This is a genomic window from Acetobacterium sp. (assembly GCF_036508315.1).
GTDB lineage: Bacteria > Bacillota > Clostridia > Eubacteriales > Eubacteriaceae > Acetobacterium.
The window spans coordinates 1-54671 of sequence record NZ_DATCHP010000026.1 but is presented as its reverse complement, the minus strand read 5'-3'; the positions used below and the strand labels follow the sequence as shown (position 1 = coordinate 54671).

The following is a 54671-nucleotide window of genomic DNA, read 5'->3' as shown; positions in this document are numbered from 1 at the left end:
ACTATTATTATACCATTTTTTGCCTGTTTTTAATAGCTTTAATGGTATAATTCATACAAGGAAATTGGTCGATATTATTGCTCGGATATTCATACAATAATTTGCGTAAATATACATTGGTGTTTGTTTTTCGGAGGTTTCGCAGGCACCGCCAGTTTTGAAATTACGCGATTTCTCTTTGGTAGTTCAAATGATCCTGAAAGTCAATAATTAAAACTTGCATATTTTTTCCCATATGAACTTGCATATTTTTTCCCAGCTTCGCTTTTTCGGAGGTTTCTCAGGCACAGAGGCCTTTGTTTCGGGACATTTTCAAAAATGCTTGACATCTTCTAAAATATTTAAAATTTCATTAATCGCATATAGGGGAAGATTGGTTAACCACTCTTCCTTTCTATAATCGGATAGTGATGTGCGAATCGCATATTTCGGCTTGTACCTTAAGCAATAACTCTTCAAGCTTTTCGCTTGTAGGTTTTCTGCCGCCTTTACCTCAAGTGGAACAATATCCATGCCACTTTGGAAAACAAAATCAATTTCACCGTTTGATCTTTCTGCTGACCAGTAAAAAGGCTTGATATCCTTGTTAGTGATTAACTGCTGAAGCATATATTGTTCAGTCAACGCGCCTTTAAATTCTTCAAAAACACTGTTACCCTCTAATAATGATTTTATATCAAGATCACTCATAGCCGAAAGTAATCCTACATCCAAAATAAACAACTTAAATGCATTGAAATCCTGATACGCCATCAACGGCATATCAGGTTTTTTTATTCTACTGACTTTATAAATCAACCCACAGTCAAGAAGCCATTGTATTGCAAGCTCAAACTCCTTTGCCCTTGCTCCCTGACGAATAAGGCCATAGACGAATTTTCGGTTTTCTTTTGCGAGCTGAGCCGGAATTGATGACCAGAGCATTCGTATTCTTGGCACTGCGTCATTTGGAGCATGCTTCGAAAAATCCTGTTCATATGCCATTAGCAATTTATTTTGCACCTCACGCACAATGGTATAATCATTGGTCTCAATAAATCTGATTACAACCTCTGGCATGCCACCAATATAATAATATTGCTTTAAAAGATCTATAAATCTGCCTTTAAAGCTTGTAATAAGTTCAAAGTCTTGAGTTTCCAAGAGGCTTACCAGGTTTTCATTCCCAGTAGCATTCAGAAATTCAGTAAAGTTAAGTGGATACAAGTCCATAAAGTCAACTTTGCCAACAGGAAACGATGTACCGGGATGGAGTGCGACACCAAGCAGTGACCCCGCAGCCACTATATGATACTGGGGTGCATTTTCGCAAAAATATTTTAATGATGTTAATGCTTTGGGCACCTCCTGGATTTCGTCAAAGATAATGAGCGTGTTTTTGTCATCAATTGTGACCCCTGATTCGATTTGAAGAGCTGTAATTAATCTTGGAATATCAAGATTACCATTGAATAAGTGCTCCATTCGTTCGTTATTTTCAAAATTTATATAGGCAATCTTTTCATAATGAGTTTTTCCAAATTCCTTCATAAGCCATGTTTTTCCTACTTGTCTTGCACCATGGATTATTAAAGGCTTTCGATGTTCTCTGTTTTTCCATTTAATCAAATCTTTAATCGCTTCTCGGTTCAAAATGAACACCTCCAAGTATTATTATAGCTAAAGCATATCATATTAGCTGCAAATGTCAATCGACTTTATGTTAACTCAATACATTTATACAACGAACAAAGGAATACTGGAGCATGAAAACCCGCGAGGACGGTTCTGCAAAAGAACCGTCCCTCCGATCTGTCCCTCCGATCTCTATTGAATCAATGCCTAGAAATGAAAATATCACATCATCATCAATATTTACTCTGCAAATGTCTGGTTGCCTTTTCCTTAACGCTCACTACCCTGACTCTTTACCAGAGCAGCTTAAGGTGATTTGAAACCTCCACCTGCATGGCGGTTCCGAAGGGTCCGCCTTCATCTTCTATAGAGCATAGCTCTGTATTATTAATTAAATACTATGCCTTCGTGGCACACAACCGTCCCTCCGATCTCTACATAAAAGATTTAATGGAATATTAAACCCGCATCATGTATAATATGAGCAAGGTGGTGATCGAATGAAAATCTAAATCCACATGATAAATTTTTCAAAGAAACCTTCGGGAATTTAACAGTAGCTAAAGATTTTATGCGAAACTATTTGCCTCAAAACATCATGGACATCGTCGACATTAATTCGTTGGAATCTCAGAAAGACAGCTTTATCAACGAAGAACTTCAGGAGACTATTTACCGGGCGGCGGCAACTTTGCAGGAGCTGGATGAAAAAGAAACCGGCATGGTTTATTTTTCGCGAAAACAACGAGCCAATCACAAGCTTGCTTGTAGTTGGCAACTGCCCGTCAATCAAGAGAAATTAGCGTAGCGTATTTCTCTTGATTGAAACCTTTATCCGCTATGTACTTAATGCAGGACCCCAGTTATCCAAAAACGATATCAATGAGATTATTCATAAACTTGAAACAACCTATCCAGGAGGGAGTGACACCATCACATCATGACATTAGCTGAAATTTTACGAGAAGAAGAAAGAAACGAACTGGGCTTCTAATATTTATGTAGAATATTGTAATCTCATACAGTATTTAATTTTTGTTGAAGGGAAAGAACATTATGTCAAAAAACAAATTGATTCGATTTTTATTGGTAATCATACTTTACCTGGGATGTGTGATCATGTTTTCTGGATGTAGCCAAAATGATTCGAATAAAGTCACAAAAAATGAAACTAAAAGTGATTCGAGTACAACAGCTGAGAATTCAGGAAATGGAATTGCAAACGACAATGTGATTTTTAATTTTTATAATAAGGTTTATATGGATCAAACCAAAGCTGATGTTGAAGCTGCGACTGGTATCGTTGCGGAATTAGGTGAGAACGGTTTATACACTTATGTCGATCCGAATACCGGCTACGGGGTTTTCGTTAATTATAATGATGGAAATCGAGTAATAGTTAAAGGAATCTTTACTCCTGTTGGCGCGGCTGAATTAATTGCTTTAAGCAATGCAACTGTAACAGAAGATCAAGTGGCAAGTATTACGAAAGGCATGACGTATGAAGAGGTGAAAACAATCCTAGTGGGAGAGGGATTGGAAATCGTATGTACAGTAAACCCCCAAGACCTGGCGAAACCACTTTATTTGATGGTCTGGTTAAATAACGATGGATCTTCCCTCAGTGTAACTTTAAATGGCCCTAAAGGAATTGTTTACAGTGCTAAATTTAGGAATGTATGATTTTCCGGAATATTATTTCAAAAAAGGAGAAAGAATGTTATGTATAAAAATAAATTAATGCGGCCGCTATTGGCTGTCATATTTTTCCTGGGTTTAGTGGTCATGTTTTCAGGTTGCACGAATACAGCTACAAAAAATGAATCAAGTAATGACCCGTATAATTTTTATAATAAAGTTCAAGTGAATCAATTAAAGAGTGAGGTTAATACTGCTTTAGGTGTTGCCCCCAAAGAAAAGGATGGGGCGTTTATTTATACAGATAAGAACACCGACTTTGGTGTTACCATCAATTACGATACCAGTGATAGGGTTTCACTGAAAACACTATATAATGCTGATGAAAGTAAAATGATGGCGCTGAGCAATTCGAAGGTAACAGAGGATCAATTGGCAAGTATTACAGAAGGAATGACCTACGAAGAAGTCAAGGCAATTCTTGGCGGGGATGGAAAAGAATTGCTTTCCAGGGCAAACCCTCTTGACAAGAATAATCCAATTAATGTAATGATATGGTTCAACAATGATGAAACCGGATTTTATGTAACATTTATTGGAGAAAAAGGAACGGTTAAAAGTGTTAAATATTGGAAATAGAGGTTTTTAATCTCAGTGTATATATTTTTCAACAAAAGATTTTTCGACCAGTATCATTTAAAAACAAATTATTTTCAAGTAAAGAACAGCAGCCATAGTCGCTGCTATTCTTTTAAAAATTATTTGTAATCCTTTCAAAAATCATAAAAAAAGATGACTTTTAAGTGGTTGAGAAACATTTATTGATCACTAATCTAATGCGATACTGATTTCAAACTTTATGCCATCAATATCCAATTCAGCACAAATAATTTGATCTTTATTCAGGCTTAACTCGATATCCTCTCCATAAATAAGGGTGGAAACGGATATATCCACATTAATTCCTTCAACTGATTTTGCTCTGCCTATTTATAACCACGTTTAATAACCGGCTAATAGTTATCTTGTTCAACCTATATGATTATCTCGATCTGGACACTGGTCAACCAGTTACTGGAACTGCTTTCCACAAAAGACAAAGGATTTCTGGAAAGCCTTTATGAGCCTCTGGATATTGCCGTATTAGATGATGATGAACGCCATTATCTGACCATTGTTTCTGCCATCATTGACTATAATCTTCAGCTCTATAAAATGGACGTCCCCAGTTGGCTCAGAAGTGAAGCGCTTTGTTTTGACAAACCCTATTTCCATTCAAAAAGAATCAGCGATTTCGACCGGGTGAAGCTCCAATATACGGTGCCCGGCCCTTTCAGGCGACGCAATGTGTATATGGATCCCGCGGGAATGAAACGGATCTAGGTCGATGGCATGAAGCGACGGTTCTTTCGTGTTCAAACGAATGAAATCTGCACAACACACGGCCAACTTAATTGCCCTATAATTATTGGTTTCATTTTATTTCTCCTCTCATATGGAATTTATAATAAATATATTTGACTTTCTCGCATATTATTATTATAATTGTATGCACATACGTCAATGATCTAACTAAATCAGAGGTGAGTAAGAATGACTTATGCCGAACAAATCTTAAAAATTGCAAATGATAACAATGGCGTAGTGACTACCGCACAGGTTACACAGGTCGGTATTTCCCGTGAGTTTTTAAGAGTCCTTGTAAATAAAGGTTTGCTTGAACATTCAGGTCGGGGTGTCTATATCATCCCCACGATTTTTGATGATGAAATGTTTAATTTACAGGTGCGTTTTAAACGCGGAATCTTTTCACATGAAACGGCTCTGTTCCTGCTGGACTTATCCGACCGTACACCCATTCATTATTCCATGACCTTTCCCCTTGGTTACAACACCACGTCCCCAGGTTTAGAAAACGTCAAATACTACCGTGTCAAAGAAGATCTCTACGAGCTTGGTATCATAACAGCTAAATCTCCCAGCGGCAATAATATTCGACTCTATAATGCTGAAAGAACGCTATGTGATATTTTAAAGGGACGCAGCAATACTGAAATTCAAATTGTTACCGATGCCTTTAAACGTTATGCACGCTTAGATAAAAAGAATATTCCCTTACTTTCAAAATATGCAAAGCTCTTAAGAGTGGAAAATAAGATTCGATCTTACCTGGAGGTATTGCTGTGAAAAATGTGATGCAATTAAAAGCCATTATTAAAAAAATATCAAAAGATAAACATATTTCTGCTCAACTCATTTTGCAAAACTACATGCTTGAACGCCTGCTTGAGCGCATTTCTGTGTCCCCTTACCAATTCAATTTCATTCTTAAAGGTGGCTTGCAGATTATACCGGACTGCGTATCGCTCTTGAAGCTAAGTATCCGCCGATGACAGTGCCGCTTAAGATTGATCTTACCGCTGGTGATAAAATCACCCCTCGTGAGATTGTCTATGAATACAAACTGCTCCTTGAATCACGCAGTATTAAAATAATGGCATATAATCTGGAAACCATTCTCGCAGAAAAACTGGAAACCATTATTTCTAGAGGTGATCAGAATACACGCCCCCGAGATTATTATGATATTTTCATCATTCGCAAGCTGCAATGGCAGAATGTTAGTACCGATTCGATTTACGCTGCACTTGCAGCAACAGCTGAACATCGTAATACCCTTAATTTAATGGCTCAATACCCTGAAATCATTCAGATGATCAAGACCAGTGCCACAATGAATAATCATTGGATTAAATATCAAAATCAATTTGATTATGCAAAAGACATCCAGTTCGATGATATCTGTACAACGATATTGGAAATACTCGACAGCATGAATTGGAGTAAAAAGAAATCAATAAGTTAAGTTCGCAGTTAAGGGGCAGGCACCGCTAGCGCTAATCAGGTTCCTCTATACTTGGCCTTCATCTTCTATAGAGCATAGCTCTGTATTATTATTTTAATACTTGGCCTTCGTGGCACACAACCGTCCCTACGTGTCGTCTTGCCACCAACAACAGGATTAAATGCATAAAAAACGACCAAAACTGTTGTTATCAATTTTGGTCGTTTTTTTATAACTTCAATGCACGCCGATCAGGGTTACCGGGAGATTAATTTTGAGGAAATTGATACCGGGTCTAACAGCCTAAAAATACTTTTTTTTCAATGCTTCCAGAGTTTCATATTGCCAGAACTCTTCGATAATCAGTTCGAGGGAAGCTGTATTCAAGGTTTCCATCCTTGTCATATCTTCTTTCGAAATCGTCCCGAATTTCTTCGTCAGCACCTTCGCCGCCATTTTTGTTAAAGCCTGTGTTTCTCCTTCTTTCCGTCCTTTTTCAAGTCCTTCATCGATTCCTTCATTTCTAAAAACTTCAGCCAATGTCATGGTTACTTCACTCCCTTCCGGATAGGTTAATTCAATCTGTTTTAAAACAGACTTCAGTTGATCTTTTGAAAGCTGAGGTCCAGCATTTAGAATATAGCGCATGCAGGCAGGTCTCAAAATACTGAATGCCCGTTTCTTTTTCTTCCAGTTCATTCATCGCTCTTGCTGCCTTTGAGATTATTATACTTGATTCACCTTTAAAACGCTATTAAAAAGAATACCGTTTATTCTGATTTCGTTGGTGATTTCTGGTATCATTTTATCGCTGATGACGCTGATTAACTACCTCACTATAAGAAAACTGCACAAAAACCGTCCCTCCGTGTCATACGCACCCACTATATGATACGACCTGGCTCGGCCGCACTGCCTGGCACCGCCAGGAATCTTAATCAATTCCCGCTACAATGTCATTGACCTTTATAAGATCCCGGGGATTTATTTTCAAGGTGAAATTGACATCTCCGACCCCTCCATAAACATAGGGATAGTTTAGTAAATGATGATCCAGAACACATGGCAAGTGATGCCCCACCATGGGAACGCTTCCGGCTTCAAAACCAATGGTTTCTAAAACCTCATCTTCGCTTGCCATTCTCACATTTTTGCATTGCAAAATTTTCTTGATCTGTTTAAAATCGATCCGGCCCCGGTCTCCGGATAAGAGTAAAGCGAAATAACCCTTTTCGCTTTTAATGATGATCGTCGGCGCAGTCTCACAAATTTCATAAAAACCCAGGGCATCATTAACCGACAAAATGGGCTTTTCATTCTGTAATATTTCAAAATCCACATCGCTGTTATTCAGCAATATCCTGAGTTCTTCCATTGTCATTCTGTCCCCTTTACTCAAATATTTAGTCAACAATTACTTTTACTCCAAGCTTATAATGAAATGCCGGCCGATTTTTCAGACTTAAAAGCTGACAGGTCAAAAGAGTTCACACCTGTTTTTTCACCGTAATATTTTTCGTATAGGTACACCCCTTGTGATAATTGGAACATCCAAAAAACTCACCATAGGTGCCCTTCTTTTTAAAAATTCTTCCCCCGCATTGAGGGCATGTATAACGCTCAGTCATTAACTCTTTAGCAAAACCAGAAAACAATTCCTGGACAAACACTGATTTGTTGTCTTTTTGAACCAGTAACCAGGCTTTTTTCTTTGTTCGTGTGATCGCCACATAAAACAAGCGTCGTTCCTCTGAGTATTGGTAATCATCCGACTCCTCAAGCAGCAATTGTACCACCGCATCATTTTGAATCTTACTGGGAAAACCATAGCTTTTTTCTTTATTATTGATGATAAATACATAATCCGCCTGCAACCCTTTTGACTTATGGGCCGATAGAAACTCGATTTTCAAATCACTTCTTTTGGGGTAGTGTACTATTGTCTTTCCAGTGGCATTTTCATAATGACATTTAAAGGGACTGTTCTCAAATACCCTAACATCATTATTATAGCGGCCAATGAAAAAAACACTGCTGTTTTGGGGCAGATCAGTGATGGTGTCTTCCATAAAAGTCACAGTATTTTTTGCAGTGTACCCTTCAATCATGCCCAGCGAAAATTCATTGGCGTGGTTTGATGCCTTGATCGACATCACCCCGGTTTCATTTGCTGACCGCAGCTTCTTTTTTATTTGTTTGGGATTTTTCATCACAAATTCACCGCTCACCTGAATCAGGCTTTGTGAAAAACGATAGGTTGTTTCAATTTTGCTTTTCTCTGAAATACCCCAATACCGTTCAAAATCCAGGATGTAATTAAGATCACTTCCCGCAAACCCATAAATACTCTGCCAGTCATCCCCGACACAAAACAAGGCATAATCATTTTTTTCCCGCAGGTGTTTTAAAAGATTATACCGTGCTGTAGAGATATCCTGATATTCATCAACAATCACATAACCATAGGCGTGCTGATATTTACCGTCGGCAACATATTTTGAGGCAATGTTAATCATATCGTTAAAATCAATTTCATTATTCTGATTGAGCTCGGCCGCATAGCGATTGAAGATCGGTTCGATTAATTCAATCACGCTCCGATTATTCTGATATTGATTCCCTTTGTGGACCTTGTTTAATTCATATACTTTTTCAAAGGGATAGTCATTAATCTTCACCAGGTTGATAACCGTTTCAAATATTTTACCTAAAGACTCAAAAATGCTCTTATTTGTGGTTTTAATCTCATCCCATAACTCACTGTCGGATTTAGAATTAAATGAAACATTTTCAGCCTTTAATTTTTCCTCAAGCGACTGTAACAGTTGACCTTCCAACATGTCATAGCTGTATAACTCCAGCATAACGGTATTGTTGCCGGCATGAAGCATTCTTTTCCAAGTCATGGACTCTTTATAGGTTTCTGAGGGCGTTTTGTTGTTTTTAGCAGTAAAGTAACCCGGCACTTGTCCGTTTCGATTGATTCCGAAATACTCGATGTAAATATCCTCATCGGGCAGATAGAAATCCGGAACATACCGGGCATATTCCTCGGTTGCTGTATTGGTTTTATAGGGGGTTTCATACTGATAGTGAATACCGTTTTTGTATAAATAATTGGCAATATCCATTTCACCATAACTTTTAACGATCTCATTCTTCATGGTGATGGGCTGATTCAGTTCCAGGTAGTCATCGTATTCCATTTGGGACGTAAATTCAAACTCCGATTTTTGTTTTATCCGATGAAAATAAAGGTAGTTTATGAATTTCTTCAAATAGAGAGGATCATTCATCAGTTCATTAAGGGTTTGCCTGATAAAGACAGATAAACTAATTTGCGTGATGTTAGGTTTAACCCCATTGACTGCCGTAATGATCGTCATGCCCAGCTTGTGAAAGGTCATGGCATCGATGCTCACACCCGTTTCTTTTCTGATCCGCTGACACATCTCCGTTGCCGAAGCATTGGTGAACGACAATACCAGAATCTCATCGGGTTTATATTTTTCGGCTTTAAGCAGAAATTTTAACTTGGCGATGACCGTGATTGTTTTTCCCGTGCCGGCACCGGCCACCACAATATGATTCCGGGTTTCCTTTAAAATGCAGGCCAATTGCTGGTCATCCAGACTCCGGCCTTCAATGGGGCAGATCATCTTTTTCAGGTTGTCAATGCGCAGGGCAATGTACGAATCATTGTGACTTTTTACCCGTTCATCGATGGTTGAAACGACTTCATTATAGTCAATGATCTTGTTTATGGTTTCCGTTTCCAGTGGCGTTTTCTTTTTTTGGCGTTGTTGGTATGAAGAAGCTCTGATGATTAAACCAGACCACTGGTCTTGCCACTGGGCCACAAGATAAGGATCGATATACACATTGACATCAGAAAAAAACGCCACCAACGCTGAAGTTGATGCGGGGATATCCCGGCTGAAGGCATACCTTTTTTCAATCGCCTCTTGTTTTTTTCTTTTTCGCTGTTCAAAGTATTTTCGAAAAAAGCACATCAGCCAAACCTCCCCTTTGGGTCATTATACCCACCCTATTTCAACAGTTGAATAATCACGTCGCCGTACTTTTCAACCTTAACCGGGCCAAACCCCGAAACACCCAATAATTCTTCGCGGGACCTTGGCATCTTGCTGATCAGATCCTGCATGTGCTTATCACTGAAAACGCAATAGGCCTTGATGTTTTCTTCCCGGCTCTTTTCCAGCCGAAATGCTTTTAGTTTTGATACTAATTTATCATTATCAGGAATCGTAGGTTGACTCGAGACTGTCGCTGGAATCAGTTCTGATGTTTTTTCGGCCACTGCGAATTGTATCGCCTTCTGATTTTCATTGATCAGGGATAAGCTGTTGATGATATCTTCATATTTTTTGGCATAGTCGGACTGACTGGGTGTGTGGTAGGCCAATAATCCTTCTGCCAATTCTTTCATGCCTTTCTCACTATTGGCCAATTCTTTACTTTGTTTTTCAGCATTTTTGATGTACGCAATGAGCTGATCTGCACGGATCACTTTATCTTTGACATCTTTCTTTGCATATTTGGCATTGAGCACCGTTTTAGGATTGGCGAGAACAACAATGGATTTGTGAAAACTATCAAAAACTTTTTCAAAACCGAATCGCATTATAATGTTTTTCTTGTGTGAACGGTTCAACTGTTTATAAACTTCCAAATGCCGTTGGTTTTGGGTAATCGGAGAATAGATCCCTTCCTTGACAGTTTTCCCATTCCAGGAATAGTTTCTGATAAAATTCCCCTGGCTATCAATATCGATGTTGCCAAAGAGGTTTTTGCATTCAATAAAAAAGATAAGCTTCCGGGTAACCACCACATAATCAATTTGAGCGGACAGCTCTTCAAATTCCAAATGGAGGTCATGAATGATGTACATGGGCATCCCAGAGTTCTTCAGTTCAAACGCGATGTTCTTTTCACCGATTTCGCCATAGTTTGCCAGATTGATTTCCCGGGCGATGTCGTCTTTCACTTTGCCAGTAGCTTTGTCCTGGAGTTCTTTTAGGCGGTTGAGGTATTGAGTGGTGTCGCTTCCTTCTTTGAGGAAGATTGGGGTGTTAAGTTTGTTGAATAATGCCATGAGGGCTCCTTTTCATCTTTCATCAAAATAAAAAGTCTAATTATTGACTTTTCACTCACTTTGCATGAAGCGACGTTTCTTTCGTGTTCACACGTTCTCCTTTAATTTTCTATACCTAATCCGGAACATCACATAGATACTCATAAATATCTTCTCTTACCGGTACATCCAGTTGATAATGAATCTCTACCGCTTTTTTGTTGGCTTTTTCCATTACAATTTCATTTGCTTGCCCTGTGGGATACATTTTTCCTAAATAATAAAATTCTTTTGACGTTTTATCATCTTTATTTTTTCTCACAAACAATTCAATATCTACACCAAATTGACGTGCCTTTAAGGCCACTTGTACATCGTTCGATGCGATTGTTCGGCCTGACTTTGAAATAGCAATAAGACTGGAGGGTGCAATGAATCGATCTTCGTAATTGATCGAGGATTCAATCGCTTCGCTTTTGTGATAATTAATAAACACCGGATAGGTAGCTGATTTTTCATCATATTTGTAACCGCCGATATTTAAAGAAACTTCATTTTTTTCCCATTCTAATAATCGGCAAACATCTTCATATGAATACTTTTGATATAGAGATAATGCCGACTTTTGATAGTGTTTTCCATAATATTTTGTATTTCGATATAACCCATATGCTACTAGTTCCATTAAACACGCTTTAAACTGTTCATTTTTCAACTCTTCTAAAAAAGCAGTTGCTGGCTTTTGATTTTCAAGAAAAACCGCGTTTTCAAAGCTGTTTTTTGCCGACCCAACTAGAAATTGATTGGTTAAGATATTTCTGACATTAATAATAGTTTTCTCTTTCACTTCAATTCCATAATTCTCAGAAAGATCAATTTCCATCTGCTTTAGTGGATTAGAAAACCCATCTAATATAGATTTTAGCACTAATAATTCATGTGGTCTTTTACCAACAGCAAATTTTTTTGAAACAAATAACAGGATTTCTTCTTGGAACTCATTGAATTCAAGTTTATATTCTGGTTCATATTTTTTTAAAAATTCGTGATATGAACCGATTGTACCAGAAAACAGAACTTCTAAATCCATTGAGTCATGGTACTCAAAATCCATGAGTTTAGGAATGCGACCTAAGCGGTATTTCAGATTTGTATAGCTTTCTCGCAGGTATTTAACACTTCTAAAATTCACCTGATCAATCGCTTCGTATATTTTGTTTCTGGAAATCTCATCAAAATTAATGGTTGATGCGCCTGGTATAACCCTTGTGCCTTCAACCGTATAGCGTCGAATCGTATCTTTATTAAAGCTACGATCATCTGATAAAGCCATTGGGATCATAAAATTGTTTTTGTAGTTACCAATAAAATCAAGGATGATGACAAATTCTTTATTTTCCGCTTTTCTCAAACCACGACCTAGTTGTTGGACAAAAATAATGGCGGATTGGGTAGGTCTAAGCATCACGATTTGATTGAGAGTGGGAACATCTAAACCTTCATTAAATAAATCCACACTAAAGATATAGTCCAATGAATCGGCTCCATCACTTTCTAAACGCCTGATCATTTCCTCACGGCGTTCACCGGAATCACTCCCGGATAAGGCGACTGTTTTAAAACCCTGTTGATTAAACTTATCCGACAAAACCGCGGCTTCAGCATTTCTCGAACAAAAAACTAACCCCTTTACCTTCGGTCCATCATGCCCATAACGATGGATTTGTTCGATCACGTTTTTCGTCCGCTCATCAGAAGTCAAATAATTAAAATCAGTGGTATCGTCAATCAATTCGCCATTGACGGTTATTTCTGAGATACCAAAATAATGGAAGGGACAAAGCATATCTTCTTCCATCGCTTCTTGCAATCGTATTTCATAGGCAATGTTATAATCAAAATCAGCACAGATATTATGCTCATCGGTTCTTTCTGGGGTTGCGGTCATTCCCAATAAAAATTGCGGTTTGAAATAATTTAAAATCTTTTGATAGGTATTGGCCCCGGCGCGATGACTTTCATCGACAATAATATACTCAAATTCCCCTGGATTAAAAGAAAATAGGTGTTCATCTTTGGAGATGGTTTGAACCGTTGAAAACAAATATGGACAATCGTGCTGGTGAGAACTTCCCGATAATTTACCACATTTTATCTGTGCTCCAAGCACACGTTCAAAGCTCTCAATCGCTTGGTTTAATAGCTGCTCTCGGTGCGCTAAGAAAAGTAGTCGACCGGGTCTAACTTTTTTCACATCAAAGGCTGCTAAGTATGTTTTACCCGTACCCGTTGCCGAGATTAGAAGCGCTTTAATCTCATCTTTATTTCGAATTTGCTGAATACCCGCCAGCGCCTTTACTTGCATTTTGTTGGGCATCACCTGATCGAGTTGCAGGGTTGCGTGGTCGGTTTTTAACGGCTGATGATCAACTTGATAGGTTGATTTGTGAACCGCGACTTTCGATAGGACGGTTGGTTTTGACTGCCTTTGGAAGTTTTGATTGATCAGATTTTGCAGATATATTTCTTCATACTGATCAATCCATTGAGAATCGACGCATACAGCAGATTTAAATAAACTATCAAATTCACTGAGTGTTTCATGGATCAAAGAACCCGTTTCCATAGATGTGACTTTTAAGTTCCATTCCTTATTTGAAGATAAGGCACTTTGGGTCATATTGCTGCTGCCCACAATCAAACTATAAACATCATTTCGTCTAAAGATATAACCTTTGGTATGATGATTACCTGTGGTTACAATCCGCAAATCAATGTTTGTAAATGCCAAAAGACGCCTTAACGCTTTTGGTTGCGTAAATTCCAGATAACGAGACGCGATGATCTTTCCTCTGATATTTTTCTTTTCCAATTCAATGAGGGTGTTTAAAAGCGATACCACACCACTTTCAGTAATAAACGCCACCGAAAAAAAGAACGCATCACATTGTCTCAGCTCGCCAATTAAGCTTGTTAAAACTTTTTGCCCTTTGGTGACATCATTAATCAAAAGTCTTGGTCGATATTGTTCTAAGGATATACTGTTTTTGTCAATTAAACCAGAATAAATACCGGCTTGAACTGCTTCGATTGATTCCATTTTGTCACCTTCTTTAAGACATTCTAATTAAGCATTAATTTTTCCATAATCGGGATATCAGCTGGCGCCCAATCGAGTTCCATTAGACTTTCGGCCTTTAGCCAACAATGGTCATGATGTTCTAATCGCTGAAACGCTTTGTTATCTACGTTGATAATATAGCTGTGCATTTCAATCGAAAAATCAGGATATTGGTAATTGACGGTCAAGAAAAAATTTTCTGGCTTCACATTAACTTCTAGGGCCATTTCCTCTTTTAGTTCTCTTGAAAGCGCTTCTTCGACCGTCTCGCCTGCTTCTATTTTTCCACCTGGAAACTCGTATTTATATGAAAGGTATGGATAATTCGATTCTGCGCGTTGCATACATAGGATTTCATTCTTGTGCATGATGATTGCTGCTGCTACTTTGTATTGTTTCATGGGATACTCCTCTATTTTAAAAATTCGTCTAGTCTAATTATATCCCTTCACCCCTATCATATTCAACCCCTTCTCTCCATCCCGACCATCTCTTATATCCCCGGTCACTAGGGCTCAACAACCGTCAGCCCTCCACCGGTTCCAGCAGTATGTTTCGTCCGGCGCTGTCTGACCGATTTCAGGTTCTTTCCATTATTAGTGGTAAGCATCCTTTTAAGCATAAATAACGGGCATTTTAAATACGATTCACAGGCACGTATTCTCCTTCAAAACGTGAAATCTCAAGTTAAGTTCAATAACTTAAGGGGCAGGCACCGCTAGCGTTTGAATTTTTGATCTAATATATTACCAGCATTAAGTACTCATAACGCGCTGGCCTTCAGGGAATCATTTTGCAGAAACCAAATACAATTGTACAATTATGCACTACCCAGATCTTCAATATCTTCTTCGGACAGCAACGATAAATTAAGACGTGCTTTCTCATATCGGATATTCTCCAATATTCTCCAAGGATAACGAAAGCCTTTACACTCAAACCAACTGTTGTGGTATTTGATAAGTTAAGTTACTGGCAATGCCAAATCGGAGACTTCATCTTGCAGATATGCCATATTATATAGATCTTCCAACATCTCATCATCAGACATATCTAATTTCTGATTGTTGAGATTCGGAAGACCAAATTCGTCTATCAACGAAAATATAGCTTGGATTTCTGCAACATGAATTTGCGTAAAATCCAGCTGTAAATCCGGACCCAGTTCGATCACATATTCCTGACCATCATTATCAGCGTCCAATTCTTGAATTGCTGATTTCATGCTCTTTTTGAATTCATCTTTTTTCTTATCTCTCAAGGATTTGTATTTCCCCGCACAATTTCTGCATAGGCAAAGATTCAGCTGTTCAAGTTCAATACCATAATTTGCTATTTCTACAACTTCCACTTGCTCAATGGGCTGTTTGCATATCTGACATATTTTTACATCAGAATCATTGGTGTACATCCCTATGGCATATGCTCTGACAATAATAGAATCTTTGCTGTCTCTTATCCGTCGCCATACCTGCTTATATGTGATAGGGTCTGCGCAGAAAAATTGTTGTTTAATATGTTCAATTAACCTCTCTTTATTCCGCAAATATTTAATCGGAAACTCATTCGAACTCCAATCATTTAAATTAAATATTCCTTCATCATTTTCTATTTCTTGTCTACAATCAGAGGAATCTAAAACTGTCATTCCAAGTTCTTTCGCAAGTTGTATTAATAATTCATTCTTACTTCTTAAATCTAGTGCCGATACAATAACGAAGGCATCCTCTCTGGCATCATCCTCTGTTTCTATAAAACCAAGTCTGCTATAAGCCCCTTTTTCGTTTATTGGTTCACCATAAATTGATTGATTTAAATCAAACTTGGAAAGATTACTAATCATAGAGAGGTTTCCATTTTTATCGTATAACCAATTCAGTTGCACTACATTTTTATAAGATTCTGCAATTTCATCGTGTACTTCTGGCCTCGTTTTACTACGCGTTATCTTTCCACTTAATTTATCGCTAATAGACAGTAACAGTTTTAAAATCTCCGCTGACTTATTTTTAGTTCTTCCAGAGTTCGGATTCTTCCTAATATAAACCATGTTTTCAATCAAACCAACAATTTTTATTTTTGGGCAATAACCATCTAAAGCCGACCAGTAGGTGGTTCCATATTTTCTATTGATATTCTCTCTGTCACCCTCATTAACTGGTGTACATACTACGCCCAACTGACTTAATTTCTTATCACTTATTCCATGCTTTTTATACAATTCCATATTTATGGGCCAAACTTTTATTATATTCTCTAACTCTGCAAAATATGTTTTTAAGTCAATACCTTCGTTAGAGGTCTCAATATAAGCTGCTCCAGGTTTTCCAAATACTTGCTGATCATTATCTTGAATAATTGCAATGATATATGCTTCATTCAACAGTTCTTTCACTTTTGATGTGTCATTCTGATCCTCTATTAACTTGAATATTTGTTTCAAATCCTCTATATACTCTTCTTCATAATTATCAGAATTTTCAAACCTTATATTCATATTCTTGTCAATATTAATATATTTTTTAATTACTTTTTCTTTCATATATTGATAATTATCAAATACTTCAATTCTTAATTCATCCGATAATAGTCGTAGGAACTCTTTAGCAATATTATTATTTACTAGCGAATCCGCAATCACACTTTTATATTCACTGGAAGAATTTAAATACATCATCGCTTTCCCATTCTGAAATGCCGGCATTAATTTATTATTGGCATTAAGAACGATCGGAGCAGTTCTCAATAAATTCCAAGCTTCTTGCAGACGATTACGAATTACAAGTTCGTATGGTCTTCGACGGTTATAAGTTAGATCAGATGAACAGATATCTTCTCTGTTTTCATATAAAAGTTTATAAAAATTCTTTAATATTTGAGTATCACTATCAATTTCGGTACTATTTATATTCACTGTATTTGAAAGCCGTTTTGCCCAGGCTTCAAGGTTAAATATATGTACATGCAAATCATCTTTTAGCCAGTTAAAATATTCAGTAAAGTTTAATTCTTTATCATTATTAAAAGCCACAAAAGACTTTATACCTTGAAATGTTTCTTGAAATAATTTCGCAGCAAAAAAATCAGCCATACCGAAAGGAACTGCCATTGAAACTCCATTAGGTTTTTTAAAGTTACCTTCTCTATCTGGTAGCAATTCACTTTCAATGAATATCTTTGTTATCTTTTTCTTTAATCCAATAATTGTATTGTCCATAAAAGCAGGAATTATTATTTTTCTGATGAAATTCTGTGTAATCAGTTTGCGATTACGTAAATCAAGCAATGATTCGCAAATCAAATCACCCAGCTCCTGAAACAGCTCTGAATTAAACGCAGATGGTGACATTAGTTTTTCTCTGGATACAGCAGTTTCAAATGAACCGTGAATTAAAAACGGAAGGTCTGTAGTATCTTTTGTTGGGAAGTATACCCATATATTAGTTCTTTCCATTTCATTAATATTGTTAAGTGGATTATTTAGCTTATATGCAATGCTTACCTCTGCAGACTTCATCTGTTCATGATTGAATTTTCTAATGAATTTAAGATAATTTACAATCTCTCCCTTTTCTCCATAGTCACTGCCTTCAATTTTACAGATTTTAAGATTTGCATCACTTTTGCTTTCATTTAATGAAATCAATGCACATTTATTTGTTGTTTTATCAATCCAAAATAGATTCTTAATATGGGTTAAGAACAGCAAAATTTCCCGATCAATATTGTTTAATTTACCAAGAACGTCATCCCCCCAAATTTTTATAATTTTTCCATCTTTCTCCCTTTTGGCAAATGGTATTACAAACTTGGTCAAATGTTTAGACTTTTCAAAAGGACATATCTTTTGCTCTTCTGATAACTGATAGATTAACGATTTCATTTCTTCCTGATAGTTCCAATGTTCTTTTATCTCCACAGGCAAAAGATAATTTTCTATCCGGAAAGATTCAGTATCTGAATAAATTTCCGGTTGATATGTATATTTAAAAACAGATTTGAAACCCATACCAAACCTTCCGATTGTTTGTGCATCATTTTCATCTTTTGTTCCCATAAGCATTGATGAAACTCCCCGAACATCTTTCGCATCAAAAGGTTTGCCATCATGATAAAATACAAGCTTGTCTGAATAATATTCAAATACTACCCCTTTGGCATATGCATCTTCAGCATTTTGCAGCAATTCGTATACGAAATGGTTGCTATCTGAATAATGACCCGCAAGTAATGCCTCATATCTCTGCGGATTTTCTGTCAACTCAGACCAGCCCTCTTTATTATTCTTATATATTGTTTCATAGTCAATTTTTTTCATAACAATCTCCCTCTATTCTACGTGAACCACGCCTTTTACCAACAAGTTAGAATGGATATCCGCTTTTTCTTTTACACTGCTGATTTCTTTTTTTTGTTTCTCAAAATCAAACCTTAGCTTATCCAATTGAGAATGCCTCATCCTTTGAATTCTTTCATCTTCCGCTTTACGAATCATTTCAATAAATACTGCTTCTCTCTGCTTAAATGACTGACTTAATTGTTCCAGACGATAAAAACAATCATCTTCTACAATAGCGATATAATCTTTTCGTTCTTGTGCCCATTTATCGTAATGTAATGCATCCATATTATGCCATTTGGAATCATAGTCTGAAGATTCAATTTGATGCTGGTCCGCATACTTTATATATTCAAGAATATTGTTCTGAATAACTGCGTTTTCGCTTATTGCAATCATTTTAATATCTGGTCTAAAACCAACATATTTCCATGCATACACCAAGAATTCATAATCTCCCGGTTTTAATAATTCATTCGTTATACGAACTCCTACTTCCCAAGGAAAAGAATTACTTTCATATTTAGCTGCCTGGATCACCAAAGGATGCATCTGTGTCAAAAATACTATTTCTCTGTTATCCTTAGCATAAGTGCTGTCAAATGTTACCGGTAAATTTGACTTTTCAGATTTTAAATACGCGCTCCATAATTTGTTTGCAGCATTATTATTCGCAATCGATAAATTTTTAAGATTATCCAGTAACTTAATACGTTTATCCGATGACAACCGTAAATTTTTATGCTCAGTCTTTCCCTTGAGATATTCCCCATCGCCCAACAGATCATTTAAAAACAAACCGACCATCTCATTCATGCTCTGTGGCGAAATCCATGAATTCTCTGCTTCCTGTACATCTTTATTCATCATATAATTTGAAAGATCAAAACCAAACAATGCTTTTTCATCCTGCTCTAACTTCTGCATTTCATGTACTTTCATCACATCATTATCAGCCATTTTTTCTAATTTATGATTTCTTTCATCAGCTGTGAGATTAGAATCAAACATAATTTTTAAAATTTTATTGCTAATATCACCTAATATTTCTGAACAATCACCAATGCTTGCTTCGAAGACACCGATCTTACTTAAACACCGGTCATATATGACTGCATCAATCGTATCTTTTGTAATCATGTTATATATTTGTACTGATTCACTCTTTTGTCCTCGTCTGTCGATTCTTCCAATTCTCTGTTCAATTCGCATTGGATTCCAGGGCAAGTCATAATTAATCATGGTATCGCAAAACTGATAATCCAAACCTTCGCAACCTACCTCCGTAAAAAGAAGAACGTCAATTGCCTGTTCGTCATTTTTATTCCGCATAAACCTCTTTCTAAGTGAATATCTTTCTTCATCCGGAACTGATCCATCAACTTGGCCAACACGGATACCTGATTTCTTGAGCTTTTTATAAATATAGCGGAGTGTATGCCTGAACGAACTAAAGATAATAACTTTATTATTTTCTTCTTCATTTTTATTTTTGACGACTTCATACATTTTAGTATATTTGGGATCTTCAACTGGTAACTTTTCTGTTAGTTTTGCAATTTCACCTGCAAGTTCACTTAATGAATTGGTATCATCATCATTAAATTCATAATCATATTCAAAGATTTCGCCATCTTCCTGAATTTGGTCAAGTCGTCGGTTTACCAATTCATTAAGAAATGGTGCCAATCCGTATAAACAGCTTGCTGCTTGTCTCATAATCGTGCACATCATAAACCGGACGTTTTGTTTTCCATGAAGCTGGGCTAATGCTGCACTTTCAAATTCGATAACGGCATCATATAAATCTCTTTGCACACTACTGAAATCAACCTCCACTGTCACAGTCCTTCGCATACAAAAATCTTCAATATCCCGTCTTCTAGTTCGATTAATGATATTTGAAAAACTATGCAGTCTCTCAACCCTTGACAAGGCTTCTATTTTTTCAGCTCTTGTAATTGAAGGCTTTTCAATATAATCATAGATTTTCGCAAAATTCGGATTATGCTGAATGACATTCCGTCCCCAACTTGTTGTTAATACTTCTGCAATTTCAGATTTCGCCTCTTTTTGCCAGCTATCTGCCTGACGACGTATAATCCCTAGCAAATTATTAATGTTCCTGTTTGGCTCTGACATCATCTTGAACGTTTCCTTATCAAGCACCACATCAGGTCTTAATAGATTCAATAGTGTATAGAGATCATTATCGCTATTCTGTAGTGGAGTTGCCGTTAAAAAGACAACTGTATCTGCATTTCTACAAAACAAGTCCACACCCTTATACTGCCATGTTTGTGGATTTCTGATATGGTGGGCTTCATCAACAATGACAAGATCAAATCGTGGTAAAGGATCCAGTTCAGCTAAACCGATATTTCTTCTGCGGCTGCCGGTTTTGCCGTTGCCACCCATAATATTGGTTTCACTAAATAATGAATAAGGTATAATTGTTTTTGAATGCCTTTCCGGCCACTCACCATCTCTATTTGTATCTGAAATTGATTGTAAAAATACCTTTCCGTCTAAAGGGGAAAAATTTTCATCGAAACGTTTCATCTCCATTTCCCACTTACGCTCCGCCACCAGTGGTCTTGGACATATAATTAATACCGAATTAATACTGGAACGAGCCTCCAACTCTTTTAAAATAAGACCCGCTTCTATTGTCTTACCAACACCTACATCATCCGCAACAAGAATTCTTGAGCTCTCTGATTTAATTATCTTAAGAGCCGGTCTAAATTGATAGGGTACAAAATCAATTCTGGCTGCATTTAATGAATATAAGTTACTGGAACCAGGGTTATAAATCTGATATGCAGTCATTGAAGATCTTAAACGGCTCAGAGAAACAACATTATCGCAAGATTTTGGTTTATGCAATTTAATCTGTTCTTTATAAAAGTTCTTGAATTCGCCGCCGAGGAGAACCGTATATTTATTTCCATTAATTTCTGTTACAGCACCAACAATTGATTCATCGCTCACAAGACATACCGGTTTTCCAACAGTAATATCCTGATTTGTACTTTGCTCCACTTCTACCGGTTTTTCATCAACGCTATTAAATTGATTGTTTTTAATATTATTATCAGCACTTACATCAATTATAAAATGTTCCAATTCTCTGATTACTTGAATTGATGCACCAAATAATTCAAATAACTCTTTTATTGTTTCCAAATCATCAATTATTTTTTCTTTGGAAATATCGTTTTGTATAATAAGAGCCCAGGCATTTCTTGTTTCCTGCATTTTATGTATATTGACACGTTCTTTATTATCAACAAAAAACGAGGTCGCAATAATAAACCAATTACGATCAAGAATTCTAAGTAAGGCTTCTAAATCAAATTCCTTTAACTCATGTATTTCATTCTTCTTTACCTGTTCATACTGCGAGTCACTCAAATTGTTGATAACCAAATCATCCCACCAGTTAGGTGTGATCTCTGGGAGTTTACTTTGAAGCCATTCACCAATTACTGCATTGAGTTCTAACATAAATTCATTCATTTTACTGATTATTATCGACTGATTCATTTTATGTTCATCTCCCATGTTATAATCTTTCTATTCTAGGTACATTAAACGAATTCCTGATCCTTTTTAGTAGTTTATATCACGCCTTGTTTTTTCTACATATCGGTTGCAGCTCTTTTCTAAAATCACATCCAACCACTTCTCCCCATCCCGATCTTCCCGCATGTCCTCAGTCACAAATGTCTCGATAATTTCAAACCCTTCCACCGGATCAAGCAAAACCTTCAGCCGTTTCTCAGTCAGATCTGTAAAATACCGGCCATTCCGCTCCCCTTCAAAATCACCGTATTTAAATGAAGCATACAAAACACCGCCGGGCTTCAGTGCCTGTGCAATTTTTTCAAAGATCCCGGTCAGTTTCTCATAGGCCACATGCAGCAAAGAGGCGCAGGCCCAGACCCCCTCAAAAGCCTGGTCGAAATCCAATTCCTCAAAGGTTTTGCAGAGCACCTCCTGGCCGATATAGTCACTTGCCAGCTTGCAGCATTCGATTGAACCATCCATGGCGGTGACGGTATAGCCCTGTTCCAGAAATGACTTTGAATCCCGGCCGGAACCGCAGCCCAGATCCAGAATGTGGGCGGAATCTGGCAGGTAATTGAGGAAACGCTGGCGCAGGTCACTTAAATCCGCATCAATGGTTCCTTCAATAAAGGACCTGGCAGAGTTGTTGTAATAACTCAGGGTTTTATTCATAGTTAGCTCCTGTTTGTATAAATTGTATTATTTCAGCTTTTCAAGACGCTCTTTATAAAAACGCTTGGTTCGGTAATCAATGATATCCTTGAAATGCCGGACAAAAACCGGATTGGCAATATAATCCTCTAATTCCGGTGTCAGGCAAAAGAGATCGTCTTTTTTAACAAAGAATTCGCTGGCAGATTGGGACAGGAAATTGACAGGGTTTTTATTGGCCAGGCTGACGTATTCTTTTTTGCCCCAGTTTAACGCATTGGCGGTGCTTTTGTCCCGGAGCAGATCAATTAAGTTTGATCCCTTTTCATAAAATGCCTTGAAGCTCCGATAAAGATCGTCTTCACTGATTGCCGGCTTCATGGTTCCGCCATTGTAGAAGGCCAGAAAAACCGGCATTTTATAGGTTTTGGACATGGCTGTATTTTCAATGGTTTTGAGGAATCCATGGGCCGCTGTTCCCAGCAGTTCTTTTTCTTCTGAGGTGGCCTGACCGATGTCATTTAAAAAGGACAGGTAATCCCTGAAAATATTGAGCTCTTTCTTGGTTCGGATGGTTTCGAAGATAGCCTCATCAAGGTGCACATACATGTCCAGACGCAGGGGTCTTCGGCCAAGATAGACCTGTATGCGAACAAACTCCTCAATGACAAGGTCTTTGATTTTCTTCTGATCCTGAGCCATTTTTTTAAACAAGTCGATTAATCTGAAATCGAAATCTACAAAGCAATCTTCGGGATAGTCGGCTTCGATTGGGAGTTTTCCGGTCTTCTTCCCTGATTGAATAGTCGGCGGTTCACTTGTGAGATAAAAGGGAACCAGATTGGCTTTTTTATAATTGCCGATGAAATCCAGTACATTGACATAGTTTTTCCCCCGGGACTTACGCAGACCTCTCCCCAACTGCTGGAGAAAGATGGTAGGCGACTGGGTGGGTCTGAGAAACATGACCATATCCAGTTCGGGTATATCCAGTCCTTCATTGAACATATCCACCGAGAAAATCACCTGCAGCTCACCGATCTTTAATGCTTTGATTGCCTTATCACGGGGATGAACCAGGTCTTTTTGATCGTCATCCATTGTTCCGCTGATGACTGCACAGCATTTAATGCCCTGTTTTCTGAAATAGTCGGTCATATACAAGGCATGGTTTCGGTTGATGCAGAAGCCCAATGCCCGTGCACTTTCATATTTTGAGTAATTCTGAAAAATCAGATTGCCCCGCTTATTGACATTCGCCAGTTTTTCAAGCTGTTCGTCATCGTATCGGCCATTTCTGAAACTGACCGCATCATAGTCCATGTCATCATAAATGCCGTAATACCGAAACGGTACCAGCCAGCCTTTATTGATGGCTTCTTTTAACCGGACTTCGTAAACCACGTTGTAGTCGCAGAGCGCAAAAACATCCTGATTATCCAGCCGTTCCGGGGTTGCGGTGAGGCCAAGGAGAAATTTCGGTTTGAAATAGTCGATGATGTTCTGATAATAATCGGAAACCGCATGATGAAATTCATCGATGATGATGTAGTCAAAGTCGTCCGGGGAAAAATAGCCATCCTCTAAATAGGATTTGTTCCCCAGAGTCTGTACCGATGCAAAAATAATGTCTTGGGTTGTGTCTTTTTGGGTGCCGTTGAAACGGCCGGTACTCAGCTCATAGCGCACACACTTAAAGGTGTGCTCCGCCTGGTTCAGTATCTCATCCCGGTGGGCTACAAAAAGGATACGCCTGAATTCTTTTGAATCGAAGGCTGCCAGAAAGGTTTTTCCGATGCCGGTGGCAGCCACAATGAGCCCTTTGTCCAGATTTTCCCGGCGGAAATTTTTCAGTTCGTACAGGGCTTCTATCTGGGCACCGATGGGTTGGGGAAAAGTAATCAACGGTGCCAGTTCGTCAGGCAGTTTGTCCACCTTGAAATTTGCCTGACCCTGGGCCACCTTAACGACGACCGCAGCCGTTTCTTCTTTGGCTTCGCTGTCTTCAATCTGACAGATGATTTTCGGGCGTATCCATTGTTTCGAGTATCTTTTGAGCTCGGCATCGTCAATGGGAATGGAATGACTGGCCAGAAGTTCCTCAAAGGTCTGTTTGAAATAGTCGCAGTCCTCTTTATTGTCCCGGGAATCAATCCGGTAATTCCATTCGATGCCGGTGGTCAGGGCTGATTTTGAGATGTTGGAGGATCCCATAAAAATTTCGTCGTAATCACTGTATTTGAAAAAATAGGCTTTGGGGTGGAAGGATTTATTGGGAACATTGTAAAATCGGAGATCCACCCGGTCACCCAGGGCATCTTTGAGCAGATACAGGGCCGTGGGATTGGTGATGTTTAAATAATTGCCGCACAGGATTCTGATTTTTACGTCACGGTCAACTGCTGTTTTCAGATCATCAAGAATAAGCCGGATGCCTGACTCCATTAAAAATGACACATTGATGTCTATTTCACTGGCTTTGGCAATGGCGGCTTTCAGGTATTGATAAAGATGATCATTCTCACCGGTAATGCAATTCTGATTGGCTGCATTGGCACCGGCTATTCGGTAATTGCCCATGGGCTCCTCTTTCTGTCTTATTGGTCAGGTAATTGCGAAATTCATAGATACTATCGTAAACTGACAGGGTCGCTAACGACACTTTCGCAATTAACTGTTATCTACTAAGTATGTACCTCAGCCTGCGGTTGGTGATATCAATGTTGAAATCTTTATACCCTTGGCTGGCTGACCAGCTTTTCATCTCTTTATATTCCGGGTGATCCGGGTTGTTCATGATTTCCAGATAGTCTTCAAATCCCGGTATCCCGCCCACATCCTCAGGGGGCCGGTTGCCTTCGGCCATGATGCATAACGGATAATTTTTATCATAGTCTGAAACGATGCCCTGGACCGTAATTGTATGATTCCAGCCGTCGCCGTAATCATAGGTGTAGATGATCTTTTTTGCATCCCTGATCGTCGCATCGATCCGAACCTCTTTTTCCAGCGCCATGGGGCAATCCGGCCGGGGTTCGACGTCCATTTCAAACTCGCTGATGATCGTTAAAAGACATTTTCCTTGTTCATCAAACAGGTTGAAATCGTGCAGATGGCTGTCCTGCCAGTCAAAGGCGATCTGAATGATTTGATGCAGTTCTTTAAAGGTGACACCCATGGGCACGAGTAGCCTTCTGGTTGCCGAGTAAGCGCCAAGATCCAGCTTGATCAGCAAATCCGCCGCTTCCAGCGCAATGATTTTTTCGCCGTATACCTTCTGAAAATCATGGATCAGCAATTCATAGGGATGGGCATAATCAATGGTTTTACTGGGTTTGAATAAGTCGCTGTTCATGTTTCCTGATACTTCTGTCTGGTATAAAGCGGAGGTGTCCAGCAGGTCATCCATGCATTCTACAACGCCACAGGCTCGGTTGAGTCTGGCCACAAAAACCCGTCCTCTGGTTTTTGTAAAGACCGTTTCCTTTGCCTGGGCAAAGTACTGATCAATCACTTCTTCTTTGATGTTTTCATTCTGCAGACATCTCCGGATCCCATTTTCGATCAGTGTTTTCAATCCCTTAAAATCTTTGGCTTTCAGACCATAAAGGGCAAAGCCAAAGCGATTGCTGTCATTGACAACCACAACCGCTTTTCGTCGCTTGATTGTCAGCAGATTGGCACTCCAGCAAAACAGGTCATTGTCTTCAATTTGATCACACACTGTCACATCGAGTGTGTCTAATATTTTTTTTGTGCATCCTATTTGCATTTCAATACCTCCGGTTAAAATTCCACAATAATGTGATCAGCTTAATTTAACAGACGGTGTCTGCTGTTTTGGGTATTCCAGATAGAAACGACTCCTATTTGGAATTGTCGGCTTACGGTTTTTTCTCTTTCGGTTTCATTGGTATTTATCGGAGTCCACTGTCTTCGCTTATCCTTTACAGCATCCTGTTTTCTGCAAAACTGTAATAACTCTCCCCGGCGACGATGATGTGATCGGCAACGGTTATGGAAATGGCTTCGGTCGCCAGTTTTATTTTTCGGGTCACATCCACATCGGCCTGGGAGGGCTCCAGGCTTCCTCCGGGGTGATTATGGGCCAGAATGATGCTGGTTGCCTGGTGTCTCAGGGCGGTTTCCACAATCATCCTGGGGTAAACCGGTGCTTCATTGATGGTGCCTTCGTGGAGCAGGGTCGCATGATTGACCTTATTTTGGCTGTCCAGACAGATGACGTAAAACACTTCATTGAGTCGACCGGTAAATAAGGCAATGGCATAGTCACCGGCCTTTGAGGTACTGTTAAGCACTTCTTTTTCGCTGAACTTCCCCTGATTGTACCGCCGGGCCAGGGCTGGGATCAGGGAAAGTAAAATCCCGGTGTTTTCGGTGACACCTGCCTTTGCGCACAGGTCTTTGGGATCGGCATCAAACACGCCGGTCAGGGAACCAAATTCATTCATCAACTGATGGGCTAGTTCGTTGGTGTCTTTCATGGGAATGCAGTAAAAAAGAAGCAGCTCAAGGATCTGATGATCTTCAAAGCTGTCAATCCCTTCCTTTACTACTCTGTTTTTAACCCGTTGGCGATGACCCTTGTGCGGATTTTTTTCCATGCTTATCCCCTTATCGTTAAAACGTTTACTAAGATATTTAGGCTTATAAGAGAATTCTACAACTTTTTTCATATCAACGCAATTAAAATCGACTGACTGCTTGTAATATTTCACTTTTATTGAAATTTAATAGGTCTCAATCAATTGCAGCATGATTTACTGCAAAAAAAAACAACGATTATATAATTCGTTGCTTGAGACTTTAGATAAATTAGAAAAGTAAGTTATGGGGAAACCATAGGGACAGTTCGCTAAATAGTTTGATGGGTTATCAGCTCCTTTCCTGGTTTATGTCATCTTTTTTATTTGCTGAACGTTGATTAATGCCGTGGTTGGAACGCAATTGTATTTTTTTACCCAATGGTTCGGTTGTTACTGCCATTTTTCTCACCTCCTTTCCTTGTTTGATTCATTGTAACATGGAGGCGGAATGGCTTTAAATGGCGTCATTCATATCTATAAAGCCTAAAGCCCAGCGAATTTCGAACAAATAAAGACGCCCTGATTAATAGGCGCGGGAGGATATTGATAGACCATTCAATTGCTCCATAAAGTTGACATTGAACAGGCGAAGGGGTATATTAAGTGCATGTTTTTCTGGCGGTTATTCAAAAATCTTTATAGTAATGTCAGAATTTGAGGAGTATCTAATGGGAATATTATTTTTTGTGGTTGTTGGAATCATAGCTTTTATCATTTTTAATTTATTTTCCAGCCGAAAAGTCAGCCAAAATTCGCGGCAACGGTTAATTAATGGGTTTGGAAAAACACCAACCAGTTTCGATCCCGCTATTTGGGGAAGCGTGACCGATTATTGGGATCGAAAACTTAAATATGAAACGATCGATGTGGTTATTGATGACTTAACATGGAGCGATCTGGATATGGACGATGTGTTTAAACAGATGAATACCTGTCTGACCTCTGTTGGTGACGAAGTGTTGTATGCAACCCTTCATGAGCCAAAATGGGAGGATGAACCACTTAGGAAAAGAGATCAGCTCATTACTTTTTTCGAGGACAATCCCAAAGAACGTCTGGAAATTCAAATGATTCTTGCAAAATTGGGCAAAGCCAACTATAACGATGTTTCTGCACTTATTTTCGGAATTGAAATGAAGGCACTCAAGAACCCAATGGTCTACTCGATCCTGTCAATTATTCCGTTTCTGTGCATTGGGATATGTCTCATTGATCCCACCATCGGCCTGATGAGTCTGATCATTTCAATTATTGTTAATGGGGGTATCTATTACTATTTCAAAAAGGAAATCACCAAAAACCTGCTGACGATTGAATATTTGTCGGCCATTCTCAGATGTTGCAACCGCTTGTTGAGCTATGAAACAAAAGGCAGTCTGAAGGTTATAGTGGATCAAATTGGCCAGGACAATGTGCCATTAAAGCCATTGCCGGTAAACTCTCGGGCTTCTTTTCTTTGCTCTTATTAATCATATCCCAAATATCATCCTTTATTCTTATAATAAAAGATTGCCAGTTGGGTACGATCCCGCAGCTCAAGCTTTTCCAGAATAATGCTGATCCGATTCCTTACTGTTCCTTCACTTAAATAGACACAGCCGGCAATTTCCCGATTATTAAGGCCCAGGGCGACCCAGTTAATCATCTCCAGATCTTTCTCATTTAAATCATAGGCGGAAAAATCAAGTTTTTGCTCATGATTGACGAGGCCCGGAATTTTTGTGATGATATCCTGGCCAAATACATTTTGTCCCGCATTCACGGCTCGCAGCGAAGGGACAATGCTCTCAAAATTCTGCTTGATCAGATAACCTTTTGCCCCCAGCTTAAGGGCCTTGATGATGTATTCATCATCTACAAAGGTCGTTAAAAATAAAATCTTTGCGGCCGCATCCTGTCCTAAAATGGTCTCCGCCGCCTCGAGACCGGTCATGATTTCCATGCGGATATCCATCAGCAGCACATCCGGTTTTAATTGGTTGTACAACGCAATTCCCTCCCGACCATTATGACCGAGTCCCACGACTGTGATATCACCTTCAGACTCGATGATGGTTTTCAAAGACGCACAGACCAGCTTATCATCGTCCACAACTACTATTTTCATCAACTTCTCCACGCTTCGCTTATTTATTTTTGGGCACAGAAATAAATATTCTGAAGCCCTTGTCCGTGCTGATGTGTACATTCCCGTTAAGTGCCGTGACTCGGTCCGAAATATTTTTCAAGCCCATGCCCCGATCATCGCTGTACACCTTTTTGGTGCCATTGTCCTGGATCACCAGTTGATAAAGGCCCGGATGTTCACGAACCGTCAAGGACACGCAAGTGGCATCTGAGTGCTTGATGATATTTGAAAAGGCCTCTTTGACAACGGCAATAACACAGTATTTCAAGTCATTTTCCAGGTTTGTTTCCACATCATAATCGAATTTTACCGGGCAGAACTTAAAATTATTAATTAAGGTCTGCAGTTCCACCTGGACATCCAGGGCTTCGTCATGGAGATCATGAACGCTGTCCCGGATGCTGTTCATGGCCTCCGAAAGGGTCTCCGTGATGCTTCCCAGCCCCGCTTTTATCTGCTCATCTTTACTCACAACCAGCAGTGCGCCGGTCTGTAAAATGCAGCGGGACAGCATATGGCCGACAGTGTCATGGATATCCCGGGCGATCCGGTTGCGTTCTTTCAGGGTGGCCAGATTCAGTTCATAATCCAGTTTCTCCATCAGCACCTGGGTTTTCTTTTCCATTTGCAGCGCGGTTTCCTTGGCCTGATCCCGCAGCATAAAATAGTCTTTTTTCATGGTTTCCAGCGACAGGGTCCGCTTTTTTAAAAAGTAGGCCACGACGATAAAAATCGGAATTAAAACACTCGCCGTGCCGCTTAGCAGATTTAAACCGGTGATCAATGGCAGTAAGGCCAGCAGCCACAGCCACTTATAACTGGAAATCAGCACATCGTAGCACAGCAGGGGCAGAAAAGCTAAACTGACTGGTTCAAAAAAGCAGAAAATCACATAGGCAATAAAGATCCCCGCGGTGATCCGGCCTTCATCCAGATAGCTTGACGCGGCACTGAAGATAATCGCTGCCAGTACCATCACAATCACATAGGCATTGGCCACGGTCGTCAGATACAGCGCCAGACAAAACACAAAAATAATCAGTTTATCAATTAATTTATTCATCGTTTCTACCAAACCTTCATTCCCCAACGTTGTTATTATCACATATATTAACATAAATGATGACATTTGTCATTTTGAATCATGAGCACCGTCACTTCCAATCAGCCGCCAGAACCGTTAGAATAAACACATCAACAAGTTTAAATGACTTGATTTATTCGGGAGGAATATAATGTTAATAAATGTGAAAAACCTGGTCAAACGATACGACGATCTGATCGCTCTGGACCACTTCAATCTGGAAGTCCAGGAAGGTGAAATCCTGGGTCTGCTGGGCCCCAACGGGTCCGGTAAAACCACCGCTATCAACTGTATTTTATCGCTGCTTAAATATGATAAGGGCACCATCGAACTCTATGATCAGCCGATGACCCCGGACGCCTATGATATCAAACGCAACATTGGGGTGGTGATGCAGAACGTGGCCGTATTTGATGAGCTGACGGTTTACGAAAACATCGATTACTTCTGCTGCCTGTACATTAGCGATAAACAAACCCGCAAAAAACTGGTGGCCGAAGCCATCGATTTTGTGGGGCTCGGAGATTTTAAAAAATTCTATCCGAAAAAACTCAGCGGCGGCCTGCTCCGCCGTTTGAACATCGCCTGCGGCATCGCCCATAAGCCCAAACTCATCTTTCTTGATGAACCCACCGTGGCCGTCGATCCCCAGAGCCGCAACAATATCCTCGAAGGCATTCTGGAGCTGAACCGCCAGGGCGCCACCATCATCTACACCACCCATTATATGGAAGAGGTTGAGCAGATCTGCAGCCGCATCGCCATCATGGATAAGGGCAAGATCATTGCCATGGGCACCAATGAAGAACTGAAGCAGATGATCAAATCCGGTGAGCACATCAACCTTGAACTGCTCAATCCCGAGCATCTGGATCTAACCGAAATCGCAGCCCTGCCCCACATTATTTCGGCTGAGCTGACCGACCATCAGTTGGTGGTGAAGTCCGGTCAGGGGAAAAATACGCTGATTGCGATTCTTGATTACCTGAAGAACCAGAATATTAGCATCGGTAAAATTTATTCCGAACCGCCAACCCTGAACGATGTCTTTCTGGAAATAACCGGCAAAGCGCTGAGAGATTAGGAGAAATACTATGTTTTTATTCAATTATCGCTATCGCCTCAAGTGCATCTTTAAAGATAAACAATTAATGTTCTGGACCTTTCTGTTTCCGATTCTGCTGGCAACCCTGTTCAACCTGGCCTTTTCAAACATCTCAAGCTCCGATAATTTTGTGAAAGTGAATGTGGCCGTGATTCAGAACGAGGCGCTGGATCAGAACCCGGCTTTCACCCAGGCCATCAATGGGGCTGATCATCTGTTTGTTGTGCAAAATACCACCCAGGCAGAAGCGGATACCCTGCTGAAAGATAATCAAATCGACGGTTATATCACGTTCGATCCCGATCTCAAACTGGTGGTCAACCAGTCCGGTCTCAATCAGACCATTATCCGGGGCTTTCTGGATGATTATGTGCAATCGAATGCCACCATCGTCACCGTTATCACCCAAAACCCCGGGGCTCTGCAAAGCGGCAGCCTCGACGGCATTTCCAACCGCACCGAATACCTGACCGCGGTATCCGCCAGCCAGGCCAACCCGGATCCGGTTGTCAATTATTTCTACGCCCTGATTGCCATGACCTGTTTATACGGCGGCTTTCTCGGAATCAAAGAAGTGGTGGCCATTCAGGCGGATCTCTCCGCCGTGGGGGCCCGGATCAATCTGGCGCCGACCAATAAACTGACGGTCTTTCTGTCTTCAATGCTGGCCGCCACAACGATTCAGATGCTGGAACTGATGATTCTGCTGACCTTCATCAGCGGGGTTCTGGGCATCAGCTTCGGCGATCAGCCTGGCTATATCGTGCTGACCTGCCTGGTGGGCAGCCTCACCGGGGTGACCTTCGGCGCCTGCCTGGCATCCATCATCAAACAGGGCGAGGGTCTCAAAATTGGTATCCTGATCGGTTCCACCATGACCATGTGTTTTCTGGCCGGGATGATGTCCGCCGACATAAAATATGTCGTGATGACCAAAGCCCCCATTCTTGCCTACCTCAACCCGGCCAACCTGATCACGGACAGTTTTTATGCGCTGTACTACTACAATACCCATACCCAGTTTTTCACCGACATCCTGCTGCTGTGCGGCTTCACGCTGATCTTCAGCGCGGTTACCTATTTTGTATTAAGGAGACAGAAATATGCAAGTTTATAAAGCTTTCTTCAAAGTAATTCTGAAAAATCGCGCCCAGATTATGATTTACCTGGTGGTTTTCATGGTCCTGGCACTGTTGCTCAGCAGCGCCTATAAACCGCCCCAGAATACCGATTTTACCAAGGTCAAGGTCAACATTTCCTTTATCAATGACGATGTCGATTCGCCGCTGGTGGCGGGCCTCAAAACCTATCTCGGTGAAAATGCCAACCTGGTGGCGATTCCCGATGACACCCAAAAACTCCAGGATGCTTTGTTCTTCCGCCAGGTGGAATACATCCTCCGGGTTCCCGCAGGCTTTACCGCCGCCATGCTCAATGGCAGCGACGTCCAGCTGGAAAAAACAACGGTGCCCGATTCCACCAGCAACATCTACATGGATCTGCTGATCAACAAATACCTGAACACTGCTAAAACCTACACCACCTATCTGCCCGGTCTCAGCCAGACTGATCTGGTGGCACATCTGCAAGAGGATCTGGCCAACGCCACTGCAGTGACCATGATCAGCAGCGGTACCCACTCCGCCTATGCTGAAAAATCCGGCTACTATTTCAATTTTCTGTCCTATTCCCTGTTCGCCATTCTGATTCTGGGGGTCTGCTCGGTGATGCTGGTTTTCAATAATACGGATTTGAAACGCCGCAATCTCTGCTCTCCCCTCCGCTCCGCCAACATGAATTTTCAGATGGTCCTCGGCAACCTCAGTTTTGCTGTGATCGTCTGGCTTGTCCTGATCTCGGCCAGCTTTTTCATGTATGGCAGTTTTATGTTTACCGCCACCGGTCGACTGCTGCTTTTAAACTCCTTTGTCTTCACCCTGGCGGCCCTCAGCATCAGCTATCTGATCGGCAATCTGGTCAAAAGCCGGGGCGCCATGTCCGCCGTCGCCAATGTCTTCGCCCTGGGCACCAGCTTTATCAGCGGCGTCTTTGTCCCCCAGGCGCTGCTGGGCGACAATGTCATGACCATTGCCAGCTTTACCCCCACCTACTGGTATGTCAAAGCCAATAATGAAATCACCGCCGCGGTCACTTTCAATGCGGCCAATCTGACCTCGATCTTCACCAGCATGATCGTGATTCTGGGCTTTGCGGTTGCGGTGCTGGCGGTAACGCTGGTGCTGATTAAGCAACGACGTGTGGATGCCTAAAGGGGTGACAAGGGGACGTTTTTTGTTTGTCACCTTGGGGTTGTTGGGGCGCGATTTTTAATCGCTTTGACGGTGGTGTGTTTATGCAACCGTTGGCTATCGCCCTGACGTCTCGGGCGGCTACCAGCCGCCCCTAAAGGTTGAGAATTTCATAGTTTGCCTCTTTTCTAATTTAATTAATTACGACTGCTTCGTTTTTTAGAGCCTGGCTCCGCCAGTTATAATAAAAGCATATTCCTCATCAAATTACACTTAATTTTTTATATGCATTTTCGACCACAGGCGTCGAGCGGAGTCATGGGGAAATTATACATCAAATTTCTATTACCTTCAATCATTTGCATAGGCGTTTTCTGTTTCAGAAAAGCAACTGGACAGCCATCCTGGGTCAAGGTTTCTCATTGCTGTAACAATCACAGCCCTGCCACATTATGGCAGGGCTGTTTCACTATTTCATATATCCGCAAATAAGTTAAGAGGCAGGGAAACTTCCCAACAAGCAATTTTGCCGACAAGCCGCAGGGCGCGGACGGACAAAATACGGAAATATGGCTACACTTCCTACACTTCCTATGTTTGCTACGAAACTTTCTTCTTACTACCTACAACAACGGAAAGAACGGAATAAAAAGGGCAAGGCAACTCGTTTGTCTTTTTCGTCTTACTCCACTTATTAACTTTCGTATATGGTAGCTATATCATGTATTCTACGCTTCATTTCTGTGCGGATATGTAACGGCTCTAAACACTCGCATTTATCCCCAAAACTGAAAAGAATATTGTAGTAGTATTCGTTCTCTATGAAAGGAAAACTAACAATGTAATGCTCATCACCGTCTGGTGAAAAGTGTTCATAAGTGCAATAATCAAGTACCCTGTCCATGACAGATTTATGAATACGAATTTTGATTTTTGTTTGCATAGTTGCCAAAATATCAGTAAAATCTAACTGCGGTTTTTGATAATCTCGTGGCGTAAAAAATTCCTCTTGTATTTGTAGGTTTGATGTGCGGGATAGTTTAAATAAGCGAAAATCATTTCTTTTATGGCAATACCCTTGCCAATACCAATGACTACTTTTCAATACAAGCTGATACGGCTCGGCTGTTCGTGCGGTTTTATTTCCGTAGCGGTCTGCATATTCAAACGAAAGTAGCTTGCTTTCCTGTAAAGCTGTTTTGATAATCTCTAAATATGGTTGTATGTTCCTGTTGCCCATCCACGGACTTAAATCTATATATATTTGATTTGCTTTTAATTCAATGTCTTTCGCTCTGTCGGCGGGGATAAAACTCTTGACTTTCGCAAGGGCGTTTACCAGTTCATCACCTCGTATCATATTGGAAAGACTGGAAAGCCCCATCAAGATAGCGGAAAGGTCGGCAGTCGAAAAAACCTTTCTATCGATCTTGTATTTCTGCATGATTTCAAAGCCGCCGCCCACTCCCGATGTTGAGCGAACAGGAATACCCGCCATGTTGATAGTGTCTATGTCGCGGTAGATTGTGCGGGGTGAAACTTCAAACATATCTGCTAACTCCTGTGCGCCTATACGCTTTTTATCAAGGAGTATCATAATAATGCTAATAAGCCTGTCAACTTTCATCTGATAGCCGCCTTCCAAAATTTCTTGTTATCATTATAGATTGTTGCCATACTGTTGTCAACAATTACAAGGTATAATAAAAAGCAAACAAATCAATCTACCTATCAGGAGGAAACACTATGCAGAAAAAAGCCTTAGTAATAATCGATATTCAAAATGACATAACAAAGAATTACAAGGATGTTATTGGCAATATCAATAAAGCTATTGATTGGGCAGTCAATAATAATATTCATGTTATTTATATAAGGCATGAAAATTTATCAGCCGGCACGAGGACTCTTAAACCCAATACATATGGGTCTGAATTAGCTTCAGACTTGAAAATAGTATCAAAAAATGTTTTTACAAAATACAAAGGAAACGCATTAAGCTGTGAAGAATTTACAGACTTTATTAGTAAAAATGAAATATGTGATTTCTACATAGCAGGAGCAGATGCTGTTGCTTGTGTTAAATCAACCTGTTACAACTTACGCAAAGCAAATTATGGCGTTAATGTCCTATCAGATTGCGTTACCAGTTATGATAAAAGGAAAATTGACGAAATGCTACGTTATTATGAAAGTAAAGGTAGTAAAATTATTTGTTTGAATGACCTATTAATTTAAGCTCTTTCCATATTAACCGCATAGCGCGGCGGGCATTTTTTCGCCCGCCGCTTTGCTCGTTTTTTTATAACTTCAATGCACTCCCCTTATCACCTAGGTGTCTTTTCTCATAATTTCCAGGTATTCTTCATAGGCAAAAACGCGATTTCTTTGCCCACTCTCGGGTTGAATTAATATTTCCAAAGCCAGGAGCTGCTTGACTGCATTAGAAACAGCATTATATGAAAGTTCCAAGGCTGTACTGGTTTTTTTAATATCAATGATTGGATTTCTTTCAAGATAATTCAATAACATCTTAACCGTCTTTAAAGATCTCCCAACATTGGTTTCGATTCGCTTAAAATTCTTATTATGTAATTTTACAAGCTTTTCAATTGTTTGAATGGCATCTTCTGCGGATTCATGAACAGCTAAAAGAAAAAACTTAATCCACTGCTCAAAATTACCTTTAAGCCTTATTTCGGTAACCGATCATAATATTCAACCCGGTTTTTCTTGAGAAAATAGGATATATAAAGTGTTTCATAGCTGAGGACTTTTCTTTCCATCAAAAACAAAGTAATTAATAATCGCCCAATTCTGCCGTTGCCATCTAAAAAAGGATGGATGGTTTCAAACTGATAATGGGCAAGTGCTATTTTGATGAATGGATCTAACCCATCTTCGTTGTTAAGAAACTTCTCTAAGTCTGACATGGCCTCTATCATATCAGCCACATTAGGCGGCACAAATCGCGCATCTTTTAAACTTCCCCCTTGGGGACCAATCCAGTAATGAAAAAAATGCAATAAAAAATCCAGGATCATTGATGATTCCTGGATTGTGGCTGGTGATAAAGTAATTTTATAAACCCCTTTAGGAGTGATGGAAAGTGACTGTGATAGCAGATCGCTTGAAGATTCTTCAGTGAGAATACGTGGAATTATTCTGCGGGAAAAGAGCACAAAAGAACCGTCCCCTATTATCCATTGTCAACACTGGAAAAGGGTGCTTTGAAATATCGGAAACACCGCTCTGAATCATCGGTAAGCATGCACTATTCAAGTGGAATAGTCACGACCATCTTCCATTCGCAATTTTCCCAGGTGAATACACATAATTATAATAACTATTATTTCCCAGTAACTCTACCCCCATGATTAATCGAATAATCTACATTTTTTTAGAATAATAGTTGCTTAATACAATTGCCAGCACAAGTTCTAATAAAAGCACAGAAGAAATCATAATAATGATGACCACATCTACACCCATAAAACCAAGAGCTAACACGATAACTGAAATGACATAAATGACAATTTGATTAATCTTTGCTCCAACCTTTTCCCGAATCCGCATATTTCGTTCATCATTCACTTCAATATTTTTCCGGTGTGTCATTTCTTCATTTTCGGTTTTCGAAATAATAAGTGCGCCAATAAAATTTCCTATTCCAAGACAAAATACAGCTGACCCTAAACCAATGCATAAACCAGAAAGCATTTTTAATTTTTCTTCAACCAAAATAAAACCGCCAATATAAACCGAAATCGCACCTATGGCTGATAAAAGTACGTATAGCCAAATCCTATTTTTTTTCATTACTTTGTTCCTCCTCATAAATAAACATTTCTTCAATAGACATATCAAAATATCGAGCTATTTTAAATGCCAATATGATTGATGGATTATACCGACCATTTTCAAGAGAACCTATTGTTTGTCTTGAAACCGCTAAAATTTCAGCGAGTTCTTCTTGCTTTATTCCTCTTTGCTTTCGAATTTCTTCAAGCCTATTTTTCAAACTATCATCTCCTTATATGGAAAGTTTGTTTTCCATTTTTATAATATCATTGTTAAACATCAATGTCAAGTAACCTTTCCATCTTAGACGAGGGGACGTTTCTTACTTCTGTTTATATAAGCCCTCGAATTTCGGACAAATAAAAGACGCCTGATTAATGGGCGCCTAATGATTTAATATTGTCTTTGTTTTTCTCCAAAAGACCCAGACAAAAAGCGGGTTCATCGTAAATTTTCTGTCCTTTTGTCTGGAAGATGATGAATATATTGTTGATGAGAATTTGCTGGTTACAGTATTGAAAATATTCAAATCAGTTTTGTTTGGTGAATTTTATTGATTTCTAATTTTGTCTTCGGCTACTGCCAGAATCTTAATTTCTTTCAATGGGTCATGCTCTTTTTGAGGATGATAAGGATCGATATGAACGCTTACCCGGGTGTTTTTTAATTCGTCACATATTTCTTTTTTTAAACATCCCACAATTTCATGTGCTGCCTCGACAGTAAGGCTGGGATCCACGGTGATATGAAAATCGATGTGTCTGATATTTCCGGACTTTCGTGTTTTCAGCTTATGAAAATCGATTAATTCTTTGCCACACTCTTTTTTAACATTTTGAATCACTGTTTTTATTTCCTGCTCTTCGATATCCGAAAGTCTGCCATCCATGAGAAATTCAAGGGCGTTGCGGCATAATACCCAGGCTTCCCTGATAATCAGCAGCGCCACTAATATTGCGACGACTGAATCCAGCACCAAAATTCCAGTGAGTTTTATGAGGATGATACCCGCAGCCACGCCTAATGAAGTATAAATATCTGTTTTCAGGTGCAGCGCATCCGCTTCAAGGGCCATGGAATCTTCTTCTTTCCCGACTTTGTATAAAATTCTCGAAACAAAGAAGTTAACCACTGCTGCTGTCAGCATGACTGCAATGGCTATACCGGCCACTTCAATTTCCATTGGTTCGGATATCTTTTTCACTGCTTCAAAAATAATCAAACCGGCGGCAATGAAGATCAATAGGCCTTCCACAATCCCTGATATGTTCTCGATTTTACCATGACCATAAGGATGATCCCGGTCTGCGGGTTTTGCAGATGTCCTCACGGACATAAAGGCAACGAGTGATGCCATAAGGTCCATTGAAGAATGGATGGCTTCTGAAATAATACTGACAGAGCCACTTAATATGCCGGCCACTACTTTTAAAATGATCAGCAATGTGTTTGAGAAAATTGACAATAAAGCAGTTTTGCTTTTTCGATCAAAATTTTTCATGACTGTTTTCCTCCTATATTTAAAAGAAACCGGCTATGGACCTTTTTCTTTGGCTGCTCCTGGAGAACCAAAAAAAATCCTGTGGAACTTTCAATTGTGATTGAAGTCCCACAGGATACCACCCTGCTGCCAATGACGGCCCAGCATATAGTCATTCTAAATGCCTGTTCGTTTTACGTAATTTTATAAGTGTAACATATTATTTTCCAACTGTCAATTAAATATTATCTCTGGAGTCTCTCAAGGGGGGTCCCCTTGTCTGCCCTTTCTGATAATGTGGGTTTTCTCTTTTAGCTACAAAAGAGGCAGAGTGACGCTGACACTTCCCCCATGTTCGCCGTTACCCAATACGCATTGACCACCATGCTGTTTAATAATGCTATCGGCAATATATAGTCCCATGCCATGGTGCTTGTGATTGGTTCGACTGGTGTCCGACTTAAAGAATTGTTCTTTTCCATGGTCAAGTGCCTGGGCTGAAAAACCGTCCCCACTGTCCAGAATGGTCAGAACCAGTGCCTTCAGTTTTTTTGAAACCATTACCGTAAGGGTTCCCTGGTTCGGCGTAAATTCAACCCCATTGCCGATGACATTCATTATCCCGCGGTGGAGCTTTTCCCCATCGGCCTGAATAAAGGCGTTTGTCAGATCCTCTTCCTGCCAGACAAGCCCAATGTTTTTTTGAACCATCAACCCTTTGGTCTGTTCATGGATGGCATCGATGAGATCTTTCACCCTGACTTTTTCGAAATTCAGCTCCTGGGGTTCATCCAATTTTGAAAGTTCCACCAGTTTATTGATATATTCCTCCATTTGGACTGCATTCTCCAGCATATATTTTTGGTATATCGACTGTTCATGATCCAGGTCCGTTTCACCCAGAAGCTCGGCATTCCCCTTAACAATGGTTAAAGGGGTCTTGATATCATGAGCAAGGGCTGAAATTTGGTCCTGCTTTGTTTTTTCTGTTTTCCACTGGGACACCAATGACGCTTTTAAACCATCCCGCATGTGATAAAGGCTGTCCAATACCTGATTGATTTCGGTGATATCACTGCTTCCAAAATCAAAATCAAGATTGTGATTTTCAATGTTTTTGGAAACTGACTGGAGGACTGAAATCTTTTGGCCTAAATAGCTGCCGAAGTTCCAGGACAGGATGACGATGAGTAAAATCATTTCCAGGACAAATGATAACAGCCAGAACATTTCAATATCCGGAAACAATTGCCGGAGGCCAGGATCGTTGAATTGCATGGAAAGAGGATAAGAAATTAACAGCACCGAATTGTCCCGGGGGATTACATAAAGAAATCGAGAACCGGTTAACGAGGATTCTCCATGCTGGTATTTTTCCCATATTGACTTCACTGTTTCCCGGGAAAATGAGCCATACTCATAATTGCCATCTAAAGTGTAAACCCCGAACTCTGATACATCCGGAATCATTTCAGGTGTAACCTTTTGAGTACTGCCTAAGCTTTCCCTGTTTTCTGAAATGGCAGACTCGGCATAATTTGCCGGTTGAATGGCCTCTGTATTGGTGGCATAGATAAAGAGTGCAACATTAATGCCGGCGATGAGCAGACTAAAGCCGATCATAAACCCTACAAACCGAATAAATATGTTTCTTAGGGTTTTTTCTTTTTTTATCAGCCTTCCCATTTATATCCCACTCCCCAAACTGTTTTGATGGGTGCTTCGTTTTCAGAAGCAAATTTCCCCCGAATATTTTTCACATGTTCCACAATCACACTGTTGTCACTTTCTCCAAACACCCCAAATACCGATTCATAAATCTGTTCCTTCGAAAAAACCTGACCATGATGAAGGGCCAGCATTTCCGAGATCTCATATTCGCTTTTTGTCAGGGTTATCAGAGCATCCCCGATGTAACATGCTTTACGGGACATAAAAAAGCGACTGTTTCCCACGGTAAACCCATGGCTTCTTTTCCGTTCTTCCCGTCTTAAATGGGCATCGATTCGGGCTCTCAGCTCCTTGATGACAAAGGGTTTTGCAATGTAATCATCCGCCCCCAGGCCAAGGCCCCGGACAAGGCCATCTTCTTCAGCTTTGGCCGTTAAAAAGAGAATGGGGCAATCGACCTGGTTTCTGATCCTTTCACAACAGTCAAAGCCATTAAGCCCCGGCATCATGATATCCAGGATAATGAGCTGATAATAATCCAGATTTTCATTTAAGATATCCATGGAATGTTCGATTTTCTTAACATGATGACCGCTTTTATCCAGAACATTGGCGATCAGATCCAAAATCCCCGGATCATCATCCACTACTAATATGTTTGCCATTTTTTGCTCCTATTCTTCAGATTTGTGACCTTCCCAATTTTCAAACCACACCATCAGCATCAGGATGGAAAGCATGGTGATCCCGACGCACAGAACCACCCCCAGAACCATTAAAGGATCCGGGATGATCTGCTCCTGGGATTGCTGCATCACGGTAAACCAGGTAAAGCGGATGCTCCAGGAGCAGGGAAAAAACGGCCATCGGCCATCCCCCATTCCCGTTCTGAAAAGTGCAGTAATTATTGTTTCAAAAATGCCGATGCCAATGGAAACCGATTTCGAAAACCGCAGGCTTAAAAACAAATGCCAGGCATACAGAAACAAACTGCACCCCATTAAAATACCGGTCAAAGCCACATAGGTCAACAGTGGCAAAGAAGGTGTCATGTGAGAGAACCCCAGGTAAAAACCCATCACCGCAATCGCGGTGCTAAGTCCTCCCAGGGTAACCAGCACCAGGTATTTACTCATCAGCGCCGACCATTTTCTGTCATAGGTCCCCAGTAAGTTTTGGTAATTTCCCGCGGCGTATTCGTCTTCCGCCACCATGGATGTCATCACCGCAATCAGAATGGGAAATGCCATGCACATAGCGGTCATGTAGGTTTTTTGCTTCATGACGGCATCCCAGGGGCTCACAGAAAAATAGCTCAAAAACACAATCACTGCCAGTATCGGCGCCAACAGATGCATCCAGAAAACAGGTGTCGATGTTAACTTCATTATATCAGTAATCAGTAAATTTTTAAACTTCATTTATTTTTCCTCTCTCCCCCGGAATAAAAGTGCCGTCAATCCGGTAAGGACCAAAAACAAAACCAGGCACCCCAGCATCGGCATGATCAGGCCATTATTGATCAACAACGGGCTGCCTTCGGGAATCGGTATCCCGTTGGGAAGGATATGAAGAATGGGGCACATCAATGCAATCCCCACACCGTAAGGGGAAAACTGAAGAATGGATGAGGTTTGGAAAGCCACCACGGAAACCATCACCATCACGATATTAAACAGCGTGGCTGCAAACAGATTGTATCGATCCGCCAGAAACATGCAAACCGGCAGTTCAAAAAGCGCCGTTAAAACTAAAACGGCACCGCCAGCCATATTCGCCTGAAAGGAAATAACCGGTGCATCCAGATAACCCATGATGGCGATGCCAAACATAAAAATCAGGCTTGAAACCACCACCAGCACACTGAGATACAGGATCTTACCGATCCAGAAAAAGGCTTTGTCGTCGGGGAAAAGAAAGAGTCCCTTATACCCCAGGATTTTGTCACGGCCAATGACCATTGACGAAAGAATGGCGACAAGTCCCGGCAGAAACATGACATACCACCAATTGTACGCACCGTTTTGTCCTCCGCCTAAACAATAACTTAAAACCAGCACCGCCACAGGCGCCATGATCACGAACTGATGAATCGATGATCCCCTGCTTTTTTGAAATTCAGCGTGAATAATGGCCAACATCAGTATGCACCTCTGTTTTTCCCAATAACATCCATAAAGATTTTTTCTAAATCCTCATCTTTTTTCACAACGTCATGGTAGCCCACCACACCATTTGAAATAATGGTCACCTCGTCCGCAATCAAAGCCACCTCGGTTAAAATATGGCTGGAAAGGATGACCGTTATCCCCCTGGCTGGGAAAGAGCGAATCAGCTCCCGTAATTCTTCAATGCCCAATGGATCCAAACCATTGGTGGGTTCATCCAGAATCAGGAGTTTGGGGTTGTTGATGATGGCTATGCCAATGCCCAGCCGCTGCTTCATGCCCATGGAAAAATTTCGCACCTTCTTTTTCCCCGGAGTTTCAAGACCGATCAGGGACAGGACTTCTTCGGCTCTTGACCCGGGCAGTTCATAAAGGGTGCAGGCCAGCCTTAGGTTTTCCATGGCCGTCAGATTGGGATAAATTCCGGGGTTTTCAATCAATGCCCCGATTTTACTTAAATCCTTGCGTTCCCAGATCCTTCCCTGAAAAATGATGCTTCCCTGGGTGGGTTTCAACAGACCGGTGATCATTTTTAAAAGGGTTGACTTTCCGGCACCATTAGGCCCCAGCAGCCCAAAAATCGAGTTTTCTTTGACCCCGATGGACAGATCATTTACCGCCTTTTGATCTTTAAACTGTTTCGTCAAATGTTTTGTTTCTAAAATATATTTTTCCATTTACATAACCTCCAATGATTTTCCTGGGTTTATCTTACTAATCAATTATAAGGAAAGCATAAGGATGGATTTGAAAATAAAAAAATGAGTAGACAAGGGGCGGGTAGTACCCGCCAGCAAGCGTTTATTTTAATATTGACGTTTGCTGGCGATTGATAATCGCCCCCTACGGGATGATGCGATTGTTTGTGCTGTTTTACCTGGCGTTAATTTCCGCTTTTGGGTAAATAAAAAACCGCATGTGCACAAACGTCTGGGCCATCCCAAAAATTGTGAACATCCGGTAGCTTAGTCACGCTGCTGTCGCAGGCGCATCTTAACTCAGTATGTTTCATCATAAGTTTTCCTCTATTAAGTTCTAAATAATGTCCTGATATTTTTGCCTGCCATACAGCCCACGCATTATGATAACTCTTTTTTCCAGTTTATTTACAATATAAAAGGCAATAAAATTTTCAATAATAAGTTTATGGTAACCTTTAACTCTTAAAATTTCATCTTCAACAAAACAACCGGATAATGGAAAATCCTGGAGACGCATAATTTTCGTTTCGATTTTATCCATCAGATTTTCAGCTACACTTTCATTTGAAAGTTCATTTGCGATGTAACCATAAATCTCATCCAGATCTTCATTGGCTTTGGGTGTAATCGCGATACTGAACTTATTTTTTACCATGTTTTTCTCTGAGCTTTTTAAAAACTTCTTCTCCATCTAAAAGTTCTACACCATTTTTAATCTGAGCTTCAGCTTCAGCTAACTTCTGATATAAATCTAACTTTGCAATGGTACTTTCATAAGTCTCAATGCTCATGACAACCAAATCTCCATAGCCATTCTTAGTTATAAAAATCGGCTCTTGCTTTTGATGGCATAATTCCGAGATTTCAGTGGTATTTCTCAAATCTTTTATCGGTCGAATCTGAGGCATAGTATTATCTCCTTGCTATTTTACTCTATTATGGCCTAATTATAGCATTATTATGTTATATCTGCAACCTTTATATCGCCATTTACTGATTTCTGCCCTGCTGTAGACAAGGGGACGTTTGCTGGCGATTAATAATCGCCCCTACGGTTTTGGAACAAATTTTGATTTTACAAGGGGCGGATAATAATCGTTGGCAATCGAGCTCTTTACACAACAAAATACTTATTTCGGTTCCCGTATTTTCTAACCCCCAACAGTCCCAGTTCCGTGAATTTCAGCACAAAGCTTCGGATGGTGGCGTAGGCGGCGTGACCGTGGTCTTTTTCGAGTGTCTTGGTGGAAAACTCATCGTTCCCATAGGCGGCCAGAATAAAATTGAAGAGTGATTTTTCTTTTTCAGTGATCAATCCATCAGACAAGGCCTGTTCATAAACGGCCAGGTTGTCGGTTTGAGCCACTGACAAAGGGGTAAAGCGGTTATAGACCTCTTCAATAAAATAGACCAGAAAGGGGGTTGCATCCAGGACCCCGCTGATTTTGGCATTGTCTTCAGTAAGGGTAAAGGCCTGGTAATACTTTTTACGGGTAGCGTTAATGTAGTTGGAAAATGGAACAAACAAAGCAGCACAATACCCCTGCTGGATCAGAACCCATAAATGCAAAAGCCGTGCCATTCGTCCGTTTCCGTCGAAGTAGGGATGAAGATAACCGATGTAAAAATGAATGATCACCCCTTTAAGAAGATCGTTCATCTCATTTTCGCACCTGATAAATTCCACCAATTGCCCCATATATTCTGAAAGTTTGTCATGGGGCAAACCACAATGCTCGATCTGATCCCCCATAATATAAACAGCATCCTGTCGGTAGTAACTGTCTGCCTCCAGTTTGTTCTCATCCTCCAGAAAATCACCAACGGTCATCATGTAAAGCAGATGCAGTGTTTCTTCTGTGATTCTGTTGGCCGGATCGCTGATGAAATCCAGCCCTTTTTTCATGCCAAAGAGACGGTTCTCACTTTCGTCTTTTGGTGCATAACCACTGAGTATTTTGCGAATACTTTCACGGGAAGAGTCGATATTTTCAATGGACAGGGTTGAGTGGATTTCGTCCTCCATTGCTTTCAGGCTGTAGCGGACGGTTGACCGGGGGCGGTTGAACAGAACCTTAGCTGATGACATCCTTACCTGGACTACATTTTCCAGGTAGACAAGGGAATTCCCGTCAAAATCCAAAATAGGCAGTGTCTTGAAGAGGTTTTCCCTAAGCAACAGCACAAACTCAGACACATCGGATGGTGAATACTTGTGTTGCAGTTTTTTCAAATCTGTGATGTGTTTATCTGACAGCATCATGGCAAATTTCCCAGCATTCATATCATTTCTCCGATCCTGATACAAACTAGTATCAATTTGTATCAGTATAACACATTTGCGAAATAATTCAAGTAGACGCGATGACGTTTTGCAAATAACAATAGTTTCTTAACAGTTGATTTTATCAACTAAAATCAACTGTTAACCCATTGCTAATTTATTCGGAACTTCGTATAATGATATCAAATAACAATGATTATCGAGGTGAAAGAAATGAAAGAGATCATTATTGCTGCCACACTGACTGGAAAACGCCGGGAAAAAGGAATTACCCAGGGGCATAATTACGGACTGGGCTATTTGTTTTACCCCTGGGGCGGTATTCTGGCCATGGTTATTTTCTGTTTCTTTGCAGGTTCGTTTCTCTCGTATATCGCCATCAAAACCAGAAGCGTGCTGCCTGCTGCCATTGCCCATGGCGCCATGAACGGTTTTGCCGCTTTTTCAGTCTGGTTCACCATTGGTCAAACCAGTCCCTTTGTGGGTCCCCTGCCGGTTGGCATCATCGGGGTCATTGGCTTTATTGTGGTTGGCACGGTTTGTTTTTATCTCATCGGTCGTCCAAAATCAAACCTGTTATCGGATGGCAACCAAATATTTGAATAGATCCTGCCATGATTATATTTGATTGAAATCCTGTGGTTTTTTAGAAAAAGCATTAAATGGTAATGTGAAACAATTTAAAAAAGATATTGCTAAACATGCCGTCGCCATGAAATATGATGAGAAACATATTATGACCGACTTTAAAATTAAATTGTAAAATGTTACAGCGATTATGATCATGAATAAAATGACATAGGGAACCTGAGGTTCCCCGGACAAGGCAGACACCTTGTCTGCCTCCATAAGTTTTTTATACAAGGGGCGATTATTAATCGCCCGCAAACGTCAATTTTAAAAACAAACGTCTGCTGGCGGATACTATCCGCCCATACGGTATGTTACACGATTTGTGCTGTATAACTTGGTTATGGGCGATCATTTTTGAGTAAATAAAAAACCGCATGTGCACAAACGTCCGGGCCATCCCAAAAGTGGAATCATCGGTGATGGTTCCACTTTCCAATGCTAGGAAACCGGCAATTTAAATACCGCTTCATACTTCTTATATTTGTTGCCGTACACTTCCACATTGACTGTGATTTCCGAACTGGCGTTATTCAGTCCATAGGCGCACTGGCAACCCACGCTTTTTGCCCCGATGGGCGTCGGCTGAGGACTTCCGGTGGTACTTGCCGGATAGGTACTGGCCATTTCACCGTTTCCGTCAATGACTTTAAATTGGCTTGATGAAATGTAGAGATCGTTAATCATCCCTGGATTCAGACTGTAGAAAAAGTAATTTGACAAATTCTGATTGGTAAACTGATACTGGAATCGGACCTTTTTCTATTTTCGGATCCCCTCCAGCAATTGGCCAATCATCGTTTTTATGAGAGGATCCTCGGATTTTATATGGCTGTTGACCGGGGTTACCTGGGACAGCAGCTTTCCCCCCTCAGCGCTTGAAAGGGATATGAGTTTTTCTGTGAGTTTCTCGGTATCCTGGGTGGTCAGGAATTTGGCACTGACAATTGCGTCCATGATGACTTTCAGCTCCCAATTCTCAAACTTCCGGGCTGTCAAAAAATAGCCCAGTTTATTGTTCGTACATAATTGAATGTTATAGCCTGCTTCAATTAGAATATTAATATCCCGATTGATGGCTTTTCGCTCGGCTTCCAAGTCAAAGAGTCTGAGTTTTTCTGAAATCTGTGCGGTGGTTAAGGGGTTGTTTTCATCGGTTTCTTTAATAATCTCCAGAACCCGAAGGAGCTTTAGTTTAATATCAGCCATTCTTTCACCTGCCATTTATCTCTTTTTATTTAATGATATCATATTTGGCACCCATTCAATGCTTCTTTATTTCAAATATAAATCGATAACAACTATTGACTAAGGTGAAATTGTCACATAGAATTAGTTAATCGCCAGGAAATACCAGGAGGTATCGATATGCTTATTCGATTTAATGTAAAGAACTTTTTGTCCTTTTCGACAAGGGAAGGTGATAAGTCACAGGAATTTTCTATGATAGCCGGTAAAGTCAGAAGTAAAAAAGACCATATCTATGATGATGGAAAAATAAAATTACTAAAGTTTGCAGCAGTTTATGGTGCCAATGCTTCGGGAAAATCTAATTTGGTCAAAGCCATTGAATTTATGAAAGAAACAATTTTAAAAGGTTTACCTAAGGGACACACTGGAAAATATTGCAAAATTGATCCAATTAATAAAGATAAAGAAAGTTATTTTGAATTTGAACTATTAGTAAATGATCGGTATTATTCCTATGGATTTGAAGTTGTCTTGAATTCAAGTCGGTTTCTTACCGAGTGGTTGGTGGAACTGACTGCGGATGGTCGTGAAAAAGTAGTCTTCACACGAAATATAAAAGAAGGTAAATTTGATCTCGGTAAAGAATTTAAAGATCCCCAATTAATTCAGAAATTAAATGTTTATGCTGATGATATTAAAAATGATGAATCGGCACTATTATTATCAATCATGAATCAATACAAGAAAAACCTCTATCGTGAACACACGGAAGCGGCATTATTTCAAAATATTTATGGCTGGCTGCAGAATTGTTTAGACATTAATTATCCTGATAAGTTCATATCGGATTATTCGTATATGGCTAATAGTGAAAATATTGATGAAGTCTACAGAATCATAGCGGCGTTTGGAACGGGGATCACTAACTTTGAGATGGTTCCGGTTTCTGTTGAAAAAATATTCAGCAAATTACCCTCTCAAACAGCGAAAGACATCATTGAAAAACTTGAACAAATGAGTTCACAAATAAAAAACAAGCGATTGAAAGAGAATACGGCGGGAATTGATCGGAATCAAAAATCAGGTTTAATCATGCGAAGCAAAGAAGATTTTTTCATTATTGAAAACGATCTGGATGGTAAACCAATCGGTAAAACAATTCAATTTTCTCATGGCGAAAAAAATGTGCTGTTCAATTTAAATGAGGAGTCTGACGGTACCATCAGAATTCTGGATTTGATCGAAGTGCTGATCAATAAAAATGGTAATAAAGTATATATTATCGATGAATTGGACCGCTGCCTGCATCCAAGTTTGAGTTATAAATTTGTTGAAACATTTTTGCAATTAGCTGAAACAAGAAACATCCAATTAATTGTAACGACCCATGAATCCAGACTCATGAACTTTGATTTGTTACGGCGTGATGAAATATGGTTTGTCAATAAAGACACCTCCGGTAACAGTAATATTTATTCACTGGAAGAATATAATTCCAGATTCGACCAGAAAATTGATAAAGCTTATTTAGAAGGAAGATATGGCGGTGTCCCTGTTTTTAGCACCGTTTTTCCTTTAAAGAAGGTATAATGGGATGAGAGAAAAGAAAAGCTTTGCGAAAAGGACAACGACGAAAACAGGTGATGAAACCAGGAAAAAGTACTTTTTAGTTTATGAAGGTGAAGCAACTGAAGCTATCTATTTTGATGCAATAAATGATTTGAAACAGGAAATCGGCATTGACCCTCTCATTGAATTAACACCGTTAATAAGAAGTTACAGTGAATCCGGCTGGAGTAATCCTAAAAAAATTCTCGATCGGGTTATCCAGAATATCACAGAAAGCCAAACAGGTAACATGTCATATGAAACCTTATTCAATCAAGTGATCGATTATTTGATTGAAGAAGGAATCATTGCCGAAAAAGGACCCCAGGCTAAAAGTATTTGGGAAATTCTGCAATGGTACTATGAAAAAGAATCGAATAAAATATTGACCGATACTTTAAGTGATTTAGAACAGGAATGCAAGAATATTTCTGAATGCCTGGAAAAGGCATCTTGCTTAGCGACGATTACTGCGGATATATCAGATATTATTAAAAATCAAAAGATTACGTATGCCGAGGATTTTGACAAAATCTGTTTAATTGTTGACAGAGATAGAGAGAGTTTTATCTGCAATCTGACAAATGATCAGTACACTTATGTATTACAAACATGCAGAGAAAAGAACATGGGATTTTATGTTACAAATCCTTGTTTTGAATTCTGGATTTTGTTGCATTTTGATAAAGTTCACAGGCTGGATCGGACACTGCTATTGGAAAATCCGAAAGTCAGCAAAAAACGGCGATATACCGAAGATCAATTAAAGAAACTTATTCCAGACTATCGAAAATCATCATATAATGCCCGGAAATTAATTAAAAAAATAGACACGGCCATAAAAAATGAAAAGATGTTCTGTGAGAGTATTGAACAGTTGGAAAATACAGTTGGCAGCAATCTCGGTGAACTCATTGAGGAAATGAGAAAATAAGATAGCATGACTACGCTGTTAACCCTTGACAGGATCATTTAAATTACCATAGAGAAATTGCGTAATTTCGAGTTGCATTGCTCAATTCAATAACGAAAGCAAGCTATATTTGCAAGGAGAATCCTCAAACTTTCATGCTATTACAGAAAAGAGAGTTTTTCGGAGGTTTCTCAGGCACCGAGGCCCTCAAAGTACTGTCCCTCTGTGTTCTCTATTAAAGGCGTAATAGGATGAAAGCAATGCGGGGATGGTAATATCGTCGCCCATGGTGGACTGGTAGGTGATGGTTCCGGCACCTTCCATCGCAGTGATATTTTCGCTGTATGCCTTCTAAAAATCCTGAATGAGCAATTCATAGGGATTGGCATAATCAATGGTTTTACTGGGTTTGAATAAGTCGCTGTTCATGGTTCCTGGCACGTCAGTCTGGTATAAATCGGAGGTGTCCATCCGGTCATCCATGAATTCTACGTATTCGCAGACTCTGTTGAGTCTGGCGACTGCAACCTGTCCCCTGGTTTTTGTAAAGACTGTTTCCTTTGCCTGGGCAAAATACTGATCAATTATTTCTTCTTTGATGTTTTCATTCTCTAAACATCTCCGGATCCCATTTTCAATCAGTGTTTTCAACTGGCTGGAATCTTTGGTTTTGAGATCATAAAGGACAAATTCAAATCGATTGCTGTCATTGACAACCACAACGGCTTTTCGTCCCTTGATTGTCAGCAGATTGGCACTCCAGCAAAACAAATCATTTTTTTCAATTTGGTTACACATTTTAACATCGAGTGTGTCCAATAATATTTTTGTGCATCCTATTTGCATTTCATTACCTCCAGTATTTTGATTTCGAAGGACAAATCAATCATAATATTTCCTATTTTACAGCATCCTGTTTTCTGCAAAACTGTAATAGGTCTCCCCGGCGACGATGATGTGATCGGCAACGGCTATGGAAATGGCTTCGGTTGCCTGTTTTATTTTTCGGGTCACATCCACATCCGCCTGGGAGGGCTCCAGGCTTCCATCCGGGGTGATTGTGGGCCAGTTCGTTGGTGTCTTTCATGGGAATGCAGTAAAAAAGAAGCAGCTCCAGAATCTGATGGTCTTCAAAGCTGTCAATCCCTTCCTTTGCTACTCTGTTTTTCACCCGTTGTCGATGACCTTTGTGCGGATTTTTATCCGTGCTTATCCCCTTATAGTTAATACGTTTACTAAGATATTTAGGCTTATAAGAGAATTCTACAACTTTTTTCATATCAACGCAATTAAAATCGACCAATTATAATCTTACAGTTCTTTATTTTCTCTTAGAATCCATGTATTATCGACTAACTGATAGTCCGAAACCTTGCCGCGATTAAGAATAATGGTTTCGCTGATGGGTGCTCCCATGGTCCAGTAATAATATTCACCCAAAATATAATACCTGCCAATCCGGTGATTGTAAGCCGCTTCAAAACCGATGCTTCGGATAGTCGCAACAAAATTCTCAAAAACCTTCCAATGAGCAGGGTCAATTTTTGTTTTTACAATATATTCATGGGGACACTTTTCAGCATATGTTTTTGCGAATATCCATGTAAATCGATCCACAAACTCCCGCATTTCTTCATAACTCATAGTCTTCATAGCATATCCTTCCTTATTGGAATTTCTTTTGCTTCTTTTTATCAGCTCTATTATTACTATACCCTGATTTCAGTTTAATATTAACGACTTTCTTATTTTAATGATTTATTATTTTTGAGAATCGGATAAAAGAGACAGCAGTTGTTTACTTCTTGGTTTCAAGTAAATTCTGGTTAATTATTTGGCTCAGGTAAGATCCGTAAATCCCTGCTGCCATCGTGCTTGCCCCGCCGATAACATAATTATCAGGACTCCCAAGCCACACCGCGGTGGTCAGATTTCCAGTCATGCCGGTAAACCATTAGTGCATGAAGGGATGGTTCTTTTGTGTTCAAATGAATGGAATCTGCACAAAAGAACCATTTCCATTTTTTGTTGATCGATCAATCACGCCTAATATTTCAGAGATTTCTTCATACAGTTTATGCTATATGTATGTTTTTTAGACAACTTTACAAAATTGATTGTATATAATATTGTTGTTCATTGTTATAATAAACTTATAGCAAGTGATTAACTTGTTAAATACAAATATTTTGTAGGCTTATAGCTTATAACAAAATTTTTAAATGGAGGATTTCAAAATGAAATTTAATTTTGATCAAACTATTGATGTCGAAAAAACAAATGCGTATATGGTTGGTGCTGGACTTGCATCACTGTCAGCTGCAGTATACTTAATTAGAGACGGACATGTTCCAGCTGAAAATATTCATATATATGAAGAATTAAATATCACCGGTGGTAGCATGGATGGAAATGGTGACGCTGAGCACGGTTATGTAATCCGTGGTGGAAGAATGTTTGATCGGGAAGCTTATACTTGTACTTTTGGAATAATGGAAAGTATCCCTTCATTAACTGATCCTAAAGTTTCAATAATGGATGAATTTAATGCTTTTAACAAAGAAATTCATACCTCTGCAAAAGCGAGATTAATAGACAATGATGCTAAAATAACTGATGTATCAACGTTGGGGTTTAATCGTGAAGATAGAATGGCATTAATGGATATAATGGTTGCTTCTGAAGATTCTTTGGGTAAAAAAACGATTAAAGAGTGTTTTCCGGAATCGTTTTTCAAAACAAATTTCTGGCTTCAGTGGACGACACTCTTTGCATTTGAGACTTGGCACAGTGCTGTAGAATTAAAGAGATATGTTCATAGATTTATCCAGGAGTTACCACGTTTAAAAGATTTATCTGGAATACGTCGGACACCATACAATCAATATGATTCAATGTTATTACCGATGACAGAATGGTTAAAGTCACAAGGTGTTAATTTTGAATTAAACTGTCGAGTAACTGATTTAGAATTTAAACCATCAGATACTGAAACGACAGTTACTGCATTCAAATGTGTTAAAAACGGGAAAGAAAGTAGAATAGAAATTGAAGCGAAGGATTTTGCTTTTGTTACGATCGGATCTTTAACTGCTGGTTCAAGCCTTGGATCTATGACTACTCCAGCAAAGATTAATGACAAGCATGTAGGTGGAGCATGGGAGCTATGGGAGAAAATCGCTGAAGGACGACCTGAGTTTGGTAAACCACAGGTTTTTGATGACCGTGTAGAAGAATCAATGTGGGAGTCTTTCACAGTTACCCTTAAAGACCCAATAATGTTTAAGAAAATAGTTGAATTCTCAGGAAATCAACCGGGAACGGGTGCTCATATGACATTTAAAGATTCTGCTTGGTTAATGACAATAGTTTTACACAATCAACCACATTTTCTTAGTCAACCTGATAGTGTTCAAATTATCTGGGGATATTCTTTGTTCCCATATGCAAAAGGTGATTTTGTAAAGAAGCGAATGGTAGATTGTACGGGTGAAGAAATATTAACCGAGGTATTATATCACCTGAACTTTAAAGATGATATGAAGAAGATTCTTAAAACATCTATTTGTATACCCTGTATATTACCTTTCACAACAGCACAATTTTTAACGAGAGCAAAAGGTGATAGACCGGCAAATATACCAGAAGGTTCAACTAATTTAGCATTACTTGGACAATTCTGTGAAATAGCAGATGATGTAGTATTTACTATGGATTATTCCGTAAGAGGTGCACAAACTGCTGTTTATAAATTCTTGAATTTAAATAAGACCGTTACCCCTATTTATAAAGGACAGTACGATGTTCGGGTATTGCTTAATTCTGCCCTTGAATTGATGAAGGATGAGAGCCTAAGTAAAGAATTAACTGCCATTAAATCTTTGCTTAAATAATTTAAATACCATTACGAGTCATAAGCTTTAAAAATAAAAGCTTATGACTCGTTTTTTGTATTTTGAATACCACAGTAATCAAAGCATGACCCATGGTGATACCAGGACCCAATGATTTATCCCACAGGCTGCAATTGTACTTCTTCATCCCAAACAACCCATTAGAGTCAATGGATTTTACAGCAGTTGTTTACTTCTTGGTTTCAAGCAAATTCTGGTTAATTATTTGTCTCAGGTAAGATCCGTAAATCCCTGCGGCCATAGAACTTGCGCCGCCGATAA

52 protein-coding genes are annotated in these 54671 nt (G+C 39.8%); 16 read left to right on the top strand and 36 right to left on the bottom strand.

What is annotated here, in order from left to right; all coding sequences use genetic code 11:
• Nucleotides 1-312: 312 nt before the first annotated feature.
• Nucleotides 313-1632 carry an ATP-binding protein gene (locus VIK44_RS03750; RefSeq protein WP_331552506.1) on the bottom strand — a complete coding sequence of 440 codons (1320 nt, stop codon included), beginning with the start codon at nucleotides 1630-1632 and terminating at the stop codon, nucleotides 313-315.
• 553 nt (nucleotides 1633-2185) lie between these two features.
• Here VIK44_RS03750 and VIK44_RS03745 point away from each other — a divergent pair.
• The 3 genes from VIK44_RS03745 (at nucleotide 2186) to VIK44_RS03735 (ending at nucleotide 3891) form a co-directional block, all read left to right on the top strand.
• Complete coding sequence (locus VIK44_RS03745) at nucleotides 2186-2422, top strand: Rpn family recombination-promoting nuclease/putative transposase (RefSeq protein ID WP_414637057.1); 237 nt, start codon at nucleotides 2186-2188, stop codon at nucleotides 2420-2422.
• A gap of 248 nt (nucleotides 2423-2670) precedes the next feature.
• Nucleotides 2671-3297, top strand: a complete 627-nt coding sequence (locus VIK44_RS03740; RefSeq protein ID WP_331552505.1) for a hypothetical protein — start codon at nucleotides 2671-2673, stop codon at nucleotides 3295-3297.
• Between the two features lie 39 nt (nucleotides 3298-3336).
• Complete coding sequence (locus VIK44_RS03735) at nucleotides 3337-3891, top strand: hypothetical protein (RefSeq protein ID WP_331552504.1); 555 nt, start codon at nucleotides 3337-3339, stop codon at nucleotides 3889-3891.
• Between the two features lie 189 nt (nucleotides 3892-4080).
• Here the strand turns inward: VIK44_RS03735 and VIK44_RS03730 are convergent, their stop codons facing one another.
• A complete protein-coding gene (locus VIK44_RS03730) occupies nucleotides 4081-4209 on the bottom strand; it encodes a hypothetical protein (protein ID WP_331552503.1) in 129 nt (42 codons plus the stop codon).
• Between the two features lie 81 nt (nucleotides 4210-4290).
• Between VIK44_RS03730 and VIK44_RS03725 the strand changes: the two genes are divergently transcribed.
• From VIK44_RS03725 to VIK44_RS03710, 4 genes are all read left to right on the top strand, one after another.
• A complete protein-coding gene (locus VIK44_RS03725) occupies nucleotides 4291-4635 on the top strand; it encodes a hypothetical protein (RefSeq protein WP_331552502.1) in 345 nt (114 codons plus the stop codon).
• 210 nt (nucleotides 4636-4845) lie between these two features.
• Complete coding sequence (locus VIK44_RS03720; protein WP_331552501.1) at nucleotides 4846-5439, top strand: type IV toxin-antitoxin system AbiEi family antitoxin domain-containing protein; 594 nt, start codon at nucleotides 4846-4848, stop codon at nucleotides 5437-5439.
• The gene (locus VIK44_RS03715; protein ID WP_331552500.1) at nucleotides 5436-5645 is read left to right on the top strand and encodes a hypothetical protein; all 210 of its coding nucleotides are present in this window, start codon (nucleotides 5436-5438) and stop codon (nucleotides 5643-5645) included. The genes VIK44_RS03720 and VIK44_RS03715 overlap by 4 nt, the downstream gene beginning before the upstream one ends.
• Nucleotides 5642-6118, top strand: a complete 477-nt coding sequence (locus VIK44_RS03710) for a nucleotidyl transferase AbiEii/AbiGii toxin family protein (protein ID WP_331552499.1) — start codon at nucleotides 5642-5644, stop codon at nucleotides 6116-6118. Before VIK44_RS03715 ends, VIK44_RS03710 begins: the two co-directional genes overlap by 4 nt.
• Nucleotides 6119-6400: 282 nt before the next feature.
• Here the strand turns inward: VIK44_RS03710 and VIK44_RS03705 are convergent, their stop codons facing one another.
• The 12 genes from VIK44_RS03705 to radC all read right to left on the bottom strand — a co-directional run bounded on the left by VIK44_RS03705 (nucleotide 6401) and on the right by radC (nucleotide 27501).
• Nucleotides 6401-6796 carry a hypothetical protein gene (locus tag VIK44_RS03705; RefSeq protein WP_331552498.1) on the bottom strand — a complete coding sequence of 132 codons (396 nt, stop codon included), beginning with the start codon at nucleotides 6794-6796 and terminating at the stop codon, nucleotides 6401-6403.
• Nucleotides 6797-7031: 235 nt separating this feature from the next.
• A complete protein-coding gene (locus VIK44_RS03700; protein WP_331552497.1) occupies nucleotides 7032-7478 on the bottom strand; it encodes a YbaK/EbsC family protein in 447 nt (148 codons plus the stop codon).
• A gap of 106 nt (nucleotides 7479-7584) precedes the next feature.
• A complete protein-coding gene (locus VIK44_RS03695; protein WP_331552496.1) occupies nucleotides 7585-10110 on the bottom strand; it encodes a UvrD-helicase domain-containing protein in 2526 nt (841 codons plus the stop codon).
• 35 nt (nucleotides 10111-10145) lie between these two features.
• Nucleotides 10146-11213, bottom strand: a complete 1068-nt coding sequence (locus tag VIK44_RS03690; protein ID WP_331552495.1) for an HRDC domain-containing protein — start codon at nucleotides 11211-11213, stop codon at nucleotides 10146-10148.
• A gap of 115 nt (nucleotides 11214-11328) precedes the next feature.
• A complete protein-coding gene (locus tag VIK44_RS03685; RefSeq protein WP_331552494.1) occupies nucleotides 11329-14292 on the bottom strand; it encodes a DEAD/DEAH box helicase in 2964 nt (987 codons plus the stop codon).
• A 23-nt stretch (nucleotides 14293-14315) separates the two neighbouring features.
• Nucleotides 14316-14714 carry a (deoxy)nucleoside triphosphate pyrophosphohydrolase gene (locus tag VIK44_RS03680; RefSeq protein WP_331552493.1) on the bottom strand — a complete coding sequence of 133 codons (399 nt, stop codon included), beginning with the start codon at nucleotides 14712-14714 and terminating at the stop codon, nucleotides 14316-14318.
• 563 nt (nucleotides 14715-15277) lie between these two features.
• Nucleotides 15278-18631: a sacsin N-terminal ATP-binding-like domain-containing protein gene (locus VIK44_RS03675; RefSeq protein WP_331552492.1), complete on the bottom strand. Its 3354-nt coding sequence runs from the start codon at nucleotides 18629-18631 to the stop codon at nucleotides 15278-15280.
• Between the two features lie 12 nt (nucleotides 18632-18643).
• Nucleotides 18644-22219, bottom strand: a complete 3576-nt coding sequence (locus VIK44_RS03670) for an SNF2-related protein (protein WP_331552491.1) — start codon at nucleotides 22217-22219, stop codon at nucleotides 18644-18646.
• Between the two features lie 48 nt (nucleotides 22220-22267).
• The gene (locus VIK44_RS03665; protein ID WP_331552490.1) at nucleotides 22268-22897 is read right to left on the bottom strand and encodes a class I SAM-dependent methyltransferase; all 630 of its coding nucleotides are present in this window, start codon (nucleotides 22895-22897) and stop codon (nucleotides 22268-22270) included.
• 27 nt (nucleotides 22898-22924) lie between these two features.
• Nucleotides 22925-25456 (bottom strand): DEAD/DEAH box helicase family protein, encoded by a 2532-nt coding sequence (locus VIK44_RS03660; RefSeq protein ID WP_331552489.1) that lies wholly within the window; start codon nucleotides 25454-25456, stop codon nucleotides 22925-22927.
• 97 nt (nucleotides 25457-25553) lie between these two features.
• Complete coding sequence (locus tag VIK44_RS03655; protein ID WP_331552488.1) at nucleotides 25554-26648, bottom strand: plasmid pRiA4b ORF-3 family protein; 1095 nt, start codon at nucleotides 26646-26648, stop codon at nucleotides 25554-25556.
• Between the two features lie 175 nt (nucleotides 26649-26823).
• Entirely contained in the window at nucleotides 26824-27501 is a 678-nt protein-coding gene (gene radC / locus VIK44_RS03650; protein ID WP_331552487.1) for a RadC family protein, read from the bottom strand.
• Nucleotides 27502-28151: 650 nt separating this feature from the next.
• Here radC and VIK44_RS03645 point away from each other — a divergent pair.
• Nucleotides 28152-28952, top strand: a complete 801-nt coding sequence (locus VIK44_RS03645; protein ID WP_331552486.1) for a hypothetical protein — start codon at nucleotides 28152-28154, stop codon at nucleotides 28950-28952.
• Nucleotides 28953-28966: 14 nt separating this feature from the next.
• On the opposite strand, the gene VIK44_RS03640 is transcribed toward VIK44_RS03645, so the two are convergent.
• Entirely contained in the window at nucleotides 28967-29590 is a 624-nt protein-coding gene (locus tag VIK44_RS03640; protein ID WP_331552485.1) for a response regulator transcription factor, read from the bottom strand.
• 19 nt (nucleotides 29591-29609) lie between these two features.
• Nucleotides 29610-30674 carry a sensor histidine kinase gene (locus VIK44_RS03635; RefSeq protein ID WP_331552484.1) on the bottom strand — a complete coding sequence of 355 codons (1065 nt, stop codon included), beginning with the start codon at nucleotides 30672-30674 and terminating at the stop codon, nucleotides 29610-29612.
• 172 nt (nucleotides 30675-30846) lie between these two features.
• Between VIK44_RS03635 and VIK44_RS03630 the strand changes: the two genes are divergently transcribed.
• Genes VIK44_RS03630 through VIK44_RS03620 form a run of 3 tightly spaced genes read left to right on the top strand, consistent with a single transcriptional unit; the run spans nucleotide 30847 to nucleotide 34070 of the window.
• Complete coding sequence (locus VIK44_RS03630) at nucleotides 30847-31779, top strand: ABC transporter ATP-binding protein (RefSeq protein ID WP_331552483.1); 933 nt, start codon at nucleotides 30847-30849, stop codon at nucleotides 31777-31779.
• Nucleotides 31780-31789: 10 nt separating this feature from the next.
• Nucleotides 31790-32917, top strand: coding sequence for an ABC transporter permease (locus VIK44_RS03625; RefSeq protein WP_331552482.1), 1128 nt, complete (start codon nucleotides 31790-31792; stop codon nucleotides 32915-32917).
• Nucleotides 32904-34070 (top strand): ABC transporter permease, encoded by a 1167-nt coding sequence (locus VIK44_RS03620; RefSeq protein WP_331552481.1) that lies wholly within the window; start codon nucleotides 32904-32906, stop codon nucleotides 34068-34070. Before VIK44_RS03625 ends, VIK44_RS03620 begins: the two co-directional genes overlap by 14 nt.
• Before the next feature lie 673 nt (nucleotides 34071-34743).
• On the opposite strand, the gene VIK44_RS03615 is transcribed toward VIK44_RS03620, so the two are convergent.
• On the bottom strand, nucleotides 34744-35676 hold the full coding sequence (locus VIK44_RS03615; RefSeq protein ID WP_331552480.1) for a YafY family protein: 933 nt from the start codon (nucleotides 35674-35676) through the stop codon (nucleotides 34744-34746).
• A gap of 119 nt (nucleotides 35677-35795) precedes the next feature.
• On the opposite strand from VIK44_RS03615, the gene VIK44_RS03610 reads away from it, so the two are divergent.
• A complete protein-coding gene (locus VIK44_RS03610) occupies nucleotides 35796-36287 on the top strand; it encodes a cysteine hydrolase family protein (protein ID WP_331552479.1) in 492 nt (163 codons plus the stop codon).
• Nucleotides 36288-36380: 93 nt separating this feature from the next.
• Here the strand turns inward: VIK44_RS03610 and VIK44_RS03605 are convergent, their stop codons facing one another.
• The 13 genes from VIK44_RS03605 to VIK44_RS03545 form a co-directional block, all read right to left on the bottom strand.
• The gene (locus VIK44_RS03605; protein WP_331552478.1) at nucleotides 36381-36581 is read right to left on the bottom strand and encodes a hypothetical protein; all 201 of its coding nucleotides are present in this window, start codon (nucleotides 36579-36581) and stop codon (nucleotides 36381-36383) included.
• A 161-nt stretch (nucleotides 36582-36742) separates the two neighbouring features.
• Entirely contained in the window at nucleotides 36743-37231 is a 489-nt protein-coding gene (locus tag VIK44_RS03600) for a Fic family protein (protein ID WP_331552477.1), read from the bottom strand.
• A 208-nt stretch (nucleotides 37232-37439) separates the two neighbouring features.
• Nucleotides 37440-37868: a hypothetical protein gene (locus VIK44_RS03595; protein ID WP_331552476.1), complete on the bottom strand. Its 429-nt coding sequence runs from the start codon at nucleotides 37866-37868 to the stop codon at nucleotides 37440-37442.
• The gene (locus tag VIK44_RS03590) at nucleotides 37855-38070 is read right to left on the bottom strand and encodes a helix-turn-helix transcriptional regulator (protein ID WP_331552475.1); all 216 of its coding nucleotides are present in this window, start codon (nucleotides 38068-38070) and stop codon (nucleotides 37855-37857) included. The genes VIK44_RS03595 and VIK44_RS03590 overlap by 14 nt, the downstream gene beginning before the upstream one ends.
• Nucleotides 38071-38400: 330 nt before the next feature.
• Nucleotides 38401-39351, bottom strand: coding sequence for a cation diffusion facilitator family transporter (locus tag VIK44_RS03585; protein WP_331552474.1), 951 nt, complete (start codon nucleotides 39349-39351; stop codon nucleotides 38401-38403).
• Between the two features lie 294 nt (nucleotides 39352-39645).
• Nucleotides 39646-41016 (bottom strand): HAMP domain-containing sensor histidine kinase, encoded by a 1371-nt coding sequence (locus tag VIK44_RS03580; RefSeq protein ID WP_331552473.1) that lies wholly within the window; start codon nucleotides 41014-41016, stop codon nucleotides 39646-39648.
• Nucleotides 41004-41666 carry a response regulator transcription factor gene (locus tag VIK44_RS03575; RefSeq protein ID WP_331552472.1) on the bottom strand — a complete coding sequence of 221 codons (663 nt, stop codon included), beginning with the start codon at nucleotides 41664-41666 and terminating at the stop codon, nucleotides 41004-41006. The genes VIK44_RS03580 and VIK44_RS03575 overlap by 13 nt, the downstream gene beginning before the upstream one ends.
• Before the next feature lie 9 nt (nucleotides 41667-41675).
• Nucleotides 41676-42422: a lantibiotic immunity ABC transporter MutG family permease subunit gene (locus VIK44_RS03570; RefSeq protein ID WP_331552471.1), complete on the bottom strand. Its 747-nt coding sequence runs from the start codon at nucleotides 42420-42422 to the stop codon at nucleotides 41676-41678.
• Nucleotides 42423-43142, bottom strand: a complete 720-nt coding sequence (locus tag VIK44_RS03565) for a lantibiotic immunity ABC transporter MutE/EpiE family permease subunit (protein WP_331552470.1) — start codon at nucleotides 43140-43142, stop codon at nucleotides 42423-42425.
• Nucleotides 43142-43846, bottom strand: coding sequence for a lantibiotic protection ABC transporter ATP-binding protein (locus VIK44_RS03560; RefSeq protein WP_331552469.1), 705 nt, complete (start codon nucleotides 43844-43846; stop codon nucleotides 43142-43144). The genes VIK44_RS03565 and VIK44_RS03560 overlap by 1 nt, the downstream gene beginning before the upstream one ends.
• Nucleotides 43847-44204: 358 nt before the next feature.
• Complete coding sequence (locus tag VIK44_RS03555) at nucleotides 44205-44525, bottom strand: type II toxin-antitoxin system RelE/ParE family toxin (RefSeq protein WP_331552468.1); 321 nt, start codon at nucleotides 44523-44525, stop codon at nucleotides 44205-44207.
• Entirely contained in the window at nucleotides 44512-44778 is a 267-nt protein-coding gene (locus VIK44_RS03550; RefSeq protein ID WP_331552467.1) for a type II toxin-antitoxin system prevent-host-death family antitoxin, read from the bottom strand. The genes VIK44_RS03555 and VIK44_RS03550 overlap by 14 nt, the downstream gene beginning before the upstream one ends.
• A 206-nt stretch (nucleotides 44779-44984) precedes the next feature.
• Nucleotides 44985-46154 (bottom strand): Fic family protein, encoded by a 1170-nt coding sequence (locus VIK44_RS03545; RefSeq protein WP_331552466.1) that lies wholly within the window; start codon nucleotides 46152-46154, stop codon nucleotides 44985-44987.
• Between the two features lie 213 nt (nucleotides 46155-46367).
• Here VIK44_RS03545 and VIK44_RS03540 point away from each other — a divergent pair, with 213 nt between their 5' ends.
• Nucleotides 46368-46760 carry a CPBP family intramembrane glutamic endopeptidase gene (locus VIK44_RS03540; RefSeq protein WP_331552465.1) on the top strand — a complete coding sequence of 131 codons (393 nt, stop codon included), beginning with the start codon at nucleotides 46368-46370 and terminating at the stop codon, nucleotides 46758-46760.
• 465 nt (nucleotides 46761-47225) lie between these two features.
• Here the strand turns inward: VIK44_RS03540 and VIK44_RS03535 are convergent, their stop codons facing one another.
• On the bottom strand, nucleotides 47226-47471 hold the full coding sequence (locus VIK44_RS03535) for a hypothetical protein (protein ID WP_331552464.1): 246 nt from the start codon (nucleotides 47469-47471) through the stop codon (nucleotides 47226-47228).
• Between the two features lie 75 nt (nucleotides 47472-47546).
• Nucleotides 47547-47993: a hypothetical protein gene (locus tag VIK44_RS03530; RefSeq protein WP_331552463.1), complete on the bottom strand. Its 447-nt coding sequence runs from the start codon at nucleotides 47991-47993 to the stop codon at nucleotides 47547-47549.
• Nucleotides 47994-48152: 159 nt separating this feature from the next.
• Between VIK44_RS03530 and VIK44_RS03525 the strand changes: the two genes are divergently transcribed.
• Both VIK44_RS03525 and VIK44_RS03520 read left to right on the top strand, forming a co-directional pair.
• Nucleotides 48153-49565, top strand: a complete 1413-nt coding sequence (locus VIK44_RS03525; protein WP_331552462.1) for an ATP/GTP-binding protein — start codon at nucleotides 48153-48155, stop codon at nucleotides 49563-49565.
• Between the two features lie 4 nt (nucleotides 49566-49569).
• On the top strand, nucleotides 49570-50517 hold the full coding sequence (locus tag VIK44_RS03520; RefSeq protein WP_331552461.1) for an RloB family protein: 948 nt from the start codon (nucleotides 49570-49572) through the stop codon (nucleotides 50515-50517).
• Between the two features lie 330 nt (nucleotides 50518-50847).
• On the opposite strand, the gene VIK44_RS03515 is transcribed toward VIK44_RS03520, so the two are convergent.
• The 4 genes from VIK44_RS03515 to VIK44_RS03500 all read right to left on the bottom strand — a co-directional run bounded on the left by VIK44_RS03515 (nucleotide 50848) and on the right by VIK44_RS03500 (nucleotide 52438).
• Nucleotides 50848-51342 carry a DUF6933 domain-containing protein gene (locus tag VIK44_RS03515; protein ID WP_331552460.1) on the bottom strand — a complete coding sequence of 165 codons (495 nt, stop codon included), beginning with the start codon at nucleotides 51340-51342 and terminating at the stop codon, nucleotides 50848-50850.
• 52 nt (nucleotides 51343-51394) lie between these two features.
• The gene (locus VIK44_RS14285) at nucleotides 51395-51775 is read right to left on the bottom strand and encodes a hypothetical protein (RefSeq protein ID WP_422653000.1); all 381 of its coding nucleotides are present in this window, start codon (nucleotides 51773-51775) and stop codon (nucleotides 51395-51397) included.
• Nucleotides 51776-51807: 32 nt separating this feature from the next.
• Nucleotides 51808-52149 (bottom strand): hypothetical protein, encoded by a 342-nt coding sequence (locus tag VIK44_RS03505; protein ID WP_331552459.1) that lies wholly within the window; start codon nucleotides 52147-52149, stop codon nucleotides 51808-51810.
• Between the two features lie 145 nt (nucleotides 52150-52294).
• On the bottom strand, nucleotides 52295-52438 hold the full coding sequence (locus tag VIK44_RS03500) for a hypothetical protein (RefSeq protein WP_331552458.1): 144 nt from the start codon (nucleotides 52436-52438) through the stop codon (nucleotides 52295-52297).
• A gap of 295 nt (nucleotides 52439-52733) precedes the next feature.
• Between VIK44_RS03500 and VIK44_RS03495 the strand changes: the two genes are divergently transcribed.
• Complete coding sequence (locus VIK44_RS03495) at nucleotides 52734-54389, top strand: oleate hydratase (RefSeq protein WP_331552457.1); 1656 nt, start codon at nucleotides 52734-52736, stop codon at nucleotides 54387-54389.
• Nucleotides 54390-54671 lie beyond the last annotated feature (282 nt).

Bases quoted from the DNA above. Each gene is read 5' to 3' on its own strand.
- VIK44_RS03745 (WP_414637057.1), top strand. From the start codon at position 2,186: ATGCGAAACTATTTGCCTCAAAACATCATGGACATCGTCGACATTAAT.
- VIK44_RS03740 (WP_331552505.1), top strand. From the start codon at position 2,671: ATGTCAAAAAACAAATTGATTCGATTTTTATTGGTAATCATACTTTAC.
- VIK44_RS03735 (WP_331552504.1), top strand. From the start codon at position 3,337: ATGTATAAAAATAAATTAATGCGGCCGCTATTGGCTGTCATATTTTTC.
- VIK44_RS03725 (WP_331552502.1), top strand. From the start codon at position 4,291: ATGATTATCTCGATCTGGACACTGGTCAACCAGTTACTGGAACTGCTT.
- VIK44_RS03720 (WP_331552501.1), top strand. From the start codon at position 4,846: ATGACTTATGCCGAACAAATCTTAAAAATTGCAAATGATAACAATGGC.
- VIK44_RS03710 (WP_331552499.1), top strand. From the start codon at position 5,642: ATGACAGTGCCGCTTAAGATTGATCTTACCGCTGGTGATAAAATCACC.
- VIK44_RS03705 (WP_331552498.1), bottom strand. From the start codon at position 6,796: ATGAACTGGAAGAAAAAGAAACGGGCATTCAGTATTTTGAGACCTGCC.
- VIK44_RS03700 (WP_331552497.1), bottom strand. From the start codon at position 7,478: ATGACAATGGAAGAACTCAGGATATTGCTGAATAACAGCGATGTGGAT.
- VIK44_RS03695 (WP_331552496.1), bottom strand. From the start codon at position 10,110: ATGTGCTTTTTTCGAAAATACTTTGAACAGCGAAAAAGAAAAAAACAA.
- VIK44_RS03690 (WP_331552495.1), bottom strand. From the start codon at position 11,213: ATGGCATTATTCAACAAACTTAACACCCCAATCTTCCTCAAAGAAGGA.
- VIK44_RS03685 (WP_331552494.1), bottom strand. From the start codon at position 14,292: ATGGAATCAATCGAAGCAGTTCAAGCCGGTATTTATTCTGGTTTAATT.
- VIK44_RS03680 (WP_331552493.1), bottom strand. From the start codon at position 14,714: ATGAAACAATACAAAGTAGCAGCAGCAATCATCATGCACAAGAATGAA.
- VIK44_RS03675 (WP_331552492.1), bottom strand. From the start codon at position 18,631: ATGAAAAAAATTGACTATGAAACAATATATAAGAATAATAAAGAGGGC.
- VIK44_RS03670 (WP_331552491.1), bottom strand. From the start codon at position 22,219: ATGGGAGATGAACATAAAATGAATCAGTCGATAATAATCAGTAAAATG.
- VIK44_RS03665 (WP_331552490.1), bottom strand. From the start codon at position 22,897: ATGAATAAAACCCTGAGTTATTACAACAACTCTGCCAGGTCCTTTATT.
- VIK44_RS03660 (WP_331552489.1), bottom strand. From the start codon at position 25,456: ATGGGCAATTACCGAATAGCCGGTGCCAATGCAGCCAATCAGAATTGC.
- VIK44_RS03655 (WP_331552488.1), bottom strand. From the start codon at position 26,648: ATGCAAATAGGATGCACAAAAAAAATATTAGACACACTCGATGTGACA.
- radC (WP_331552487.1), bottom strand. From the start codon at position 27,501: ATGGAAAAAAATCCGCACAAGGGTCATCGCCAACGGGTTAAAAACAGA.
- VIK44_RS03645 (WP_331552486.1), top strand. From the start codon at position 28,152: ATGGGAATATTATTTTTTGTGGTTGTTGGAATCATAGCTTTTATCATT.
- VIK44_RS03640 (WP_331552485.1), bottom strand. From the start codon at position 29,590: ATGAAAATAGTAGTTGTGGACGATGATAAGCTGGTCTGTGCGTCTTTG.
- VIK44_RS03635 (WP_331552484.1), bottom strand. From the start codon at position 30,674: ATGAATAAATTAATTGATAAACTGATTATTTTTGTGTTTTGTCTGGCG.
- VIK44_RS03630 (WP_331552483.1), top strand. From the start codon at position 30,847: ATGTTAATAAATGTGAAAAACCTGGTCAAACGATACGACGATCTGATC.
- VIK44_RS03625 (WP_331552482.1), top strand. From the start codon at position 31,790: ATGTTTTTATTCAATTATCGCTATCGCCTCAAGTGCATCTTTAAAGAT.
- VIK44_RS03620 (WP_331552481.1), top strand. From the start codon at position 32,904: ATGCAAGTTTATAAAGCTTTCTTCAAAGTAATTCTGAAAAATCGCGCC.
- VIK44_RS03615 (WP_331552480.1), bottom strand. From the start codon at position 35,676: ATGAAAGTTGACAGGCTTATTAGCATTATTATGATACTCCTTGATAAA.
- VIK44_RS03610 (WP_331552479.1), top strand. From the start codon at position 35,796: ATGCAGAAAAAAGCCTTAGTAATAATCGATATTCAAAATGACATAACA.
- VIK44_RS03605 (WP_331552478.1), bottom strand. From the start codon at position 36,581: ATGTTATTGAATTATCTTGAAAGAAATCCAATCATTGATATTAAAAAA.
- VIK44_RS03595 (WP_331552476.1), bottom strand. From the start codon at position 37,868: ATGAAAAAAAATAGGATTTGGCTATACGTACTTTTATCAGCCATAGGT.
- VIK44_RS03585 (WP_331552474.1), bottom strand. From the start codon at position 39,351: ATGAAAAATTTTGATCGAAAAAGCAAAACTGCTTTATTGTCAATTTTC.
- VIK44_RS03580 (WP_331552473.1), bottom strand. From the start codon at position 41,016: ATGGGAAGGCTGATAAAAAAAGAAAAAACCCTAAGAAACATATTTATT.
- VIK44_RS03575 (WP_331552472.1), bottom strand. From the start codon at position 41,666: ATGGCAAACATATTAGTAGTGGATGATGATCCGGGGATTTTGGATCTG.
- VIK44_RS03570 (WP_331552471.1), bottom strand. From the start codon at position 42,422: ATGAAGTTTAAAAATTTACTGATTACTGATATAATGAAGTTAACATCG.
- VIK44_RS03565 (WP_331552470.1), bottom strand. From the start codon at position 43,142: ATGTTGGCCATTATTCACGCTGAATTTCAAAAAAGCAGGGGATCATCG.
- VIK44_RS03560 (WP_331552469.1), bottom strand. From the start codon at position 43,846: ATGGAAAAATATATTTTAGAAACAAAACATTTGACGAAACAGTTTAAA.
- VIK44_RS03555 (WP_331552468.1), bottom strand. From the start codon at position 44,525: ATGGTAAAAAATAAGTTCAGTATCGCGATTACACCCAAAGCCAATGAA.
- VIK44_RS03550 (WP_331552467.1), bottom strand. From the start codon at position 44,778: ATGCCTCAGATTCGACCGATAAAAGATTTGAGAAATACCACTGAAATC.
- VIK44_RS03545 (WP_331552466.1), bottom strand. From the start codon at position 46,154: ATGAATGCTGGGAAATTTGCCATGATGCTGTCAGATAAACACATCACA.
- VIK44_RS03540 (WP_331552465.1), top strand. From the start codon at position 46,368: ATGAAAGAGATCATTATTGCTGCCACACTGACTGGAAAACGCCGGGAA.
- VIK44_RS03535 (WP_331552464.1), bottom strand. From the start codon at position 47,471: ATGATTAACGATCTCTACATTTCATCAAGCCAATTTAAAGTCATTGAC.
- VIK44_RS03530 (WP_331552463.1), bottom strand. From the start codon at position 47,993: ATGGCTGATATTAAACTAAAGCTCCTTCGGGTTCTGGAGATTATTAAA.
- VIK44_RS03525 (WP_331552462.1), top strand. From the start codon at position 48,153: ATGCTTATTCGATTTAATGTAAAGAACTTTTTGTCCTTTTCGACAAGG.
- VIK44_RS03520 (WP_331552461.1), top strand. From the start codon at position 49,570: ATGAGAGAAAAGAAAAGCTTTGCGAAAAGGACAACGACGAAAACAGGT.
- VIK44_RS03515 (WP_331552460.1), bottom strand. From the start codon at position 51,342: ATGCAAATAGGATGCACAAAAATATTATTGGACACACTCGATGTTAAA.
- VIK44_RS14285 (WP_422653000.1), bottom strand. From the start codon at position 51,775: ATGAAAAAAGTTGTAGAATTCTCTTATAAGCCTAAATATCTTAGTAAA.
- VIK44_RS03505 (WP_331552459.1), bottom strand. From the start codon at position 52,149: ATGAAGACTATGAGTTATGAAGAAATGCGGGAGTTTGTGGATCGATTT.
- VIK44_RS03500 (WP_331552458.1), bottom strand. From the start codon at position 52,438: ATGACTGGAAATCTGACCACCGCGGTGTGGCTTGGGAGTCCTGATAAT.
- VIK44_RS03495 (WP_331552457.1), top strand. From the start codon at position 52,734: ATGAAATTTAATTTTGATCAAACTATTGATGTCGAAAAAACAAATGCG.